The 57,671-nt window shown below is 38.1% G+C and carries 53 protein-coding genes, 2 tRNA genes and 1 pseudogene (1 of these 56 cut by a window edge); 22 read left to right on the top strand and 34 right to left on the bottom strand.

The window, feature by feature from the left end; all coding sequences use genetic code 11:
• On the bottom strand, positions 1–251 hold the 5' end (the start) of the coding sequence (locus tag E6H07_19040) for a protein-L-isoaspartate(D-aspartate) O-methyltransferase (GenBank protein ID TMI61614.1). Its footprint begins 403 nt before the window's first position; the window shows 251 of its 654 coding nt (coding positions 1–251); its start codon is at positions 249–251; its stop codon lies beyond the left edge, outside the window.
• A 145-nt stretch (positions 252–396) separates the two neighbouring features.
• Here E6H07_19040 and E6H07_19035 point away from each other — a divergent pair, with 145 nt between their 5' ends.
• Complete coding sequence (locus tag E6H07_19035; GenBank protein ID TMI61613.1) at positions 397–1,590, top strand: Gfo/Idh/MocA family oxidoreductase; 1,194 nt, start codon at positions 397–399, stop codon at positions 1,588–1,590.
• Positions 1,591–1,741: 151 nt separating this feature from the next.
• Positions 1,742–3,106, top strand: coding sequence for an MATE family efflux transporter (locus E6H07_19030; protein ID TMI61612.1), 1,365 nt, complete (start codon positions 1,742–1,744; stop codon positions 3,104–3,106).
• 4 nt (positions 3,107–3,110) lie between these two features.
• Here E6H07_19030 and E6H07_19025 read toward each other — a convergent pair whose 3' ends face one another.
• The 7 genes from E6H07_19025 to E6H07_18995 all read right to left on the bottom strand — a co-directional run bounded on the left by E6H07_19025 (position 3,111) and on the right by E6H07_18995 (position 9,287).
• The gene (locus E6H07_19025; GenBank protein ID TMI61611.1) at positions 3,111–3,866 is read right to left on the bottom strand and encodes a hypothetical protein; all 756 of its coding nucleotides are present in this window, start codon (positions 3,864–3,866) and stop codon (positions 3,111–3,113) included.
• Between the two features lie 6 nt (positions 3,867–3,872).
• Positions 3,873–4,223, bottom strand: a complete 351-nt coding sequence (locus E6H07_19020; GenBank protein ID TMI61610.1) for a dihydroneopterin aldolase — start codon at positions 4,221–4,223, stop codon at positions 3,873–3,875.
• An 11-nt stretch (positions 4,224–4,234) separates the two neighbouring features.
• A complete protein-coding gene (trxB, locus tag E6H07_19015) occupies positions 4,235–5,182 on the bottom strand; it encodes a thioredoxin-disulfide reductase (GenBank protein TMI61609.1) in 948 nt (315 codons plus the stop codon).
• Positions 5,183–5,288: 106 nt separating this feature from the next.
• Positions 5,289–6,167 carry a DUF4249 domain-containing protein gene (locus E6H07_19010; GenBank protein ID TMI61659.1) on the bottom strand — a complete coding sequence of 293 codons (879 nt, stop codon included), beginning with the start codon at positions 6,165–6,167 and terminating at the stop codon, positions 5,289–5,291.
• A 147-nt stretch (positions 6,168–6,314) separates the two neighbouring features.
• Complete coding sequence (locus E6H07_19005) at positions 6,315–7,172, bottom strand: RNA polymerase sigma factor RpoD/SigA (GenBank protein TMI61608.1); 858 nt, start codon at positions 7,170–7,172, stop codon at positions 6,315–6,317.
• 283 nt (positions 7,173–7,455) lie between these two features.
• Entirely contained in the window at positions 7,456–8,748 is a 1,293-nt protein-coding gene (locus tag E6H07_19000; protein TMI61607.1) for a diacylglyceryl transferase, read from the bottom strand.
• Positions 8,749–8,870: 122 nt separating this feature from the next.
• Positions 8,871–9,287 carry a BrxA/BrxB family bacilliredoxin gene (locus tag E6H07_18995; protein TMI61606.1) on the bottom strand — a complete coding sequence of 139 codons (417 nt, stop codon included), beginning with the start codon at positions 9,285–9,287 and terminating at the stop codon, positions 8,871–8,873.
• Positions 9,288–9,500: 213 nt separating this feature from the next.
• On the opposite strand from E6H07_18995, the gene E6H07_18990 reads away from it, so the two are divergent.
• Positions 9,501–9,947, top strand: a complete 447-nt coding sequence (locus E6H07_18990; GenBank protein TMI61605.1) for an Hsp20/alpha crystallin family protein — start codon at positions 9,501–9,503, stop codon at positions 9,945–9,947.
• A gap of 81 nt (positions 9,948–10,028) precedes the next feature.
• Here the strand turns inward: E6H07_18990 and E6H07_18985 are convergent, their stop codons facing one another.
• Positions 10,029–10,487 (bottom strand): nuclear transport factor 2 family protein, encoded by a 459-nt coding sequence (locus tag E6H07_18985; protein ID TMI61604.1) that lies wholly within the window; start codon positions 10,485–10,487, stop codon positions 10,029–10,031.
• 60 nt (positions 10,488–10,547) lie between these two features.
• Here E6H07_18985 and E6H07_18980 point away from each other — a divergent pair.
• Positions 10,548–10,799 (top strand): annotated as a pseudogene (locus E6H07_18980) (hypothetical protein).
• A gap of 393 nt (positions 10,800–11,192) precedes the next feature.
• On the opposite strand, the gene E6H07_18975 reads toward E6H07_18980, so the two are convergent.
• The 7 genes from E6H07_18975 to thrS form a co-directional block, all read right to left on the bottom strand.
• A complete protein-coding gene (locus tag E6H07_18975; GenBank protein TMI61603.1) occupies positions 11,193–12,593 on the bottom strand; it encodes an arginine decarboxylase in 1,401 nt (466 codons plus the stop codon).
• A gap of 133 nt (positions 12,594–12,726) precedes the next feature.
• The gene (rplT, locus tag E6H07_18970; GenBank protein ID TMI61602.1) at positions 12,727–13,071 is read right to left on the bottom strand and encodes a 50S ribosomal protein L20; all 345 of its coding nucleotides are present in this window, start codon (positions 13,069–13,071) and stop codon (positions 12,727–12,729) included.
• Between the two features lie 49 nt (positions 13,072–13,120).
• Complete coding sequence (gene rpmI, locus E6H07_18965) at positions 13,121–13,318, bottom strand: 50S ribosomal protein L35 (GenBank protein ID TMI61601.1); 198 nt, start codon at positions 13,316–13,318, stop codon at positions 13,121–13,123.
• 217 nt (positions 13,319–13,535) lie between these two features.
• The gene (locus E6H07_18960) at positions 13,536–16,157 is read right to left on the bottom strand and encodes a zinc-dependent metalloprotease (GenBank protein ID TMI61600.1); all 2,622 of its coding nucleotides are present in this window, start codon (positions 16,155–16,157) and stop codon (positions 13,536–13,538) included.
• A 62-nt stretch (positions 16,158–16,219) separates the two neighbouring features.
• Positions 16,220–16,564 (bottom strand): hypothetical protein, encoded by a 345-nt coding sequence (locus E6H07_18955; GenBank protein ID TMI61599.1) that lies wholly within the window; start codon positions 16,562–16,564, stop codon positions 16,220–16,222.
• Positions 16,565–16,645: 81 nt separating this feature from the next.
• Complete coding sequence (locus tag E6H07_18950) at positions 16,646–17,305, bottom strand: translation initiation factor IF-3 (GenBank protein ID TMI61598.1); 660 nt, start codon at positions 17,303–17,305, stop codon at positions 16,646–16,648.
• An 86-nt stretch (positions 17,306–17,391) separates the two neighbouring features.
• Positions 17,392–19,326: a threonine--tRNA ligase gene (thrS, locus tag E6H07_18945; GenBank protein TMI61597.1), complete on the bottom strand. Its 1,935-nt coding sequence runs from the start codon at positions 19,324–19,326 to the stop codon at positions 17,392–17,394.
• Positions 19,327–19,489: 163 nt separating this feature from the next.
• On the opposite strand from thrS, the gene E6H07_18940 reads away from it, so the two are divergent.
• Both E6H07_18940 and E6H07_18935 read left to right on the top strand, forming a co-directional pair.
• Positions 19,490–20,629 carry a hypothetical protein gene (locus E6H07_18940; protein TMI61596.1) on the top strand — a complete coding sequence of 380 codons (1,140 nt, stop codon included), beginning with the start codon at positions 19,490–19,492 and terminating at the stop codon, positions 20,627–20,629.
• A 107-nt stretch (positions 20,630–20,736) separates the two neighbouring features.
• Entirely contained in the window at positions 20,737–21,600 is an 864-nt protein-coding gene (locus tag E6H07_18935; protein ID TMI61595.1) for a hypothetical protein, read from the top strand.
• 60 nt (positions 21,601–21,660) lie between these two features.
• On the opposite strand, the gene E6H07_18930 is transcribed toward E6H07_18935, so the two are convergent.
• Entirely contained in the window at positions 21,661–23,094 is a 1,434-nt protein-coding gene (locus E6H07_18930; GenBank protein TMI61594.1) for a Gfo/Idh/MocA family oxidoreductase, read from the bottom strand.
• A gap of 63 nt (positions 23,095–23,157) precedes the next feature.
• The gene (locus tag E6H07_18925; GenBank protein TMI61593.1) at positions 23,158–23,640 is read right to left on the bottom strand and encodes a histidine phosphatase family protein; all 483 of its coding nucleotides are present in this window, start codon (positions 23,638–23,640) and stop codon (positions 23,158–23,160) included.
• Between the two features lie 90 nt (positions 23,641–23,730).
• On the opposite strand from E6H07_18925, the gene E6H07_18920 reads away from it, so the two are divergent.
• Entirely contained in the window at positions 23,731–24,447 is a 717-nt protein-coding gene (locus E6H07_18920; protein ID TMI61592.1) for a hypothetical protein, read from the top strand.
• 92 nt (positions 24,448–24,539) lie between these two features.
• Here E6H07_18920 and E6H07_18915 read toward each other — a convergent pair whose 3' ends face one another.
• The 5 genes from E6H07_18915 to E6H07_18895 form a co-directional block, all read right to left on the bottom strand.
• A complete protein-coding gene (locus E6H07_18915; GenBank protein TMI61591.1) occupies positions 24,540–27,494 on the bottom strand; it encodes a S9 family peptidase in 2,955 nt (984 codons plus the stop codon).
• Between the two features lie 49 nt (positions 27,495–27,543).
• Positions 27,544–28,422: a methyltransferase domain-containing protein gene (locus E6H07_18910; protein TMI61590.1), complete on the bottom strand. Its 879-nt coding sequence runs from the start codon at positions 28,420–28,422 to the stop codon at positions 27,544–27,546.
• Entirely contained in the window at positions 28,376–29,281 is a 906-nt protein-coding gene (locus E6H07_18905; protein TMI61589.1) for a DMT family transporter, read from the bottom strand. Before E6H07_18905 ends, E6H07_18910 begins: the two co-directional genes overlap by 47 nt.
• A 55-nt stretch (positions 29,282–29,336) precedes the next feature.
• Complete coding sequence (locus tag E6H07_18900; protein TMI61588.1) at positions 29,337–30,137, bottom strand: polyprenol monophosphomannose synthase; 801 nt, start codon at positions 30,135–30,137, stop codon at positions 29,337–29,339.
• Positions 30,138–30,211: 74 nt separating this feature from the next.
• A complete protein-coding gene (locus E6H07_18895) occupies positions 30,212–30,979 on the bottom strand; it encodes a 3'-5' exonuclease (protein TMI61587.1) in 768 nt (255 codons plus the stop codon).
• Positions 30,980–31,386: 407 nt separating this feature from the next.
• On the opposite strand from E6H07_18895, the gene E6H07_18890 reads away from it, so the two are divergent.
• Genes E6H07_18890 through E6H07_18850 form a run of 9 tightly spaced genes read left to right on the top strand, consistent with a single transcriptional unit; the run spans position 31,387 to position 38,652 of the window.
• On the top strand, positions 31,387–32,247 hold the full coding sequence (locus E6H07_18890) for an ATP phosphoribosyltransferase (GenBank protein TMI61586.1): 861 nt from the start codon (positions 31,387–31,389) through the stop codon (positions 32,245–32,247).
• Between the two features lie 19 nt (positions 32,248–32,266).
• Positions 32,267–33,544: a histidinol dehydrogenase gene (hisD, locus tag E6H07_18885; protein ID TMI61658.1), complete on the top strand. Its 1,278-nt coding sequence runs from the start codon at positions 32,267–32,269 to the stop codon at positions 33,542–33,544.
• On the top strand, positions 33,541–34,599 hold the full coding sequence (gene hisC, locus E6H07_18880) for a histidinol-phosphate transaminase (protein ID TMI61585.1): 1,059 nt from the start codon (positions 33,541–33,543) through the stop codon (positions 34,597–34,599). The genes hisD and hisC overlap by 4 nt, the downstream gene beginning before the upstream one ends.
• Positions 34,596–35,750: a bifunctional histidinol-phosphatase/imidazoleglycerol-phosphate dehydratase HisB gene (hisB, locus tag E6H07_18875; GenBank protein TMI61584.1), complete on the top strand. Its 1,155-nt coding sequence runs from the start codon at positions 34,596–34,598 to the stop codon at positions 35,748–35,750. Before hisC ends, hisB begins: the two co-directional genes overlap by 4 nt.
• Positions 35,750–36,340: an imidazole glycerol phosphate synthase subunit HisH gene (gene hisH, locus E6H07_18870; protein ID TMI61583.1), complete on the top strand. Its 591-nt coding sequence runs from the start codon at positions 35,750–35,752 to the stop codon at positions 36,338–36,340. The genes hisB and hisH overlap by 1 nt, the downstream gene beginning before the upstream one ends.
• Position 36,341: 1 nt before the next feature.
• On the top strand, positions 36,342–37,058 hold the full coding sequence (gene hisA / locus E6H07_18865) for a 1-(5-phosphoribosyl)-5-[(5-phosphoribosylamino)methylideneamino]imidazole-4-carboxamide isomerase (GenBank protein TMI61582.1): 717 nt from the start codon (positions 36,342–36,344) through the stop codon (positions 37,056–37,058).
• An 11-nt stretch (positions 37,059–37,069) separates the two neighbouring features.
• Positions 37,070–37,828 (top strand): imidazole glycerol phosphate synthase subunit HisF, encoded by a 759-nt coding sequence (hisF, locus tag E6H07_18860; GenBank protein TMI61581.1) that lies wholly within the window; start codon positions 37,070–37,072, stop codon positions 37,826–37,828.
• Positions 37,825–38,040: a hypothetical protein gene (locus tag E6H07_18855; GenBank protein TMI61580.1), complete on the top strand. Its 216-nt coding sequence runs from the start codon at positions 37,825–37,827 to the stop codon at positions 38,038–38,040. Before hisF ends, E6H07_18855 begins: the two co-directional genes overlap by 4 nt.
• An 18-nt stretch (positions 38,041–38,058) precedes the next feature.
• The gene (locus E6H07_18850; GenBank protein TMI61579.1) at positions 38,059–38,652 is read left to right on the top strand and encodes a bifunctional phosphoribosyl-AMP cyclohydrolase/phosphoribosyl-ATP diphosphatase HisIE; all 594 of its coding nucleotides are present in this window, start codon (positions 38,059–38,061) and stop codon (positions 38,650–38,652) included.
• Here E6H07_18850 and E6H07_18845 read toward each other — a convergent pair whose 3' ends face one another.
• The 7 genes from E6H07_18845 to E6H07_18815 all read right to left on the bottom strand — a co-directional run bounded on the left by E6H07_18845 (position 38,653) and on the right by E6H07_18815 (position 48,048).
• Positions 38,653–39,852, bottom strand: a complete 1,200-nt coding sequence (locus E6H07_18845; GenBank protein ID TMI61578.1) for an alanine dehydrogenase — start codon at positions 39,850–39,852, stop codon at positions 38,653–38,655.
• A gap of 283 nt (positions 39,853–40,135) precedes the next feature.
• A complete protein-coding gene (locus E6H07_18840) occupies positions 40,136–41,029 on the bottom strand; it encodes a hypothetical protein (GenBank protein ID TMI61577.1) in 894 nt (297 codons plus the stop codon).
• A gap of 61 nt (positions 41,030–41,090) precedes the next feature.
• Entirely contained in the window at positions 41,091–42,101 is a 1,011-nt protein-coding gene (murB, locus tag E6H07_18835) for a UDP-N-acetylmuramate dehydrogenase (protein ID TMI61576.1), read from the bottom strand.
• A 69-nt stretch (positions 42,102–42,170) separates the two neighbouring features.
• Positions 42,171–44,234 carry a tetratricopeptide repeat protein gene (locus tag E6H07_18830; protein ID TMI61575.1) on the bottom strand — a complete coding sequence of 688 codons (2,064 nt, stop codon included), beginning with the start codon at positions 44,232–44,234 and terminating at the stop codon, positions 42,171–42,173.
• A gap of 90 nt (positions 44,235–44,324) precedes the next feature.
• Positions 44,325–46,775, bottom strand: coding sequence for a primosomal protein N' (gene priA, locus E6H07_18825; GenBank protein TMI61574.1), 2,451 nt, complete (start codon positions 46,773–46,775; stop codon positions 44,325–44,327).
• Between the two features lie 47 nt (positions 46,776–46,822).
• The gene (locus tag E6H07_18820) at positions 46,823–47,569 is read right to left on the bottom strand and encodes a 1-acyl-sn-glycerol-3-phosphate acyltransferase (protein TMI61657.1); all 747 of its coding nucleotides are present in this window, start codon (positions 47,567–47,569) and stop codon (positions 46,823–46,825) included.
• An 11-nt stretch (positions 47,570–47,580) separates the two neighbouring features.
• Positions 47,581–48,048 (bottom strand): DUF4258 domain-containing protein, encoded by a 468-nt coding sequence (locus E6H07_18815; GenBank protein ID TMI61573.1) that lies wholly within the window; start codon positions 48,046–48,048, stop codon positions 47,581–47,583.
• 58 nt (positions 48,049–48,106) lie between these two features.
• Between E6H07_18815 and mtaB the strand changes: the two genes are divergently transcribed.
• The gene (mtaB, locus tag E6H07_18810; protein ID TMI61572.1) at positions 48,107–49,381 is read left to right on the top strand and encodes a tRNA (N(6)-L-threonylcarbamoyladenosine(37)-C(2))-methylthiotransferase MtaB; all 1,275 of its coding nucleotides are present in this window, start codon (positions 48,107–48,109) and stop codon (positions 49,379–49,381) included.
• A 63-nt stretch (positions 49,382–49,444) separates the two neighbouring features.
• Here mtaB and E6H07_18805 read toward each other — a convergent pair whose 3' ends face one another.
• Positions 49,445–50,266: a ferritin-like domain-containing protein gene (locus E6H07_18805; protein TMI61571.1), complete on the bottom strand. Its 822-nt coding sequence runs from the start codon at positions 50,264–50,266 to the stop codon at positions 49,445–49,447.
• Positions 50,267–50,540: 274 nt separating this feature from the next.
• Here E6H07_18805 and ligD point away from each other — a divergent pair, with 274 nt between their 5' ends.
• The gene (gene ligD, locus E6H07_18800) at positions 50,541–53,168 is read left to right on the top strand and encodes a DNA ligase D (GenBank protein TMI61570.1); all 2,628 of its coding nucleotides are present in this window, start codon (positions 50,541–50,543) and stop codon (positions 53,166–53,168) included.
• On the opposite strand, the gene E6H07_18795 is transcribed toward ligD, so the two are convergent.
• Positions 53,166–53,243, bottom strand: a tRNA-Val gene (locus E6H07_18795). The two genes, ligD and E6H07_18795, sit on opposite strands and share 3 nt — an antisense overlap.
• A gap of 59 nt (positions 53,244–53,302) precedes the next feature.
• Here E6H07_18795 and E6H07_18790 point away from each other — a divergent pair.
• Positions 53,303–53,596: a hypothetical protein gene (locus tag E6H07_18790; GenBank protein ID TMI61569.1), complete on the top strand. Its 294-nt coding sequence runs from the start codon at positions 53,303–53,305 to the stop codon at positions 53,594–53,596.
• 55 nt (positions 53,597–53,651) lie between these two features.
• Positions 53,652–53,729: transfer RNA gene (locus E6H07_18785), tRNA-Val, on the top strand.
• Positions 53,730–53,762: 33 nt separating this feature from the next.
• Here E6H07_18785 and E6H07_18780 read toward each other — a convergent pair.
• Positions 53,763–55,790: a hypothetical protein gene (locus tag E6H07_18780; protein ID TMI61568.1), complete on the bottom strand. Its 2,028-nt coding sequence runs from the start codon at positions 55,788–55,790 to the stop codon at positions 53,763–53,765.
• 101 nt (positions 55,791–55,891) lie between these two features.
• Between E6H07_18780 and E6H07_18775 the strand changes: the two genes are divergently transcribed.
• Complete coding sequence (locus tag E6H07_18775; protein TMI61567.1) at positions 55,892–56,194, top strand: ATP-dependent Clp protease adaptor ClpS; 303 nt, start codon at positions 55,892–55,894, stop codon at positions 56,192–56,194.
• A gap of 23 nt (positions 56,195–56,217) precedes the next feature.
• Positions 56,218–56,865 carry a leucyl/phenylalanyl-tRNA--protein transferase gene (locus tag E6H07_18770; GenBank protein ID TMI61566.1) on the top strand — a complete coding sequence of 216 codons (648 nt, stop codon included), beginning with the start codon at positions 56,218–56,220 and terminating at the stop codon, positions 56,863–56,865.
• Here E6H07_18770 and E6H07_18765 read toward each other — a convergent pair.
• Positions 56,862–57,593 (bottom strand): esterase, encoded by a 732-nt coding sequence (locus E6H07_18765; protein TMI61565.1) that lies wholly within the window; start codon positions 57,591–57,593, stop codon positions 56,862–56,864. The two genes, E6H07_18770 and E6H07_18765, sit on opposite strands and share 4 nt — an antisense overlap.
• Positions 57,594–57,671: the final 78 nt, after the last annotated feature.

Genomic DNA, 57,671 nt, shown 5'->3' with positions numbered 1-57,671 from the left:
AATTTTTTTATTTCCAGCAATTGACTTTGATAAGCAACTGTGTAAGGTTGTGAAATAGTTTGCCCCTCGCCTATTGGAAATGCCCGGTCTTCATAAGCCACTTCATCAAAAGCAGAATCAAGAAAAAAGTGGCGGGGCACTTTGTTTATTGCATTGATCACTTCTTCATCTGTAATTCCTTTGCTCCTGATTACATCTGTAAGTTTATTGCGCAGGCCCTTGTGCCGGTAACTATCTTCGGTTGGTCTCATAAGTTCGCTGCAATATAGGTTAAGCGAACAAAAAAGAAAAGGAGAAAAAGAGCTGTTATGTTGATCAAAAAATTTATTCGGCTATTTGTTCACCTCATTGAATTGCTTTCTTTCGTACTTTTCAAAAAAATCTAACATTAAGCCAATGAAAAGAATATCTATGCTGGGCTCCGGTTTTATCGGTCGTTTCTATGCTGATTCAATACAAGGCTATCGTAACAAGGACAAAATTGTAAGCATCTATTCAAGAAGAGAAGAAAGCGCTAAAAAGTTTGCAGAAGATTACAAAGTGTCGCACTGGACAACTGATATGGAAGCTTCTATTGCCCATCCTGATGTTGATGTGGTTTGTATTTCTTTGCCCAATAATTTACATGAAGCAGCCGTGTTGCTTTGCTGTAAACATAAAAAAGCTGTTATCACTACCAAACCTTTGGGCCGAAATGGTGAAGAGGCAAAACGAATGCTGGAAGCGGTGGAGAAAGCCGGTATTTTCAATGGTTACCTGGAAGATTTGGTTTACACACCGAAATTTATAAAAGCAATAGAGAGTGTAAAGCAAGGGGCAATTGGCAGAGTTCTCTGGGCCAAGTCAAGAGAAACACATCCCGGGCCTCATAGTGATTGGTTCTGGGATATCGAGCAGGCCGGTGGCGGTTGTATCCTCGATCTTGGTTGCCATTGCGTAGAAATTGCACGGAGTTATATCGGGAAAGACATTAAGCCAATTGAAGTAATGTGTTGGGCCGATACACAGGTAAAGCCGATCGATGCAGAAGATCATGCTATTGGTTTAGTGAAATATGAAAACGGTGCTATCGGCCAATTTGAAGTTAGCTGGACATTTCGTGGTGGTCTCGATCTGAGGGATGAGGTGATGGGCAGTGAGGGAACGATTTGGATAAATAGTTTTTTACGTACAGGTTTCGAAATGTTTACATCAGGACAGGGCGCAGATTATGTTGCAGAAAAAGCAGAAAGCAATAAAGGCTGGTTATTTCCTGTGGGTGATGAATTAAATGAACTCGGATATAATCATATGTTCATGGATATGTTCAATGCAATGGAAGACAACAAAGCACCGAAAGAAAGTTTTTATGATGGCTATGTAGTGAATTGTATTTTAGATGCAGCTTACCGAAGTGCCAAAACTAAACAATGGGAACCGGTGAAACTTGATATCTGGCGGGGAAGAGTTGGTGTAAGCAAAGACAGTCACTTAACTGAATACGATGTGGACCATTACCTGGTGAAAGAAGAAGTAACACACTACGGAGCAAAGAAAGTGATCTTGAAAAATAAGAGGACCGGAAAGATCACAGAGAAAGTACTTGAATAATAAAAGTTTTTATAAATAAATATTCAAAGTCCCGCTTCATCGCAGGACTTTTATTTTTAGCAGCATGTTTATAAAAAATTAACCCTGAACATGAACCTAATCTGAATACAGACCAGCTCAATTTATCGTAGGTTTGCCGTCTTTTACTTTTATGAGTGCAGAAAACAGTTATAGCAACCTGCAGATGCAGGTAACTAACCGGCAGATATTAAAATTGACGCTGCCAATCAGTTTTGCTATACTGGTACCGCAACTCAATTTCATAATCAACAATATTTTTCTCGGTCATTATTCATCTACCTCACTGGCAGTAGCAAGTATCACCGGTGTGTACTACCTGATATTTGCTTCTGTTGGTTTTGGATTCAATAATGGCTTGCAGGCTCTCATCAGCCGCAGAGCTGGCGAAAACAAACCGAATGAGATCGGCAAACTGTTCAACCAGGGGATTCTGACTACTATGCTGATCGCAGCATTTGGAATAATTGTAAGTTATACTTTCACGCCGATTCTTTTTCGTAACATCCTGCATGAACCACAAAAAGCAGAGATGGCAATTTCTTTTTTACAAATACGGATCTGGGGACTCCCTTTTTTATACATCTATCAAATGCGGAATGCATTGCTTGTCGGCACTAATCAAAGCAAATATTTGGTACTGGGTACGATCGCTGAAGCCATTGCCAATATATTTTTTGATTATACATTCATCTTTGGAAAACTAGGTTTTCCCGAAATGGGATTTAACGGGGCTGCCTTTGCTTCTATTCTTGCAGAGTTTACCGGAATGTTTGTTATTTATCTTGTTATTCATCAAAAAGGAATTGCACAACGATTTTCATTGTTTAAAAATATTCGCTGGGATAAACAGAATGCAAAGCTCATTACGAATATGTCTGCGCCGCTGGTGTTTCAGCATGCGATCAGCATTACTACCTGGGAATTCTTTTATGTTCTTATTGAACGAAACCAGCCATCCGACATACCTCAGGCCATCTCCAACGTAATGCGAAACGTGTTTGGTATTTTTGGTTGTATGAGCTGGGCATTTGCTTCCGCAGCCAATAGCATGGTAAGTAATGTGATCGGGCAAGGTAAAAAAGATGAAGTGATACATGTAATTAAAAAAATTGTAAAGCTAAGTACCGGTATTGCTATATGTATTTGCATTGTACTCAATATTGCTCCGCAATTATTTCTTTCCATTTTCGGGCAAGGCCAGGAGTTTATTGAGCAAGGTATACCGGTTGTAAGAGTTATTTCATTAGCGATGATACTAATGTCATTCTCGGTTGTGTGGTTATCATCGGTAACCGGTACGGGCAATACAAGAGTTACTTTCCTCATTGAACTCTTCACCATTATCCTTTACAGCATTTATGTCTATGTAGTAATGGAAAAATTCAAACTGTCAATCACTATTGGCTGGATGAGTGAGTGGCTTTACTGGATACTGATGTTTGTGCCTTCGTTCTTATATATCAGGAGTGAAAGGTGGAGGAAGAAAGTGATATGATATTTCAATCCTCAATCTTTTGCAACAATTTCCTGCCTTCTTCTCTAATGCGGGTATCATCCTCTGTTCGGGCTGGTATATTTGGTAAACTTTTCAGCAATGCAATTGCTTTTGCATCTTCATCATTACGGTGATAGGCTTTCGCCAATTCAAGATTATTTAAAGCAAATACCGGCTCCAGTTGTTTTGCTTTTTCATAGCAGCGGATCGATTCAGCTAAAGATGCTTTGGGCAAACCACCATATAATATTCTTAATGCTGCTTTTTCAAGTCCATTCAGGTTGCTCACTTCATAATTCCATTTACCCAGCACATGCCAGGCACGACCATGATTAGGATCTATTGCAAGAGCTTTATCAGCATTTGTTTTAATTTCCTTTACTGCATTTATTCTTTCATTACCACTTTCAATCAATGCTTTTCTTCCCATAGCCACTGAAAGAGCATAGTATCCATCAGCCGCTTTGGGATTTACTTTAATAGCTGTCTCGGCATATATCCTTCCTGCTTTAAAATAATCGAGCTTTGTTTCTTTTACTTTTTGGCGATTACCGATGCGACTGCACAATTCGCTGCATTTCCAAAGTGAATGATAATTTCGGGGATCAGCTTTCAGTACCTGTTTGAATGTTTCATAAGCACCGGCCTCATTCAGCGCAGCTTCAAGACTGTCTGCTTTTTTAACCAGCTTATTTACATCCTGGCCAAATGATACAAAAGATGTAAAAAGGGAAAATAAAATAATTGAGGTTTTCCTCATGCTATACTAATACTGTTTTCTGTATGTAACGGATGTACTACCTATAAAGTTAACGATCGGAGGATTTAATTTTGCTACGCTCATATCTATTTCTTTCACCAGCGGAAATTCAGCATGTATCTTTTCCGCAATTTCCATAAGTAATGTTTCCAGTAAATGTCTTGGTGTATTCATTTCCTGCTTTACCAGTTCATGCAGCCGGACATAGTTAACTGTTTCATTGAGTTCTGTTATCAATTGAGTTTCTTCCAGACTTACTGCAAGATTGAACTCGTAATCCCCCCCGCTTTTTCTTTCTTCTGCATATAAGCCATGAAAAGCATGAAAGCGGATATTCTTTAACTCTACAATAATCATGCTTTATTTGTTTAGTGAATTCCTTTTTCAGCCAAATACCGTTCTGCATCCAATGCTGCCATACAACCGCTACCCGCAGCCGTTACAGCCTGGCGGTAAATTTTATCCTGTACATCGCCGCTGGCAAAAACTGCTTCTACATTTGTTTTTGATGAGCCGGGAATTGTTTTAATATATCCTGCTTCATCCATATCCACAAAGCCTTTAAAAATTTCTGAATTAGGCTGATGCCCAATAGCAACAAAAAAACCGTTTACAGGTATTTCAGTTTTTTCGCCGGTCTGAATATTTTTTATCCTCACTGCACTTACAGTTTTTCCTCCCAGCACTTCATCTGTTTCAGAATGCCAGTAGATTTTAATATTCGGTGTTTTCTGAACTCTATCAGCCATCACTTTCGATGCCCGCATTTCTCCACGACGAATTATCATATGTACTGTTGTACAGAGTTTGGATAAATACAATGCTTCTTCTGCAGCCGTATCACCGGCACCAACGATCGCTACTTCTTTTCCACGAAAGAAAAATCCATCACATACAGCACATGCACTTACGCCATAACCATTCAATCGCTGTTCACTTTCCAGACCCAACCATTTAGCCGATGCGCCAGTTGAAATTATTACTGCATCTGCTTCTATCATTTTTTCATCATCGATCCAAACCTTATGTGGCAAAGAAGAAAAATCAACTTTTGTAGCAAGACCATAGCGTATATCAGCCCCCATCCGGTGTGCTTGCTTTTCAAAATGAACCATCATTTCCGGGCCCTGTATGCCATCTGCATAGCCGGGATAGTTTTCTACTTCCGTTGTGATCGTTAATTGTCCACCCGGTTGAATGCCCTGGTATAATACAGGATTCAGGTTGGCCCTTGAAGCATAAATAGCTGCTGTGTATCCAGCCGGCCCTGAACCTATAATCAGGCATTTCACCCTTTCACTTGCTGTTGCGTCCATATTCTTCTTTTAATTTATTCCGATAGTTATCGGGATTGCAAATTTAATCCTAAATGGCTAAACACAGTGTTCGATACACGACACACAAGGATATGTGTACAAAAATCTAATCTCTGATAATGATAGTTTTAAACTGGGCTGCATAGCCTCCAAAATAGCCCAGGGCGCCACCGCTGATATTACTCAGCACTTTGGTAGGAGATGAAAACGGATTACCTACAGATGAATAAGCAAACTCCATTGTTCGCCAGAAATCGAAAGTGGCTTTATCTATATTGCAAAGTTTTAAAGTCACAGTATCTGTTTTGTTAAAAAAAGAATAGCCTTCCTCACGGGGCAAGTTTCTATCTACTCCTCTTTCTATTTCCACCGAGTAAGTGGTCCCATCAATGATCTGGTCATCAAAAACTGAATTAAGGCCAGGGAAAAACCGTTCACTATTACTGCGGGTAAAATAGCGGATATAATCACCATATCCCGCAGGGTCTGTTGCTTTAACCATTAAAGCCCTTTTATTGGGGTCATCAAACCCGGGAATAGTCCTGGCCCACATTGAATCAATCCTTTTTGTGATAGAGGGGATTGTTGTAGTGGCTGTATATTCTTTACTATTTGTTTCGATCAGCATTGTGTACTGCTTATTTAATTCTCCTTTAAAAGCAGTTGCAAGATTTGATGAGTCAACTGAATAATAGAACAACGAATAACCTCCCTGTAATGGCACTTCATATTCCTTCAGAATATGCGTTTTTGTACCATTAGAAACATAAATAACTGCATTATGAACAAAACTCTGCTGGATATAAGAAGGATCGAGTGTAGAAAAATAATTAAGACTGTTACTCAAAATAACAATTGGCCATGTTTCATTCTCAATCGTCGCTTCCACTACCAGTTTTGGTTCCTGATCTTCTAAATCAAAATCAATTGCCTTTTCGCAGGAAATAAAACCAGTCACAATCACGAAGTAAAAAAATGGTTTCAGGATTTTCACATTGCAAATTTAGGAAATGAATGGTATGCATGTAACCGCTTATAAAACAAAACAGCCACGCTGTTGCGTGACTGTCTTTTTTAAAAACCCACCAATTTGGTTTTTAGTTACTGTCCACCGAAGCAGACAATAATATTTTTAGCCTAAATAAGCTTTTAAAGCACTGCTATAACGGGCTTTTTGTAAACGTTTAATTGCTCTTTCCTTGATCTGGCGGATACGTTCTTTGGTAAGATCGTATTTGTGGCCAATTTGTTCGATTGTAACACCATTCTCTCCGTCTAATCCGAAATAAGCGTTTACGATCTCAGCTTCGCGGGGTGAAAGTGATTTCAAAACACGACGAATTTCATTACGCAAAGAATCTTTCATCACATCATCATCCGTGTCTTCACTTCCTTCCAGCAAATCACCCATAGCTACATCTTCTGCTTCATGTACAGGAGCATCTAATGAAGTGTGGCGGGTATTGCTTTGAAAAATGTTGTTGATCTCTGTTTCACTCATTTCCAGGATATCAGCCAGTTCTTCTGTTGATGGTTCCCTTTCATGTTCTTGTTCAAAAGCCATATAAGCCTTGTTGGCTTTGTTGTAGGTGCCAATTTTGTTTTGAGGCAAGCGGACTAAACGGCCCTGCTCTGCCAACGCCTGCAGGATGGACTGGCGAATCCACCAAACAGCGTATGAAATGAATTTGAAACCTTTGGTTTCATCAAAGCGTTGTGCCGCTTTTATCAATCCGAGGTTACCCTCGTTAATCAAATCGCTAAGAGAAAGTCCCTGGTGCTGGTACTGCTTAGCCACAGATACCACGAAACGAAGGTTCGCCTGCACCAATTTGTCTAATGCCCGCTGGTCGCCCATCTTGATTCTTTGAGCCAGTGTTGTTTCCTCTTCGGGAGTGATCATCGGAATTTTAGAAATTTCCTGTAGATACTTTTCAACGGCTTGGGAATCACGATTAGTGATCTGGGTAGCAATTTTAAGCTGCCTCATAATTTAAATCCTCTCTTTGTTTAAATAACGAAATAAAGACCGGGCTGGTTCAAAGGATGTTGCAAAATGTAGGTTAAGAATTTGTCCAGTTATGTCTGCAAAAGTACACCACAGTGCCCGTTTCTCATAGCTTTTGGGGATAAAAATTTGATTTACAATATACCGGAATCGATTGCGAAAAACTTAAATGCAGTAAAACTCTTGCTGGATAAGGGTTTTCGGAAATGCTTAATTAAGATAAATTTCTTATGCTAATGTTAAAAAATACATGCTACTGGGTAGGTCATACAGCCTTGGGCTTGTTTTTACGGGATAACGTGATGCATATAGCTAATCCAGAGATAAATAAAAGCGCTGCGATCAACTCAGCCTGTGTCATTTGAATGCCGAAGATTCGCATTTTATTATTCACTCTTATTGTTTCTATAAAGAATCTTTCAAGGCCATTTAGCATTAAATAAAACCCAAAAAGAGTACCTGCAACTTTAAATCTTTTTCTCAAACCCCAGATGATAAAAAAGAGTATTGTGCAAATAATAGTTTCATAAAAAGGTGTGGGAAAGACAGGCGCCGGTAAATGATTACAATACTTATCTTTGCAATCAGCCAATTCAATGCCTGCTTCATTTACATTATGCGGATAGTCGTATGCAAATAACCAATCAGGCATAAAACCAAGGGCACCCGGTTTTTTAAAATGTGCTGAAGGGACGTTTGACAAGCTGTCAAACTCGTTCATGAAATAAACAACATTTGATTTAATGGTAGAATCTAAAGAACCTGGATTAGCTAGTTCAATTTTAGCTTTATCATTTACAGCATACGCTGAATTAAATATTCCCCAATCACCATCACCAGCTACCTGGCAACCTAATCGGCCAATCGCATAGGCCAGCATCAATGCAGGCGCCGCTGAATCATTCAAATGCCAAAAAGATATCTTATGTTTTTTTGCATACCACCAGATAGCAAGTGAAGCACAAATAAGGCCCCCATACATAGTAAGGCCTGCAGGTGAAAAAATATAAGATGATGGATTTTTTAAAAATCCACTCCAGTTCTCAAATATGTCAAACAGTTTGGCGCCGAGTAATCCAAATATCAAAGCCAGAATAGTTATTTCTCCTACCCTGTCATGCGGCCAGATGCGTACTGTTCTCTTTTCAGGTTTGGGTAAAAAGTTCTTCTTTTTCTCCCACCATTTTAGTCCGGCAAATAACAATCCTAAACCAATACCAGCTGGCCAACTTCCGTTCAATGAGAATATAAAAGCTTGCGGATCGGTAGTGGCTGATTTACTTAACAGAAATAATGCAAGAATTTTATAGCCCAGCAAAAAACCTAACAGAAAGTTTGAAAGCAGGTCCATTAATTTAGCCGGTTCGCCTACCATTATCTGCATTTCGGAAGGCTGAAAAAAGCCTTGCCCGCTTTTGCGTTGAAGTTCTTTTGAAAGGATAACTGCAGCAATAATAAATGCAATAGCAACAAAAAAACCGAATGAATTTACAAACCTGAGACCGTCAATTTCAATTCCGAATAAGTCTTTGAAAACGTAAAAGAGGTTGGGATACATTAAGCCAGGCTTTAAGGCAGCGAATATAGCGAAACCCCGTTAATCGGTGCTATTGTGCCGGATTTAAAAATCAAAAGCCCCTTCATGATTTAAGAAGGAGCTTTTGTTGTATAAAAGAATTATTAATTACAATGCTGTTGAAATGCACCCATCAGGTTTTGCGCAATTACCTGCGCAGGTCTTCCTTCAATCTGATGACGTTCGATAAAATGAACCAACTGACCATCTTTAAATAATGCGATTGATGGAGATGATGGAGGATAAGGAAGTAAGTGTTCTCTGAGTCTTCTTAGAGCTGCTACATCAAAGCCGGCAAAAGTTGTAGTTAGAAAATCAGGCTTTTTTTCTGCTTGATGTACAGCCAGCAAAACGCCTGGTCGGGCAGTACCTGCTGAACAACCACAAACGGAATTGATCATTACCAATGTAGTTCCCTTTTTTGAAAGTTGAACATCCACTTCTTCGGGTGTCAGCATTTCTTCAAAACCATTCTCAGTTAACTCTTCTTTCATAGGAATTACTATTTCTTCTGGATACATAGTTATTTGTTTAGTTAGGAATATTCAGCAAAAGTAAAGAATCGTATCGGTATGAATGTACTTCAGAAACTTTGACACCCAGATATTCCACATTTCGGAAATTCTGTCGGAGGATAAATCTAAAAACTTTCAAAATGTCGTAAATAATTGGAGTGGTTCATCATTTGATTTGTTCTGTGTGTCTAAATATTCAAAAACAAAAATCAAATAACCATGGCACATGTAAAGTTTAACCTGCAACCGTTTGAAAGAAGTTTCAACAGCTTAGTTGATGAACTTTTTACTGAATTACCTGTTGTATTTAAGAATGATTTTAACAAAGCAGATTGGAAGGGATTTGTTCCAGTGAACGTCAAAGAATCAGGTAGTTCTTTTGAAATGGATCTGGTAGCTCCGGGATTTACAAAAGAAGATTTCAAAATAAACCTGGAGAATAATATCCTGACTGTTTCAGCAGAAAAAAAGGATGAAGTAAAAGAGGAGAATGAAAAACAAATTCGCAAAGAGTACAGTTTTAAATCCTTTAAGAGATCTTTCACAGTTGATGAAAAAATTGATGCAACTAAAATAGATGCTTCTTACATCAATGGAGTATTGAGATTAAACCTTCCGAAGAAAGTGGAAGTCAAAGCTCCAACAACAGAAATTAAAATATCTTAATTAGTTCTTTATAAATAAAAGTTTTCTCATAAGCAGTTGGTTTTGGTTTACACCCCCGGTTTCTACCGGGGGTTTCTTTTTTTATGGAGTACATCCCTGCTTCCGTCTCGTATCAATCAGGTATTGTATTTTCCATACACCATTAAAGCGTATCAGTTGAAATGAATTAGCACCGCAATGGCTAAATTGTTTTTTAAAGTAAAAATTATACGGTGTCCAGACACTTGCAAGGTCACCATCAATTTTTACTGCCCCGAAACTAATTCTCTCATCTGCATCCCCGGGTGTTGATTTACCTATGAAATCAACAAATCCTTGCACAGGATCAGTATTCACTTTTGTTTTACCATCTGTTCTATCCTTGGTAATTGTTTGAAAAATTGCTGCATCTGCAAATGTGCTTTTCAATAATACTGTATCTGCATTTTTCATTGCTGTGAATAGATTATTTACTACGGCTTTTACGGAGTCTTCAGCAGTTTGTGCATGACTGATAAGTGAAATAAATATTAACGTTAATGAAATCTGAATCTTACGCATATGTTTTCTTTTAAATGTTTCCGGCAAAATAATTGAGTTATAAAAGTAAATTCCCTAACTATGAAATCAAATACATTTTTACAGGCGGCAATTCTCATCGCGATAATAGCTTTGGCAGCAAGTTGTCGTACAAGTCGTTCCTATCCCGATTACCCAACAAGCAGGCGTTATCCTTATCCTGAAGATGACAGACGGGTAGTGATTGTAACGAATGATCCCAATCCCGGCAACCTTCCACCAGGACAAGCAAAGAAAGTTTATGGCGGAAGATCAGCAAGACCTTATGCACCAGGCCAGCGTAAGAAACAATATGAATATAGCAGAAGAGTGCCATTGATCATTGTCCGTACTCCTGATATAAGAATAGGAAGAAGCAATGATGGAAGGTACTATCACCGCAACTCAGATGGATATACATACTGGCAAGGATATGATAGCCGCTATTATTTAGATGACCAGTATCTTGGAAAAGTGAAATATGATGATAATGAGTATAACGACTGGTATAATAAAGGAAAAGATAAAACTCAAAGTAATAACGGGCAGGGAAAAGGAAAATCAAATGGAAATGGTAAGGGCAATAATGGAAATCATGGCCGCGGACATCATTAACTAAGGCCTTTAAAAATACCAAGCCCTTTCCATAACTGATTTACAAGTTGCCGGTTAACGAAAATATTTCAGTTGTAAGAAAGGGCTTCTTTATTATTTAGCATAGCCAAGGATCTTCAGCATGCTTTGAGCCGTTTGCTGTTTAGCATAAACCCAATCAGTTAATTTCCCGTTTCTATCGTGCCCAATAATAATATGTTTAGGAGAAGGTATCAAACAGTGTTTAATACCGCCATAGCCGCTTATCTGATCCTGGTAAGCACCAGTATGGAAAAATCCAACATAAAGCGGTTCACCATTTTCGATCTTAGGTAAGAAAACTTCATTGATATGTTCTTCGCTATCGTAATAATCATGACTATCGCATGTGATGCCTCCCAGCACCACTCTATGATATTCTTTATCCCACTTATTTACCGGAAGCATTAGAAATTTTTCACCAATGCCCCATGTATCAGGAAGTGTAGTGATAAATGATGAATCGATCATATACCATGTCTCACGGTCATTCTGATTTTTTTGCCCAATAACACTGAAGATATGCATCATGCTTTCACCTACGGTATAACTTCCAAATTCGGTGAATATATTTGGCATCGGTACTTTGTTTCGTTTACAAGCAGCTTTGATGTTACGTACGATCTCATTTATCATGAACTGATAATCGTATTCAAAGCCCAGTGAGTGCTTGATTGGAAAACCGCCGCCGATATTGATACTGTCAAGCTCGGGACAAATCTTTTTTAACTGACAATAGAGGTTGATGATCTTATTCAATTCACTCCAGTAGTAGATATCATCTTTAATTCCTTTGTTCAAAAAGATATGAAGCATCTTGAGTTGAAACTTGCTTTCATAACCCTCAATCCTATCTACATAAAACTCAAGAATATCTTTTGCACGAATACCTAATCGTGAGGTATAAAATGGAAATGTAGGTTCTTCCTCCGCAGCAACGCGAATACCTACTTTGAAAGTTGACTTGACTGCTTTGGCGTATTCCTTCAATTCTTCTTTATTGTCAAGGATTGGAATTACATTTTGGAAACCTGAGTTAAGTAATCCGGCTATCCTTCTTATGTACCCCTTTTGTTTATACCCATTACAGATGATATATGTGTCCTTACTTATCTTCCGTTTTTCGTATAGCTTTTTTACGATCTCAATATCATAAGCATAAGAGGTTTCAAGATGAATATCCTGTTTCAATGCTTCTTCCACCACGAAACTAAAGTGTGAGCTTTTGGTACAATAGCAGTAATGATACTTTCCTTCGTATTTATATTTTTTAAAAGCAGTTGCGAACATGTGCCTTGCTTTCTTGATCTGCATCCCGATCTTGGGAAGATAGCTAACCTTCATAGGTGTGCCATATTTTGCAATCAGGGCTTTCAGATCGACTCCATTAAAGTACAAGTTGCCTTCCTCCACCTCGATACCTTCCTGGGGAAAATTAAACGTCTGTTTAACCAGGTCGAGGTAGGTATTATTCATGTTATCCAAAGCGGTTCAGTTTTATTGCTTAAAAAATATGAATTCCTGCAAATGTATACGAATGCAGTATTACACAAATAAAAAACCGGCTGAGATTACTCACAACCGGTTTCTAATATCTTTTAGGAAGTTCTTATTTTACCTGCGCAACAAGGCTCTTAAAGCTTTCAGGATTGTTCATCGCAAGGTCAGCGAGTACTTTTCTATCCAGCTCGATTCCTTTTTTACCTAAACGGTTGATGAATTCAGAATACGTTAATCCTTCTTCACGAACAGCAGCGTTGATACGTGCAATCCATAATGTACGGTATTCTCTTTTCTTCAGTTTACGACCTACAAACATATAGGTCATACCTTTTTCAACTACGTTTTTGGCAACGGTATAAACGTTTTTACGTTTACCATAAAAGCCTTTGGCTTGCTTTAATACTTTTTTCCGGCGTGCTTTACTTGCTACCGAATTTTTTGAACGGGGCATATCAAAATAATTTTAGATTTAAGATTGTTGATTGAATTCGTGTACGGGTTTACTTCAAACGAAGCAGGAACTTTACAAAGTTCATGTTAGGTTTGGCAACCACGCCATCTTTACCTAAAGCCCTTTTACGTTTCTTTGATTTTTTCGTCAGGATGTGACGTTTAAAACTCTTTTGATGAGTGATCTTTCCTGTGCCCGTTACTTTGAAACGTTTTTTAGCACTGGAGTTCGTTTTTACCTTTGGCATTTTAAATGCTTTTTAAATTACACCTTTGAGGCGTTCCCGGACAGCCGGGACCCTTTGCGGGCCTCTTCAGTAATGTTATCCTGTAAGTAGGAAGAACTACCCTTGGGTAAGGGGTCGCAAAGATAGGTTTGAGAGCCTTATCAGCCAAACATTCACTGAAATAAAATGGGGCTTCCTGCGAAACCCCATTTTGAAAATATTTCAACATCAAAAGCTGTTACTTCTTAGGATCCAGAATGTTATCAATTCTGTTTGAAACGTCAGCCAAATGAAGCTTGCTCATGTTATCCGTGATTCGTGCTGATGCAGCTTTCACTTCCTGGTTTAGACTAATCAAATGAGCTCTAAGGATGCTTTTAATGTCTGATTTGTCAACTTGGCTGCCACCACCTCCTCCACCCAGGAAAATTATAGTACTGCCTGAAGACTGGGATGGTGGATTTAGAATCCCATCGATAATGCTAACATAGGATTTCTGAAGGTTTCTGCGATAAACATCAATTGACTTGCCCCCACTTAGTTCAGACCAGATACCTTTCTTTAAGTCAGACAATAGCTCTGTTACCTGGTACGCCTTATCTCCAATTGCAGCTTCGTTATTGATCAGTTTCATAAGATTGCTGGTACGCAACAACCTGCCCAATGCAGCATCCTGCAAGCCGCCAATCGTTGTCAGTGCATTTCTTCCGGTACGATTGAAAATATCATAATTAATAAGCCAGATAGGTGTTGTAAATAACTGCTTATTGATAAAATCAACAGCATCTTTTTGTCTGGCTTCGGGCAGATATTCGAAAACAGGCCCGCTTTGCTCAATTGTTTTTGGCGTCATAAACATACTGCCTACATAACTACCAACATGGCCAATATAGCGGTTAAACTGTCCAACCAATTCACCATAGAGTTCGGCGAGATTTTCATAACCTTCATTACTTTGCTTTGTCCATTCCATCAGGTTAGGCAATATTCTTTTAAGATTTGCTATCCCATAACCCGATGCTTTAACTGCATCATCACCTAAATCTTCTGTTTGATTTCTTGGATCATCTGTTTCACCACTACCCCACCAAAGTCTTCTGTCTTTTAATTTTTCAATTACCCATTTATTTAAATGTGCTTTTTCATCATCTTCTGTTTTAAAATCAGGGTACCAACGATAAGCCCATTCAATGGCCCATTTATCGTAATCACCTATTCTTGGAAATAAACCGATCTCTGAAATATTATCTTCCGGCTGCGCTACATAGTTGAAACGGGCATAATCCATAATGGAAGGTGTATGTCCGTTTGCTTCTACCCATGCTTTGTTCCTCAGATTTTCTACCGGCACTGTACTGCTTGATCCAAAATTATGTTGCAGTCCAAGAGTATGACCTACTTCATGCGAAGAAACAAAACGGATCAACTGACCCATCAGCTCATCCTCAAAAACCATTTTTCTTGCTTTCGGGTCTGTTGCAGCGCATTGAATAAAATACCAGTTCCGCAATATCTGCATCACGTTATGAAACCAACCAATATGACTCTCGAGTATTTCACCAGTTCTTGGATCTGTAACAGTAGGGCCGTAAGCATTTGCGACACTCGAAGGTTTGTAGATGATACCGGCGTACCTCGCATCTTCGAGAGTCCAGTTAGAATCATTAGTTGGAGCTTCTTTAGCAATGATGGCATTTTTGAAACCTGCTTTTTCAAAAGCAACCTGCCAGTCATTTACTCCCTGTATCAGGAAAGGGATCCATTTCTTTGGAGTAGCGGGATCGATATAATAAACAATTTGTTTTTTGGGCTCAACCAATTCGCCTCTTAAATATTTTTCAATATCTTCTTCTTTAGGTTCCAGTCTCCATTTTAAAGCTATACTTGGGTTTTCTACTCCTTGCGGATTTTTATCAAAATCAGTATAGCCTCTTGCAAAATAACCGATCCTGTTATCGAAGTATCTTTTATGCATTTGCTTTTCAGGAAGAATAATCAATGAACTATTTATCTGCAACGTTACATTGCTCTGGCTACCCGGAGCGGTAGGCAGACCAATCTGAATTCCGCTACCCATAGTCTTGCTATAAGTTTTAATTGCACTTATCTCAATATTATTTTCAAAAGATTTTACACTTACAACATAGGATTTGTCGGGTTGAAAACCTCCTGCGTTAAATATGGATTTTCCCATTATCAATGAAGTGGGGCCTCCTAATCCTGTAGATGAAAAAGCAATGATATCGTTATCACTGTTCAGGTAATCTGAAACATCGATCAAACATCCTGTAGTATCTTTTGACCATGCTTTTATTTCAAATACAGCAGAGATAGGCTGTATGTTTGAATTCATTACTGATTGAAACATTGGCTGTGTACTGTCTTTCGACATTACCGCATAAGAAACTGCTTTCAGAAAAATTTTATTGGATGGGCCTTTTTCAAAACGAATAACTGTTTCATTTATCTGATCGCCATTATAACCACCAAAGGCTTTACTGGTATTTACTGATGATTTGGAAACCCTGTTTACTACCAGTACATCACGGCCTAATAATTTATCAGGTATTTCAAAATAATATTTGTCTTCAACTTTATGTATGGTAAACAAACCTTCATCACTTACCGCTTTTGAAGTAACAATCTCCTTAAATGCTTTGGGGCCATTATTGGATGGCGTAGCACGACGGGTACTATCGGTAGGTCTTGAGTTTGGTGGCTGAGCATTTATGCTGGTGGCAAATAATGCAGCACCAAGTACAAAACTGAATCGTGTGGTCGTTTTAATCATATTTTTTATTTGGATAAAAGAGGCTGAAGATACAGAATACAGGATTTCCAGTGATAAGGTGTTTATCATTTTATACCAACGGTGAAAACAGAATGTTAAACAGGGAATGGCTTATAGAAAAGCTGAAAGATTCATATCCCCAAGTCGCTTCGCAGTTTTTTTGTCAATTTCATTTTTATCAGCTCGTAACTCTGTTTGATATATTTTTCCCAATCCTTTTTACCCAGCACCGAAGGTTTGGTAACGGTCACCCATTTAGCCCTTGCCATATATGGTGCAGGCATAAATCCATCGGCAGTGGATAGTTCATCAAATACATCGTCCGGAACTTTAAATGAATATTTGATTGGTGGTTCTAAGGAAGTCACACAAAACATTTTGGCTCCAATGGAAAAACATAAGTCGTTACCCCATTTTACATCTTCTGTAACGGCAGGTAATGAAAGACAGAATTTTTGAAGTGCTTCAATTTGCATAATGAAAATTATAAAAATATGAACAATAAAAAAACCGGCACAAGTCTGCGACGGTTTCGGTCAATTTATATTTGAAGTAAATTATGGTTTCTTCTTCCCTTTCGGTGTAAAAATAGCGATCATTCTTTTTCCTTCGAGTTTCGGCATGCTTTCCATAGCACCAAATTCTTTCAAACGATCAGCAAATTTTAAAAGTAATAATTCACCACGGTCTTTGAATTGAATTGCACGGCCTTTGAACTGAACGTATGCTTTTACTTTATCACCATCTTTCAAAAAGTTTTCAGCATGACGTGATTTGAAATCAAAATCATGATCATCTGTATTGGGCGTAAAGCGAATCTCTTTTACTTCAGAGGTTTTGCTTTTCGCTTTCATTTCTTTTTCCTTCTTCTTCTTATCGTAGAGGAATTTATTATAGTCAATAACCTTGCAAACCGGCGGATCGGCCTGCGGAGAAATTTCTACCAGATCAAGCCCTTGATCCTGCGCAATTTTCATTGCATCCTGTGTTGAGTAAACACCCACTTCTATATTCTCACCAACCAAACGAACCTGGGGAACCCTGATAAAATGATTGATACGATGCTCAGCTTCTCTGCGGGGAGGAAACCTGTTCCTGTTGAAGCCGCCTTTGTTAAATCCACCTGGTTTTTGGAAACCACCACCACCGGCCGGTCTTTGAAAACCACCTCCGCCACCGGGTTTATAACCGCCACCACCACCTTGTTGTACTGCCATCTAAAAAATTTAAATGAACCCTTTCCCTGTGAAGGGTATTGTTTTTTTGATTTATCCTCAACAGGGAATGAGGATCTATTTAATTACTATTCTGCTTTTCTTTCTTTGATCTCTGTCACTAGTTCATTAATAATTTCATCCACTGATTTTGCCCCGAGATCGCCTTTGCCTTGCCTTCTCACAGCTACTTTGTTTTCATTCACCTCTTTTTCACCTACCACGAACATGTAAGGTACTTTCATCAGCTCAGTATCACGAATCTTTTTTCCGATCTTTTCGCTGCGGTCATCAAGCTCTGCACGAATATCCGCTTTTTTTAGTTTATCCAAAACAGATTGTGCATATCCTACAAATTTGTCGCTGATAGGCAGCAATTTCACCTGTACCGGCGCCAGCCATAGCGGCAATTTACCGGCATAATGCTCTAACAGGAAGCCAATAAACCGTTCATGTGTGCCCAGCGGGGCCCTGTGAATAATAAGGGGCGTTTCTGTTTTATTATCCTGCGTTGTGTATTGTAATTTAAAACTGCGGCCCTGTGAAAAATCCACCTGGTTGGTTGCAAGGGTAAACTCACGGCCAATAACGCTATAGATCTGTACATCTATTTTCGGACCGTAAAAAGCGGCCTCATCCTGCACTTCCACATATGGTATGCTTGATTCTATCAACAGATTCCTAACCATCTCTTCTGTTTGCTTCCACAACTCAGGTTCATTCACATATTTAATCCCCAATTTTTCCGGTGAGTGCAAAGAAAGACGCATGATATATTTATCTACTCCGAAGATCTTAAAATACTTCAGGTACAAATCATTCACCGCCCTGAACTCATCATTGAACTGTTCTTTTGTACAGTAAATATGTGCATCATTCATATGCAGGCAACGTACCCTCATCAATCCAAATAATTCACCGCTTTGCTCATAACGATATACCGTTCCATATTCAGCAACACGATAAGGTAAGTCACGATAGCTTTTAGGTTCAGCAGCATAAATCTTATGATGATGTGGGCAGTTCATCGATCTCAGATAATATTTTTCGCCATCCATTTCCATTGGAGGGTACATACTATCTGCATAATATGGGAGGTGACCACTGGTGAGATACATACTTTCCTTAGCGATATGCGGGGTCACTACTCTTTTATATCCTGCCGCTTGTTCAGTTTCTTTTGCCAGCTTCTCCAGTTCTTCAATTATCACAGTTCCATTCGGCATCCACATGATCAGGCCTTGGCCTACATCATCATCCATTGTAAAAATGCCTAACTCTTTTCCCAACTTTCTATGATCTCTTTTCTTAGCTTCTTCAAGCAAGGCGAGATATTCATCCAATTGTTTTTGGGAAGGAAATGTGACACCATACAATCTTGTAAGCTGTTTATTCTTTTCATCACCTTTCCAGTAAGCTCCTGCGATATTGGTAAGTTTTATCGCTTTTATAAAACCTGTATTTGGAATATGCGGACCGCGGCAGAGATCTGTAAAATTTCCCTGTGTATAAAAAGTTATTTCACCATCAGTCAGGTTTTGCAATAAGTCGAGTTTGTATTCGTCACCTTTATCGGTAAAATATTTTAGTGCATCTGCTTTTGAAATTTCTTTACGGGCAAAAGCATTATTCTGCTTTGACAACTCATTCATCTTTTTTTCCAATGCTTCCAGGTCAGCTTCGGAAATTTTTCTATCACCGAGATCCATGTCATAATAAAAACCATTATCTACCGGCGGGCCTACCCAGAATTTTACACCAGGGAACATTGATTCAACAGCTTCAGCCATCAGGTGGGCAGATGAATGCCAGAATGTATTTTTTCCCTCCGTATCATCCCATGTCAATAGTTTAAAAGCAGCGTCTTCATTAATAGGCCGGCTTATATCCCAAACTTTTCCATTTACTGAAGCAGCTAGAACTTTTCTTGCCAATCCTTCAGAAATGGATTTAGCAATATCCAGTGAAGTTGTGCCTTTCTCATACTGTCTTACCGAACCATCCGGTAAAGTGATATTAATCATCTTTTAATTTTATGTCTTTGAGAAAAAATGTAACAGGGAGTTGTGTGAATCCGTCATCCAACATCGACAATTCACCATTCACAATTACGAGCGGCGAAATTAACAAACTCTTGCCAGCCAGCCATATATCTTTACGAACTTATTCGTTAGTTTTGACGCCGTGATGAGACGATTCCTGAAACCCATATTTGTTTCTTTACCCGTACTGTTTTTTCTTCCAGTAACTCTATTTTCCCAGAACATAACCGGCATTTGGAGAGGTAATTTTTTCTCAGACCGGGGCGACCAGTATAAGATTGAAGTACAACTGGAATCAAAGGGTAACACCATTTCAGGTGTCACTTATTCCTATCTCACCACCGTTTTTTATGGTAAAGCAACCATGACGGGCCACTTCAATAAAATCTCCCAGAAAGTATTGTTTGAAGAAATTAAAACAGTTGAGCTAAAAATGTCAGGCCTATCGGTTGCCTGCATTATGAAGTATAACCTTATTTATACCCAATCAGGAAAAGAAGAATTCCTGGAAGGTACTTATACCAGCAAATATGAAAAGGATAGTTATGGCGGTAAAAAAGGTGAAGATTGTGGTGATGGACGAGTTTATCTGCGAAAAGTTCCAACTTCAGATTTTCCGGTAGAACCTTTTTTGAAGAAAGCACAAAACGAAACCTCAACAGCTCCGCTAACACAGAAAAAAGATTCGGCTGTCGTTAAAAAGACTACTGCCGCTACTAAACCTCCTGCCAAATCTCCTACGACTGTACCAAAGAATAATACTACAGTCAAAACAAACTCACCGGCACAAAGAACAACAACATCTACAAAGCCGGTAACGCCACTTAAAAAAAATAATATTGATTCGCTAAATAATACTATTCCGAATTCAATTGAATCCGATAAAGTGACTGAAACAAATATTCCTCCAAAAATAAATACACGGCCAACTTCTCTTTCATCCAGAAAGAATGAACTGGTTAATACATTTACAGTGGATAATGAGAATGTAACAGTAAAGCTTTATGATAATGGCGAAATAGATGGAGACACTATTTCCGTTTATATGAATAATAAACTGGTGCTAAGTAAAAAAAGGCTGACAGCTGTTCCCTTGGAACTAAAGTTAAAGTTGGATGAGATAAATAATGAGCATGAGCTTGTAATGGTAGCAGAGAATCTCGGAAGAATTCCCCCAAATACTTCTTTGATGGTCGTTGAAGCCGGTGACCAGCGTTTTACGGCACGTATCACATCTACTTTTCAAAAAAATGCAATGGTGAGATTTAAATACATTAAAAAATAACCAACCCATATTTGCATCCTATTCCTAACTGACCGCTTCTGTAATTCGGTTGCCGCGGAACAAGTTTTTAAAATATATTAGTTCAATTCAGCTATTTTGCTTTACGAATGAGACACCTGCTACTAACATTGGTTTATATAACTACTGGAATTGTATGTTTTGCCCAAACTGCAAACAACACGATCAATACAAACATGACCGGAACCTGGAAAGGAAGACTCGTTCAGAATGTTGGAGGTTGTTTTCCTGTTTACAATATAGAATTACAACTGGAAGTAGCCGGATCGAGGATAACAGGTGTGTCCTACCATTTTTCTGATCAAACAAATTATGTAAAAGAAGAGTTTGAAGGAAGTTGGAATGAAAAAGAAAAATTGGCAACGATCGATGAACTGAAAGTCCTCGTTTTCCAGATACCCAGTGATTGTATTCCATGTATAAAAAAATATAAACTCACTTTACATAAGGAAGGGCAAGATGAACAATTGCGTGGAAGCTGGGAAGGAACCACGATGGATAAACGTTCTGCATGTCCACCGGGTACGATCGTATTAAACCGGGTATCTAAATCTGATTTTAAACCGGAGCCAAAATTACCACCTGCTTTAGCCAACCGTAAAGCAGAATTGGTAAAAGAAATTTTTGTTGACACCGGTACTATCAAAATAGATTTTTATGATAATGGGCAGATCGATGGAGACACCATTTCTGTTTATATAAACAATATGCCATCTGTATCCAGGAAAATGCTAACGGCAAAACCTGTTAGTACCTATGTCAGGATCGATTTGAAAAAAACGATGCAAGAAGTGATAATGGTTGGAGAAAACATGGGTAGCATCCCGCCTAATACCGCACTTATGATCATTAATGCCGGTGATAAACGATATCAACTCTACTTAAAATCTGATAGTACAAAAAATGCGATGGTCAGGTTTATTTACCAGAAGCCGATAGCGACAACTCAGTAAAAAATTAAAAGAGATTTCAGCAATAAAAAAGCCATACTTGAAGTATGGCTTTCAAATTTCTTATACTCCCAAACTCCACCCCTCTCTATAATCTCGCTTCACATATTGGTTGGCTTCATCAAAGTTTGTGATCTTCATATTTTTTGCATCCCACAATAATTTTTTACGGCCTAAATATTTATCCCCCCATCCTTTCAAATTCGGATTAAGCATCATCCAACTGCGTATAGCGAGGTTACCGATCAAAATACTTTCTGTAAATGGTCCTGCATATTCAAACGGTGAACTTGTTTCAGCTTTTCCATATCCAGCAATACATGCATTCACCCATTGTAGGTAATGTCCTTCAGGAACTCTTTTAATTTTCTCGGCTGGCATTTTTTTCTCCGTCATCAATTTGGTTGGCAATAACCGTGGATTTTCACCATAGCAATCCATCAGCAATTTTCCTTTGGTACCAATTAATAAAACACCGCCATCCCAATTGCCAAATTCTTCTCCGGGCAATAACTCATCCGGTCTTTCAGGCAACAGGCCACCATCATGCCAGCTTACTTTTATTTTACGTTTACCATCATTAGTAGGATAAACCAAATGAATGATAGAAGAAGGCGGGCAGCTATCTACGAAGTTACCTTCAGCCCACATGTCTTTCCATACATTACTGATGCTGCATTCAACAGACTCTGGATATAAAATTGGAAGTATGCGATAAATGGGGTCCATTATATGACAAGCCATGTCGCCCAACGCACCTGTACCAAATGCCCACCAGCCACGCCAGTTAAATGGCAAATAAGCGGGGTTATAATCCATCATCTTCGCAGTACTCAACCATAAATTCCAATCAAGTTCTTTAGGAATATCGAATTGACCTTTTGGAGTAGCAATACCTTGCGGCCATACAGGTCTGTTGGTCCATGCCTGTGCTTCAGTTACCTGCCCGATCATTCCCGCATCCACAATTTCTTTTGCTTTGCGTACGCCATCACCACTGCCGCCCTGGTTACCCATTTGTGTAACCACTTTGTATTTCTTAGCTGCTTCTGTCAGCATTCTCGCTTCATAAATATCATGTGTAAGGGGTTTCTGAGTGTAAACATGTTTGCCGAGTTGCATAGCAGCAATTGTTGCTACAGCATGTGTATGATCGGGTGTTGAAATACTGCAGGCATCTATATTATTCTTCTCCTTATCCAGCATTTCCCTGAAGTCTTTGTAATATTTTGCCTGTGTAAATTTCTCTCTTGATTTTACAGCCTGCCTGTCATCCACATCACAAAGCGCTACAATACTTACATTGGGACTTTTTGCAAATTCAGCCAGGTCGCTGGCTCCTTTTCCACCTACACCAATACCAGCGATGCGAAGTTTATCGCTGGGTGCAACAAAACCTTTTCCCAGCACATGACGGGGAACAATAAAAAAACTGCTTCCGAGTACAACGGAATTTCTTAAAAACTTTCTTCTTGATTTATCAAATGGGTTGCTCATCGTTAAAAAATTTTGCAAAAGATAAGACAAACTGAAATACATTATTCATTTTTCTGCGTCTGATCAAAACTTGTCGTTTCGGAAAATAAATTTCTTGCCTTTTCTTTTTATTACATACAAATTATCATAGATAGTTTCATCAAGATCGCCGGCAACTTTGGTTTCTCCGCAAAGCATATTTACAATATCATCCACTGTGTTACTATGCCCTACAACCAATGTATTTTTCTTTTGAGACTTAAGTAATTTGATAAAAGCAGAATCCGGTTTAGGCCCATAAGTATTTATTGATAATAAGAAATGATTTGCTGTCGGCTCTGCTGTGGCTCTTGTTCGGATAGTATTGGTGGAATAGATCAACCCGATCTTTTTAGTATGCAAAAGGCCTCCAAGTCTTTCAGCTCTTTGTTTACCCACCGTAGATAATGGTACATCACTGCTCATATTGGCTGCCTGTGCAGCTTTTTCAGCATGGCGAACCACATAAAATGTTTGAGAACATGAAAAGAGAAAGAATGAAGAAAATACTACAAGGATTAACCGCATATTTATTAGTTTTTAACATAGTGAAGATAAACTTCGTTTCAATTTCAGCCGTCTTTTTGTAAATTTATAAATACTAAACCCAGCGTCACCATGAAAACATTATCTGAAACCTGGTTTGCTGAAGGCTATATTGATTTTGAATTGAAGAAATATACCCTGCTCGCCTACCTGAAAGAGGTGAACAAATACTTCAACGAAAATAAACTCTACCCCCAACTGGCAGATGTGATCTTTCATTACAATAACATCGCCGCTTTCCGGGAGAATAAAAAATTTCTGCAAGAACATTTTCCTAAAAAGCTAACCGGCATGCAGTTGGAAAAATTGCAGTTGCTTTACGAGCAGATGATTGCCGATGACGAACTAATGCAGGAACTGGAAGAAATTATCAATTACTCAGCCGAAAGAATAAAAACAACGATCAGCAGTGGGACAGAGATCTATGAGTTTGTAGAAAACAAACTTATTATTACTCCTGTCGGTATCATGCCCCTGGAAAATACCGAAGGGTATTTCTTTCTCGGCAATAGCAGTAAGTCAACCAAGGTTTATCAATACCGTATTTCCATTTTTGATAAACATGATGAAAAATATCGCAGTATAAGAACAATTTACGTTGATGAATGGCAGCGCAGTTTTGTAAACACCTATGAATCGATAAAATCAGAATTAATAAAAAACCGGGTGGAGTTACCCAACCCGGCTGTTTATTCTATTGAAGCTAATTTAAATTTTCCTGTTGATGAAACACTACTGCCGATCGCAAAAAGAAGTTTGGTAAAATACATTACAATACAAGCGGCTTAATGTGCGGATTAATCAATGTGCAGATTTGCGAATTATAAAACTACACGCAATCAAAATTCTTTAATTAATTGCAAAGTTCATCCGCACATTTGCTAATCTACTAATTCAAGTCCCCACTCCTTTCCCTTTTTAACCGCAGGCACTCCTTCTGTTATCCATTTAGCTGGCTTCTCCCCTTTCAATAACCAATCGAAGAATTGTTGTTCTCTTATTTGTATGTCTTTGCGGTTTCTTCTTTCAACGAGGTTATGTGCTTCTCCATTATAAGTTAGCATCCAAACCTGTTTACCTAACCTACGCATAGCAGTAAACATTTCTATTCCCTGGTACCAGGGTACTGCGCCATCAGCATCGTTAGACATTATCACCATCGGTGTCGTTACTTTTGGTAAATGAAACAACGGTGAATTTTCTATATATAAATTTGGCTTCTCCCATAATGTTGCACCGATCCTGCTTTGTGATTTCTCATATTGAAACTGACGTGTTACACCACTTTCCCAACGAATACCACCATAAGCACTTGTCATGTTTGCAACCGGTGCCCCAGCCCATGCTGCTTTAAAGAGTTTGGTCATCGTAACCAACTGCGCCACTTGTATACCACCCCAGCTTTGTCCTTGTATGCCGATTCTTGTACTATCAACAAATCCTGCTTTTACCAAAGCTCTTGCTCCGCTTACCACATGATTATAACAATCTTTAGCAGGGTGACCAGTACCATAATGAATATCCGGAGAGAATACAATATAACCTCGACTTACAAAAAATGAGATATTTAACCTACTCGGTGTTGGTGATGGCGGAATATAGGAATGTAATTGATCCGTATGCGTTTCATAAAAATAACAAATCATCGGGTATTTTTTCTTTGGATCAAAATTTTCAGGTTTGTATAAAACACCTTGATTCATTTTACCTGTATAAGCTTTCCATGTAAAAAGTTCTGCTGTTCCCCAATTGTAATCTTTTTGTTGAGGATTTGTTGAAGAAAGCTTAATATCTGAGGCATCATTCATGCCTGAACTAACATACACATCCGGTGAAGCTGCATAGCTTTCTTTTGTATAAAATAACTTGTCAACAGATTTCGCTTTTGCAGGAAACCCAGTTGTAAATATGCCGGGTTTGGCAAATATTCTTATTGTACCCGGGTTTTTATAATCAACATATTGCAAACCGGAACCTTTGCCAATATTATCAGTTACCCTATATAGAATTCTTGAATCAGGTTTCAATGCTCTTTCATCGGGGTTGGTTTGCACATACCTGTATGAACGTTTATCCTTTCTACCATTTAAGGTAAACAGTTTCGCCCCACTTCCATCCACATTTACTTTCCATACATCATACCTGTCATATATAAAAACAACACTGTCTCCTTCTATCCAACGCATCACGCCATAAGGAGTCGGGTCATCAGGTGTATCAAACTCTTCATCCCACAAGGGAACTTTTATTTTAGCAGTAATATTTTTGGTTGTTATTCCATCCCATACAAAATAGCTTTTTGCAGGACGGTCATACCACATAATATATTTCCCGGTTGAAGATGGATAAACCTGTCCTTTCAATTTTTCTTTCACTAATTTCTTTTCGCCTGTTACTGGGTTTATGGCATAAATATCATCTACAGTATTTCCAGTCCACTGGCCTTCTATTCTTCTGCCGAAATCTGTAACACCCACAAATGTTTCTCCATCACCTTCATTTGTTTGTATCACATTCGGAAGTTCTTTTGAAGCCAGTTGCTTCAGTGTACCATTTTCAAAATGATAAACAGTAAGGAAGCTTTGTCGTGAATCGATCTGTAAGCGATTCAACTGAACAGTTTGCAGGTAATCATCTTTATAGTTCCAGATATCGAGCTTCGCAGTTTCAAAATCAACTAAGGTTGTATCTCTCGGTGGTTGTATAGGTGTCACCCCAAAGAATAAACGCTTACCAGACTTGCTGAATGAAAGATTTCCAAATTCACTTACCGTCATTCCGATCTTCATCCCAACAGTATTTTTATCTACCAGTAATTTGGCGCTATCCATTCCCTCTTTAAAATACCAAAGTTTATAATATTTCTGCAAGGCTTTAGCGCTACTGTCACGTTCAGCTACATAAGCTACCTGTGAACCATCTTCACTGAAAGCAAAATTTTTAAAATCATTTCCGCCGCGGCTAAGTGTGTCAGTAACACCGATGCGGAGATTATGCAGAAATACCAGCGGCTTACTCAACGAATCTCTTGGATTCTTTGCAGTTCTAACTAAAAGCTTATGACCTTTTTCATCAAAAAAATATTCAACTACATTTTTAAAAATCTTTTCACTGCCATTATCTGTTTTTCTTAGTACCAGGTCTGTTCCTGCATCGGCAGCAGCACCGGGAGTTTCGTCGCCATCGGCGTCGTTACCTGTAGCATACTGCATATCTTCAATTTCTTCATTGTCCTTATTTTTTTTCTTTTTTGAAGGGGCTGGCGGTGGCTGATTTACCAGTTGTACTAATGAGTCAATCTTCTTCTTTAAACTATCAATAACTTTTTTATCATTATTTGCAGGAGCTGTAGTTCTTGTTCTTACCGAATCAACTGTTTTATCCTGGTGATAAGCGATCCAGCCTTCACCTTCTTTTGGTGTTTTAAAAGTTTTTACTCTTGGTAGTTTGATTGTTTTGTAAGATCCCAATTCTACAATTGCAAAAGAATCCTTTGGCATATCGTCAGGTCTTTTCTTTTTTATTCTTGCATCTCTTGTGTCTTTGAAGAAAGGCTTTATTTTAAAAACAGCAAACCTGTTGTCTTCAGTTATCACCGCATTATAACCACGGGGAAAAATTCTTTTATTTTCAATTGTATCCGTTGACTGAATCACCAGTTCATTATCACCTTCCTGTACGTTGATAGTGTATACTACCCATTTGCCATCGTTACTGATCATTCTTTCACCGATGCTTTGCCAGCTATCATAAACTGTGTGGTCAAGTGGCTTCTTTTGAGCCTGTAAAAATTCGAAAGTAAAAAGTAAAAAAGCTAAGATGAATGCTTTCCTCATGTGTATTGTTTTTAAAGCGCCTAAGTTAAAGGAATAATGATAAAACCGGTCAGGGTTTACGGCCAACTATCAAACCATATTGCCACAAGCCATTTTTCATGCCCCTGTACTGGTATTTGCAGGCGGAAATATTCTTCTTTTGAATTTCTGTAGCACGGTTAGAAAATGTTATTGTTTTCCAGAGTAAGTAAAGGTTGGCAAGGAAATAGAATTTATATAACCGTTTTGCTGAATGAGCAGTGTATTTTGAAATATCCCTGTACTGGATAGCAGAGAACCCTGCTGATTGCATGAACTGATGAAACCGTTTCGGCGACTCGAGATAATTTACCTGCCAGCCATCTAACCAATTTCGGATAACAGGATGATCATTGTTTTCAAAATCGGTAACAAGCCCATCTGCAACCACTAATCTGCCACCCGGTTTCAGTAAACGATAAGCCTCTTTAATGAACAAATCTTTATCATCTGCATAGCAAATGCTTTCACAACCCCAAACCACATCAAAACTTGCATCCGGAAAATTAGTACGGCAATAATCCATTTTTAAAAAATGGGCTTTATTAGAAATATCTTTCTTTTCAGCATTGACAGTTGCCTGCGCAATTTGTTTTTCGCTTAGTGAAATGCCTGTGACACTACATCCAATCTTTTTTGCCATAAAAATGCTGCTGCCACCTACACCGCAGCCTGCATCCAATACTTTGTCTGTTGATTTTATTCCGGCAGCTTCCATCATCACTTCATTCATCCGAAGCAAAGACTCAGGAAAACTTTTCACTTTCTCATCCCAATAGCCATAATGAATAGCGAGACTGTTATTCAGATCCCATGCATCTTTATAGGAATGCTCAGTCGAATTATAATAATCAACAATATTGTTATGATAACTGCTTAATTCCATTTTCTCCTTTCTTTTTATGCTCATCCCGTAATACCATCAATACATGAATGACCAGTGACAAAGCAATTAAAGTTAAACCAAGATAAAAACCATCGCTAAGCTTTTTATTCTCATTGAAAAATACAAAAGCAAGTATGATCCCATATACTGGTTCAAGATTAAAATTGAGGTTAACTGTGAAGGCCGATAATCTTTTCAGTGCATAAACGGATAACTGAAAAGCCAATACTGAACATAGCCATGAAAGTATCAGCAACCAGCCAATGTCTTCCAGGTTAGGCAAAAACTTACCTGTTGGCACAATCATTAAATAAACAGGCAGCAAAATAGTTAAGCTGATAAAGCCCCCGCTGATCTGGTAAGTAAGTACTGTCTCAGGATTGATGTGTTGAACCATTTGCCGGATAAAGATCATAACAAATGCCATAAGCAATGCGCAAATAAGACCTAAAAGTATTCCCAACTTGTATTGCGGATCAAAATGAAATATAAGATAGATGCCCGCCATCACCATTAAACCGAGAAACACTTCGATCCAGTTAAACTTTGTTTTCAGAAGAATCGGTTCAACCAATGCAGTAAAAAAACCTACCGCAGAAAAACAAACTAATGCTACAGATATGTTTGCATATTTAATAGAACCATAAAATGTAACCCAATGCAAGGCCGCTAAGAAACCAATGCCTGTTAATTTTAAAATGTCAGCCTTAGGTATCCTCACCAGTTTTTTTGTAATCCCAAAAACAATCCACATAGTAACTGAAGTAAATAATAAGCGGTACCAGACAAGCATGCCTTCATTCAAATCGATAAGCCTGCCCAATGGACCTGTGAAGCCAGCGAGAAAAACGGAAAGATGAAGATAGAGAAAAGCTTTTTTCATGCAAGAAACTCTAGCCGCAAGCTACAGGCTGCAAATGATACCACAAAACAATAAACTATTTGCTTTCAGAAAGCATTTCTTCCTTCGAAGCAGGATTCATTTCAAAAGAGCCGTCACTCTTTACTCTCTTGCGATAGTTTTTGAACATACTGTTCCAGCGGAGTTTCAATACACCCAATACACCTTCTTTGATGATACCCTTGTTCATCTTTGAATTTCCATACTTGCGGTCCTGGAAAATGATGGGCACTTCTTTTATTTTAAATCCAAGTTTCCAAACGGCATATTTCATTTCAATCTGGAAAGCATAACCTACAAACTCAATCTTATCAAGATTAATAGCTTCAAGTGTTTCTTTTTTATAACATACAAAACCGGCTGTTGGATCTTTTACAGGCATCCAGGTGATCATTCGTGTATACATCGAACCACCTTTTGATAAAGCGATCCTGTCCCAGGGCCAATTAACAACACCACCACCTTTCACATAACGGGAGCCGATTGCGAGACTGGCGCCATCGTTTTTACATGCATTGTATAAATGCTGCAGGTCATTCGGGTTATGTGAAAAATCTGCATCCATTTCGAAAATATATTTGTATCCCTTTTCAATAGCCCATTTAAATCCATGGATATAAGCTGTGCCCAATCCCAGCTTTCCTTTTCTTTCTTCTAAAAATAATTGTCCGGAAAATTTAGGTTGCAATTCTTTTACAATTTCCGCAGTGCCATCTGGCGATCCATCATCAATAATCAATACATGAAATTGTTGGTTCAATCCAAACACTGCATGAAGGATAGAACTGATGTTCTCCTTCTCATTATAGGTGGGTATGATTACAATTTTCTCCACTATCGAAAGTGAATAACGAATTTACAAAAAATGCAAGAGTAAGCCTGTTAATTTTTTCTACAGGTTCAAAGGTGTGGTTATTTTTTCTTCAACATTGTCCGGGTATAAATTTCCCTGAGCTTTAGTTTTGTGTGCTGTGGAAAATCGCCTTTCAGCATCCAATCGTAATATTGCGGTTCCGACTTTAAAATATCTGCCACCGGGCGGCCTTTATGTTTGCCAAAATTGAAGACTTCAATTCCGTTATCCATTATAAAACGGCGTGCAAAATCCACGATCACTTCTTCGCCAACCACTTTCATAATAGAGTCAACTGTATTTCCCAGCGCAGGATAACGTTCTACCTGGGCCACCAGTATTTCATGAGTAGCCGAAGCATCTACTTCTGCGCCATGAGCACCTTCCAGGATTTTATTACAGTAAAACTTATACGCGGCACCAAGTGTACGCTGTTCCATTTTATGAAAGATGTTCTGCACGTCCACAAGCTTGCGGCCTTTCATATCAAACTCCACTTCTGCACGGATAAATTCCTCCATTAATAATGGAATATCAAAACGATTGCTGTTATAGCCGCCAATATCGCAACCATCAAGCATCTGTTTCAGTTCTTGTGCTACATCTTTAAATGCCGGAGCATCTTTTACCATATCATCGGTAATACCATGCACATCGCTTGATTGTTTGGGGATCGGCATTTGCGGATTGATCAGTTTCCGTTTAACACTACGGCTGCCATCAGCAAGAATTTTTACGATCGCAATTTCAACGATCCTGTCTGACCCGAGGTTGATACCGGTTGTTTCTAAGTCAATAAAAGCAAGCGGTTTAGTAAGTTTAAGCATGAAAATCAATAATGTAAGGACGGCAAATATAAAACATTGGCCTGAAAAGGATCAAATCTTTACCTTTATGCACTAAAATCAAGCTTTTTTCGTTTAATCAAAAAATATCCCAAATGAAAAATAGATTATTTGCCTTTCTTGGAATCGTACTAATGGTTGTTGCAATGAGTTCATGCGCCACTTCACGCAAATACGGTTGCCCCGCAGTTTCCAAAAAACAAACAGAGAATAAAAGTTTTCATTCATAAACTTTCTACCCTATTTTTGCGACACAATGATTAATCGTACACATAATCATCATCACCATATCTTACGCTTTCAGTGTAGGCCGTGATGGTATTATGTTTATCATAAACTTTTAAAGGGCTTACTCAGGTAAGCCCTTTTTCATTTTAAACTATTTATCAATGAGTGAATCATTAAAAATTGCCGTTCAGAAAAAAGGGAGATTGTATGAAGGCTCGATGGCCCTGCTGAAAGAATGCGGTATTGATGTAAGCAATGGCAATAACCAGTTGCGGGTACAGGCTGCTAATTTTCCATTAGAGGTTTTCTTTTTGCGTGATGATGATATTCCTGAATATGTACAGGATGCTGTAGCGGATATTGGTTTTGTTGGGGAAAATGTAGTAGCTGAAAAAAATAAACAGGTAAATACAATTGCGAAATTAGGTTTTGGTAAATGCCGTCTATCGATTGCTATCCCTAAAGCAGGTCAGATAAAATCCTTATCGGATCTGGTTGGTAAAAAGATTGCAACCAGTTACCCTTTGATCCTTTCTTCTTACCTGGATGAAAAAAAAATAAAAGCAACCATACAGGAGATCAGTGGATCAGTGGAAATAGCACCACGAATTGGCCTCGCTGATGCAATCTGCGATCTTGTAAGCTCAGGAAGTACTTTATTCAGTAATGAACTGGCGGAACTTGAAACCGTTTTAAAATCCGAAGCTGTTTTGATTAGTAATAAAAGTCTATCTGTTGAAAAACAAAACCTGCTTAGTAAACTTTTATTCAGAATAAGCGCTGTAAAAAAAGCCAAGAACAATAAATATGTTTTGCTGAATGCTCCGAATGATAAGTTAGATGCTATCTGCAAATTATTACCCGGCATGAAAAGCCCCACTATTCTTCCACTGGCAGAAACCGGATGGAGTTCAGTTCACTCAGTTATCAGTGAAAATGATTTCTGGGATGTGATTGAAAACCTGAAAGAAAATGGCGCCCAGGGAATATTGATCATTCCAATTGAAAAAATGATTATTTAGGAAATAAAAGGTTAAGATGATAAACGTGATAAAATATCCGGACAGAAGCAATTGGCAAGAGATAATTAAGCGGCCTGTACTTGAAACTGCTTCGTTAGAAAAAGTAGTGAAGAAGATTTTGGAAAAAGTAAATCTGAAAGGTGATAAAGCTGTAAAGAAATATACAAATGAGTTTGACGGGGTGAAGCTGAAGAAACTATTGGTAAGTGAAAAAGAAATTGAAGAAGCAAAAGAATTAATGCCTCCAGAATTGAAGGAAGCAATAAAACAAGCCAAATCGAATATTGAAAAATTTCACCAGTCGCAGGTTGATGAAATAAAGATTATTGAAACAATGCCGGGCATCAATTGCTGGAGAAAATCAGTCGGCATCGAAAAAGTGGGCATCTATATTCCCGGCGGCACTGCACCTCTTTTCTCTACAGTGCTGATGCTGGCAGTTCCTGCATCACTCGCCGGTTGTAAAGAAATAGTTCTATGTACCCCACCTTCAAAAGACGGATCGATCAATCCTGCCATTTTATATACTGCAAATCTTTGTGGTATAACAAAAATTTTCAAAGCTGGTGGTGTGCAGGCCATTGGTGCAATGGCATACGGAACAGAAAGCATTCCTAAAGTGTTCAAGATTTTCGGCCCCGGAAATCAATATGTAACTGCCGCCAAACTACTGGTACAAAAAGAAGGAGTGGCAATTGATATGCCCGCCGGTCCATCCGAGGTTTTGGTAATTGCAGATGAAACAGCAGTACCTGATTTTGTTGCTGCTGATCTATTATCTCAGGCAGAACACGGCGCCGACTCACAGGTTATGTTGCTAACTACCAGCGAAACAATAGCAGAAAGAGTTCAGCAATGCATAAAAGAACAATTAAACGATCTGCCAAGAAAAGCAATTGCTGAAAAAGCATTACGTAATAGTAAGATCATTTTGCTTAAGTCAATTGATGAAGCAATTGAGTTATCTAATCTTTATGCACCTGAACATATAATACTTTCATGCAAAAACGCTGAAAGTTTAACGGATATGATCGTTTCAGCAGGTTCTGTTTTCATTGGCAATTATTCTCCTGAATCAGTTGGTGATTATGCAAGCGGTACGAATCACACATTGCCAACAAATGGTTATGCGGCTATGTACAGCGGCGTATCCGTTGATAGTTTTGTAAAAAAGATAACCTTTCAGCAACTGACAAAGCAAGGATTGAAAAATATTGGTGACACCGTAATGCAAATGGCATCAGCAGAAGGATTGGATGCCCATAAAAATGCAGTAGCAATAAGATTAAAAAACTGAGTATGGAATTTAATTTAGAAAGCCTGGTACGGGATAATATCAAGAAGATGACTGCCTATTCATCAGCAAGACATGAGTTTAGCGGTGAGGCTTCTGTTTTCCTGGATGCCAATGAAAATTCATTTGGCTCTCCCTTGCCGGATAACTTTAATCGCTACCCCGATCCTTTGCAAATGGAAGTAAAAGAAAAACTCAGCAAAATAAAAGGAGTACCACCACAAAATATTTTTCTCGGGAATGGCAGTGATGAAGCGATCGATCTGCTCTTTCGAATTTTCTGTGAACCCGGTCGTGACAACGCAATCATCTTCCCTCCTACTTATGGCATGTACGAAGTTTGCGCAGAAATGAATGATATAAAAGTAAAGAAGATCAATCTTACAAAAGATTACCAACTGCAAATTGATGAAATTGAAAACGCCATTGATCCTTTTACCAAACTCATTTTCATTTGCTCACCTAACAACCCAACAGGTAATAGTATTAATCGTGCAGATATAGAGATCATTCTGAATAATTTCAATGGTGTCGTAGTAATTGATGAAGCGTATATCAATTATGCAAAACAAAAAACCTTCATTTCAGAATTGACAGAATACCCCAATCTTGTAGTAATGCAGACGCTAAGCAAAGCATGGGGATTGGCTGGATTGAGACTGGGAATGGCGTTTGCGTCACAACAAATCATTGATCTTTTCAACAAAGTAAAATACCCTTACAATATCAATACAGCTACGCAATTGCTGGCACTCGATGCACTGAATAATATCGAATGGGTAAACCAGCACATCAGCATTACAGTGAGTGAAAGAGAAAAATTAAAAACTGATTTGCTGAATCTTTCAGCTACTGAGTTTGTTTATCCATCAGATGCAAATTTTTTATTGGTAAAAATAAAAAACACAAAAGAGATCTATGAAAGCCTCTGTGCAGAAGGCATTATTGTACGGGACAGAAGCAAGATTGTTTTATGCGATGATTGCTTAAGAATCACAATAGGAACACCGGGTGAAAACTCAAAACTGATTAATTTATTAAAAAAGTACAACGGATGAAGAAAGTATTATTTATCGATAGGGACGGAACGCTGATCAAAGAAGCCCCGCCTACTTACCAGATCGATTCTTTTGAAAAACTCGAATTCTATCCGGGTATGTTTACATGGCTATCCCGTATTACAAAAGAATTCGATTATGAGCTTGTGATGCCAACTAACCAGGATGGTTTGGGAACAGCTGACTTTCCTGAAGAAACATTCTGGCCTGTACATAATTTTATTCTGAAAAATCTTTCAGCAGAAGCAATAAATTTTACCGAAGTACTTATTGATAAAAGTTTTGCCAACGAAAATAAATCGACACGCAAACCCGGAACAGGAATGTTCACAAAATATATTAACAACCCGGAATATGATTTAGCAAACTCATTTGTAATTGGAGATAGAATAACAGATGTACAATTAGCAAAAAATTTGGGATGCAAAGCTATCTGGCTGAATAATGACCCTGATCTTGGTGGTAATGAAATAAAAGACACACTCAATGCCCTACAATCAACTATTGCTTTAGAAACAACTGACCCGATAGCTATCGGGTGGAAAAAAATTTATGAATTTCTGAAATTGGGCAACCGTTATGTAAAACATGAAAGAAATACAAATGAAACAAAGATTTGTATCGAATTAAATCTTGATGGCAATGGTAAAACAGAGATCAATACCGGGTTGAACTTCTTCAATCATATGCTTGACCAGCTCGGCAGGCATAGTGGAGCTGATCTTAAAATTAAAGTTGACGGTGATCTGCAAATTGATGAACACCACACAATAGAAGACACTGCAATTGCACTCGGCGAAGCATTTGCAAAAGCCCTTGGTAATAAGGCAGGCATCAGCCGCTATGGTTTTATGTTACCAATGGATGATTGTCTTGCACAGGTAGCAATTGATTTCGGCGGAAGAAGTTGGCTAGTATGGGATGCGAAATTCTCTAGAGAAAAGATTGGTGATATGCCCACAGAAATGTTTTATCATTTCTTCAAATCCTTCAGCGATGCAGCCAAATGCAATCTGAATATAAAAGTAGAAGGAGAAAATGAACATCATAAAATCGAATCCATTTTTAAAGCATTGGCTAAATCAATTAAGATGGCTGTGAAAAGAGATATTGACAATATGCAGTTACCAACAACGAAAGGAATAATTTAATGAAATTGGCAATCATAAAATATAATGCAGGAAATATCCGCTCCGTATTGTATGCACTGGAGAGGATCGGCTATTCTGCTACGGTAACTGATAATGCTGAGGAAATTAAAAATGCGGACAAAGTGATCTTTCCCGGAGTAGGTGAAGCAAGCACTGCAATGAATTATTTAAAAGAAAGAAATCTTGACAGCTTGATCAGTTCGTTGACACAACCTGTACTTGGTATCTGTCTCGGGATGCAATTAATGTGCAGGCATTCTGAAGAAAACGATACAGATTGTCTCGGCATATTTGATGAACCAGTTAATAAATTCAATACAGCAGGAACAAGTCTTAAAGTTCCGCAAATTGGATGGAACACAATCAATGAGCTGAAAACTGATTTGTTTAAAAATGTACTTACTAATAGCTATTGTTATTTTGTGCATGGCTATTATGCAGCTAAAGGTGAACATACAATTGCCACAACAGATTATGTATACCCCTATAGTAGTGCATTACATAAGAATAATTTTTATGGTGTGCAGTTTCACCCTGAAAAAAGTGCAGCAGCTGGTGAACAGATTTTAAAAAACTTTATTGAACTATAGTATGCAGATAATACCCGCCATAGATATAATAGATGGTAAATGTGTAAGACTTACCAAAGGCGATTACGAACAAAAAAAAGTTTATAATGAAAAGCCGCTGGAAGTAGCAAAGCAATTTGAAGATGCAGGATTAAAGAGACTTCACCTTGTTGATCTTGATGGAGCGAAAGCAGGTGATGTAAAAAACTGGAAAGTGCTGGAGCAGATAGCAGCTAAAACAAATCTTAAAATTGATTTCAGTGGAGGTATCAGTACAGCTAAGAATGTTGGTATTTGTTTTGACTCCGGAGCAGCATATGCTGCTGTGGGAAGTATAGCGGTGAAAGATGAGAACACTTTAACTGGTTGGCTTTTTAAATTTGGTGTGGAAAGATTTATTATAGGCGCTGATGTGAAAGACGAGAAGCTTGCGATCAAGGGCTGGACTGAAACAACAGATGTATCAGTTTTTGATTTGATCGATAAATATAAACTGAAAGGTATAAAACAATTTTTCTGTACTGATATCAGCAAAGATGGCCTGCTACAGGGAACAGGGATTGATCTCTATAAAAAAATCCTCAACCAACATCCTTCAATTGATCTGATCGCAAGTGGTGGAGTTTCTTCGATTGATGACCTGGTTCATTTAAGAGAAGCTGGTTGCACAGGCGCCATCGTTGGCAAAGCAATTTATGAGAATAGAATAAAGCTGTCTGAATTAAAAATGTTTATTTAAAAAGAACCACAGTGCTTACAAAACGAATCATACCTTGTTTGGATATAAAAGACGGTCGCACTGTTAAGGGCACGAATTTTATAAATCTACGTGATGCAGGCGACCCGGTTGAGTTGGGAGCTTTATATGCAAAAGAAGGGGCCGACGAATTAGTTTTTCTTGATATTACTGCTACAGTTGAAAAAAGAAAAACATTGAGTGAGCTTGTAAACAAGATTGCTCATCACGTCAATATCCCTTTTACAGTAGGCGGAGGTATCAGCAGCGTAGAAGATGTGAATATACTTTTGCAAAATGGAGCTGATAAAATTTCTGTCAATACTTCAGCTTTTAAAAATCCACACTTGATTAATGAACTGGCAAAAGAATTCGGCAGTCAGTGTGTTGTGCTGGCAATAGATACTAAGAAAGAAGAAGACGGCGAATGGTATGTATATCTTAATGGCGGAAGGACAAAGACTGATAAAAAATGTTTTGCCTGGGCTAAAGAAGCAGTTGACCTTGGCGCTGGTGAAATATTACTTACATCCATGAACAATGACGGTACCAAAAAAGGTTTTGCAATTGAAATAACAAGACTGCTTTCGGAAAATCTATCTGTACCTGTCATTGCCAGTGGCGGTGCCGGTACTATGGAGCATTTTACAGAAGTATTTAAAGAAGCATCTGCCGATGCGGCGTTGGCTGCAAGTATTTTTCATTTTAAAGAAATACCGATTCGGGATTTAAAACAATATTTGCATATCAATCACATTCCTGTTCGCATATGATCCCCGTAATTATCATACTTCTTATTGCTGCCTCTTTTGCATATTATATGCAGCAGCGGCTCAAAATACGAAGGGAGCAGGAGCATGAACGAAGAATGGAACGGTTTGAAAACCTGATGGGACTTCTGAAAAAGCAAAATAGCGATAAGGAAGATGAAAGAAGCGTCGCAAGGGGCGATGATGATCCCGATAGCTATCGGAACAAAAATTGACAAATAAAAAACATTTAAATGAATCCTGATTTTTCAAAGTATGCAGACGGGCTTGTACCTGTAATAATTCAAGATGCTATAAGCAATAAAGTACTCATGCTTGGTTTTATGAATACTGATGCATTTGAGAAAACCAAAGCAGATGGCAAAGTAACTTTCTTTAGCCGCAGCAAGCAGCGGCTTTGGACCAAAGGCGAAACCAGCAATAATTTTTTATACGTAAACGAAATTATTTCTGATTGTGATAACGACACATTACTTATTAAGGTCTCTCCTGCCGGGCCGGTTTGTCATTCCGGCGCCGATACATGCTTCAATGAAAATAATTCTTCATTTTCCCTGGAGAAACTGGAAAGTATAATTATAGAAAGAAAAAATAATCCTTCAGAATCTTCCTATACTTCTTCGCTTTTCACAAAAGGCATCAATAAAATTTCACAGAAAGTAGGTGAAGAAGCAGTGGAACTTGTAATTGAAAGCAAGGACGATGATAAAGAAAAATTTTTAGGCGAAGCTGCCGACCTTATATTTCATTATCTTGTTTTGCTGCAGGCAAAAAATTATAGACTGGACGATGTAGTGAAAGTTTTAGCTGAAAGACATAAAAAATAATCAACCGTTTACATAATCGCTGAGATATTCATACGGCTTTGTTAGTTTCCCCTGCTTAACCATTGTGGCCCGATCAATAATCTCTGATCCGCCTTTTACAATATCTTCCAGCACATATTTGATCAACTGTTCACCAAAATACCGGCTGGCATCACGAGGTAACTCGTTTGGCAAATTGCCCACGGCCATTATATCAATCGAACTGTTTAAGTAAGGTGCTGTTTTCTCAAAACTATTTTTATCAACTCCATATATCGGATCATCAATAGCCTGATCACCAAGATTTATAGGAATTGAGCCATTTTTATCATCAGTAATATCAGCAATGGTCTGAATTATAAATGTTTCCTTGCTTACATCTGCTTTTTCAAAAAGTCTTGGCACATCCACATCCCAAAAAACACCATTCATCAAAATATCAGTTTGCTCAGCATAAGGTAAAAATTTACAGTTATAATCTTGCGGTCTGTTATGAAAATCTTCACGGCTATATTTTCCTGTTTCTTTATGCTCATACAAATCGACGCCTTTTAATTGAGTGTACACCGGGTAAGAAAAACGTCTTTTCAAATATTCATCCGGCTCCACTTCATGAATGCCCATCAGGTTCATAATTTCCAATACGCCATGCGCCACACGACCAGAACCTGTAATTGCAATTTTTACATTAGGTAAACGCAATCCAAAATAATTATGTATCAGTTCACGAAAACTTCTTTGCTTATAAACCCTGTCCAATTTATAAAGGCCTGTTCTATTTCCGTAAGCCATCATCCCGTTATGGGCTCCTACCACTCCCGCTAAAAAACCAAACCCAATGATACGTTGTCCATCATCATGTTCGAGACATTCATAATCAATCAATGTAATTTTGTTGCTGATAATTTTTTTCAGCATCTCCCGGTTATGCGGTTGTTTTTTTCTTGTATGCGAAAAGAAGGCATAGGTTTTTCCGGGTATCAGCATTTCCACGGGCACTTCCTTTATACCAAAAAGAAAATCACATTGCGTCATGTCTTCTGTGATCTCCACTCCTGCTGCCTGGTATTCCCTGTCGTTGAAACAACGGATTGATGATGGTTGCGCATATATCTTTACTTCATCGCTGTTCTTTAATATCCACTTACACTGAGCTGGGGTCAATGCTACCCTGTTATCTGCAGGTATCTTGCCCTCCCTTATTAGTCCAATTTTAACCATACTGTATATTTATTCCTGTAACGAAAACGTTTACAAATATGCGTTTAAAAAAATTAATTAAAAATTGGTAAATATCAACCTTTCAAAATAGGGTTGTGTATCTATGATAACTTAAACCGGAGTCATTGAGAGGCGACTAAAAAAATGAAAGGTCTAATCCCTGATTTATTCAGTCAAATTGATTGCTAATTATAAAGAAGTGTATTATAAAAATATATTCCGCTTAGAGAAATAAAAATTCATCCGAGCGGAATATACCAGTAATAAATAGTGTGAGGGGTTATTATTTTGCTTCTTTATTCTTAAGCAATAGTCCCATTTTTAACCCAAATGACAATGCTAACCCGGGACTTGATCCACCCCTGGCATATGCATAATTAAAAGCAGATGTGTTTTCATAATAAGGTTGGCTACTATAATACTGATAACTATCCTCTTTATTATCTATGCCATAGCCAAATCCCCAGTATAAATCCATCACCATCTTTTCGCCGAGAACCCATTGGCGCCCAAATTCGATTTGCAATGCACCAAAAGTGACATTCTGCTCGCCAACCTCATAAGTACTGTTGGCTTTTTCCATTATAATGTTCTCTTTATAGTTACCAAAATAGACTATAGGTTTAACGTAAGTACCCTGCATTAAATGACTGGCTTTTGACTTACCGAAAATAAGAAAGTCAGGGAGCCTGCCGAATTTATATCCTCCACTGATAAAAAAACCAAAGGGGCTTTTTTTAACTTCCTCTATTGTGCCGGAATAGTAGTCGATAGTAGAATTTTTTCCGGCGCCAATTATACCAAGAGAAAACTCATATGATTTTCCCAGGCTTACACTCTTTTCATAACCTAATTCGAAGTAACCATACAACGGAGAAAGAAAATTTATTTTTATCGCTCTGTTAGATTGTCCGGCATATCTCTCCGGGTCTTTAAGGTTATCGGTAAACTTTTCAACCTTACCGTTCTCATAAACGATTTTTAATATGCGGTCTGCTTCCAATACATAAATAGGGCCATCTGGGTTGTCAAATTCCTTGTATTTTATTTCAGTTGCACCTACTTCAATCACTTTAGCAAGTACTATCTTACCATTATTCCGGTAAATTTTGTCCTGTGAAAATAATGAGCCACTAACGACACATAATATCACGATAAGCAAGGTTGATTTTTTCATGTTTTTTTGGTTATATATCAGTTTTGACAATCCGTCGTCAGAAACCGCTGCACCGGTTAAGTTAAAATATATTAACCTCCCTTTCTAATAGTATTCCGAACTTTTCGTTTACGCTTAATAGTATTTCCTCGCTCAGATCATATACCTGTTTGCCGGATGCAGTACCATAGTTTACAAGTACCAATGCCTGCTGGGCATGGCACCCGGCATCTCCTCTTCTTACTCCCTTCCATCCGCATTGTTCGATCATCCACCCTGCCGCCAGCTTATAGCGGGCATTAGGCAATGCATAAGCGATAATACCGGGATATTTTGATCTCAACTCTTCATATTTGGCAGTATCTATTTCCGGGTTTTTAAAAAAACTGCCTGCGTTGGGGATTTGCTTTGGGTCAGGTAATTTAGAAGAGCGGATATTGATAACTGCATTTGAAATTGCTTGTATGCTTAGGTCTTTAATTCCCATCCGATCCAGCTCCTGTTGAATAGCTCCATAACTGGTATGAAATACCGGATGCTTTTTCAATTTAAAGCAAACTGAAATAATTGCAAACTGGCTTTTATATTTTCTTTTAAATACACTGTCACGATAGCCAAACTCACAATCATTTCTTGTAAAAGTGTAAATTCTTTTTTCCTGTAAATGACAAGCTTCCAATGAATGGAATACATTTTCCAATTCTACTCCATAAGCCCCGATATTCTGAATAGGCGCAGCGCCAACGTTGCCCGGTATCAATGAGAGGTTTTCAATGCCCGACCAGTTTCTTTGCATACAATATAAAACAAAGCTGTGCCAGTTTTCACCTGCTCCTGCTTTTACATACACATACTCTTTATCCTCATGCAATTCCTGGATGCCTTTGATCTCATTCTTTAAGATCAATCCATCAAAATTTTTGGTAAACAAAATATTACTGCCGCCACCGAGAATAAGAGTTGGAAGTGATGATTGTTGATAGATGAGTTCAATTAATTCATCAACATTTTCGAATGAAGCAAATTGCTTTGCTGCCACATCAATATTGAATGTGTTGTAGGCTTTAAGCGAAAAGTTTTCCTGGGTTTGCATATTGGAAATTCACTACAATGATAAGCTAAAAACAGGAAGATGAAAATGACTTTAAATTAGCAATCCTTTTTATTTGCGCAGCAGTATCTCATTTGCTTTAATAAACTGCTCATTTGCTCTTACAGAATCTCCCATGAGTTGGTAGGTAAAACCAAGATACTGGTAATTATAAGCGTTATTCGGTTCCAATTGGATTGTTTTCTTAAAATACTCTTCTGCTTTGTCATATCGCTGCATACCAGCATAACAACGGCCAATATTTTTTGCTATCGAAGAATCTTTTGAATTCAAAGAATCAGCTTTTAAGAAAACAGCCAATGCCTCATCATACCTTTTCATTTCATATAGCGACGAGCCTTTGTTGTTTAAAACGTCGGCTGTTGCCGGCTTCATTGCAAGGAAAGTATCAATAACAGCAATCGAATTCTGGTAGTTCCCGCTTTTCAAATAAATATAACCAAGGCTTTTGTAAAAAGTAGGGTTCTTAGCCGGGTAATATTGTATTGCTTTCAACATATTATCTGCTGATGCTGCATATTGTTTGCGGTCTTTTTGAACGATCGCAATAATATAGTAAGCATTTGCATACTGGGGGTAAATGGCAAGGGCACTCTGTATTTCACCTATACCCTCATCGACAATTGCGTCCACCTCGGGCAATGTAAGTTTTGCACTATCTATTGCTGCGATCATTGCTGCGCCATAACCATAATGCAGCCTTGCACTTTTAGGTGAATTTTTTACATCATTGCCAAAAAGTGAAACATCACTTTTCCAGTCACTGCTTCTGAAAAATGTCTTTAATGAAAAAAGAGCAGCCAAAACAATTGCGGCGGTAAGCAATGATTTTTTTGATGACAGATAATTTGCAACAGGCTGCAGACTCGCTGTAACAGGATTTGTTTTGAATAAACGAACCAACAACAGAGTGAGTAGGACACAAATACCCAGCGATGGGATATATAAAAACCGTTCAGCCATATTGGAAGCAACCAGGAAAAAAATATTTGCAACCGGCGCCAATGTAACCAGGTAAAACAGTATTGCAAAGGAGGCCAGTTTTCTTTTACGGATTCCAAGTAAAGCATAGATACCCGCGGCAGCATGTATCAATAATGAGAAGAGTGCAGTTACATCCGTCAACGCTTTTACTTCAAGTTGTGCATAAGAATAATCACTTACAAGCGGATGAGGAAATATCTGTATGGCCAGGTATTTAAGCAATATATAAAAAGCTGTTCCGTAGCGTTCTGAAAAGCCATTGGCGGTTACCATAATATTATCAAAGAAATCAATCCGCCCTGCTGTTGAAATGCCAATATTTAGCTGTGCCCTGATAAAAAAATACAAACCGGTCATTATTACCAATCCCAACAGGTTTACAGATAGTTTTTTTAATTGCAGTCCCTGACTGAAAAATAAGATCAATGGTATGGCAACTAAAAATGTAATACCTGTTTCTTTTGAAAGCAGTGAAAGAAAAAAAGCTGCTGTACCGGCAATTAGAAATTTCAACTGATTACTTAAGTTGTATCGCAAAAACATTAATGCAGATAACACACCGAAGAACATACACATTATTTCGTCACGGCTTTTAATATTACTTACCACTTCAGTATGCACCGGGTGTACTGTGTAGAGTAAAGCACATATAAAAGGTACGGCAAGATGATAGCCTTTAAATAAATGCACCAATACCAAAAACAGTAAAAAGCAGGTAGCCGCATAAAAAAGCACATTCATCAAATGGCCAATTGCAGGTGTATCAGAAAAAAGTTCCCACTCCAATGCAAACATGACTAACGATACAGGACGATAGATCACACCACTTTTGTCCTCTTTGATCATGTCTTCATTTTCCGAAAACCCATACCAGTAATCTGATTTGAAAATAACACCGATACTATCCACTCCTGCTGTTACCATCCTGTTTTGCACTGTTACTGTTCTGTCATCATATACATAGCCGAAAGAAACAGAATGAGCATAAATGATAAAAGCAATGATGGCTATGAAAAAAGCAAAGCGATATTTCAATTTTTTCTCTGCTGCCGGATCAAGCGAAAAGTCTTGGAGTTTTAGTTTTTTCTCCTGTCCTGTTGGTGTATTTGCCTTTTTATTCTTTTTACCCATTTGTGATCGGTTGGTTTAATGCACTTGTAATAATAAATAGCCGGTAAGATAAAAATTTAAGATAAGAAAAACGAATCCGCATTTATGTCATTATACAGGGTCTACATCTGGCACCACAGCTACGCTGCGGTAGCTTTTATTGTTGTGCAAAACAGCAACCTGTTCCATAATATCTTGTTTGCATTGAGCAATCAGTTTTGTATCACGGGGCAGTTTCAACATCAACTCTATAAGATATAAATTTCTAACCCTGTTCACACCGGGCTCTGCAGGTCCTATCATATAGTTCCCATATTTTAGTTTTAAAGCATCCGCAAAACTGACGGAAGCTCTTTCCACTACCTCTTTAAACTTATGCCTGAATGTAAAATGGATCATCCGGGAAAAAGGCGGGTAAAAGAATTGCTTTCTTTTTTCAATTTCATCAGTGAACATTTTTTTATAATCATGATCTTTTACATACTGTAAAACCGGGTGAGCTGTATTTGTAGTTTGAATAATTACTTTACCTGTTGCTTCTTTTCGTCCGGCCCTGCCACTCACCTGCTCCATCAGTTGAAAAGCTCTTTCATTTACACGGAAATCAGCAAAATGTAACAAGCCATCTGCATCGAGTACTCCCACCAAATCAACATTATCAAAATCTAATCCTTTTACTACCATTTGAGTACCTACCAGTATATCAACTCTTTTTTGTTCAAATTGCTGTATCAAAACATCATGAGCTTTTTTGCCTTTCACTGTATCCATATCCATTCTTGCCACTTTAGCATCAGGGAATTCTTCATGCAATAGTTCTTCAATTCTTTCTGTACCAAAGTTTCGTTGTGAAAAATTATGACTGCCGCAAGCTGCACAGATTTGCACCGGCTGATAAGTAGTACCACAGTAATGACAAACTAATTTATGATTCAATTTATGATAGGTCAATGAAACATCACAGTACTTGCATTGTGGTATCCATCCGCAGACATTACAAACCTGGTAAGGCGTATAACCGCGGCGGTTTTGAAACAATATTATCTGTTTTTCTTTTGCGATCGTTTCTTTGATCGCCTCACTCAAACCCGGCGATACCATCACTTTTGTTTTATCTTTTGTTGGTATTCCTTTCGTATCGATCACAGTGATCGGTGGTAATTGAATATCGCCATAGCGATTAAGCAATTCAGTCAATCCATATTTACCCGTTTGTGCATTGTAAAATGTCTCCAGTGAAGGAGTAGCACTTCCCAGCAAAACATTTGCTTTAAACAATGAAGCAAAATAAACAGCCGCATCTCTGCCATTGTATCGTGGAGCCGGATCGTTTTGTTTGTAGGAAGTATCATGTTCTTCATCACAAATAATAAGTGACAGATCATAGTAAGGCAAAAACAAAGCAGACCTTGCACCTAAAATAATTTTCAGTTCGCCGCTTTTCACTTTATTCCATAATTCTACTCTTTCATTTTGTGAAAACTTGGAATGATAAACACCGATATGCCCACCAAAATGCTTTTGAAGACGACGAATGATCTGGGATGTTAAAGCAATTTCCGGAAGCATATAAAGTACCTGCTTTCCTTTCCGGATTATTTCTTCCATCAGTTTTATATACACCAATGTTTTGCCGCTTCCGGTTACACCATGAAGCAGGCACACCGGTTTTTCAGTAAATGAGTGCTTAATATTATGCAAACATTGTTGCTGCTCAGGTGTAAGCTCAAAATCAATTTTAATGTCCTTAGGAAGAAAACTTATCCTGTCTACATTTCTTTTTTCCGCGACGAGAATATTTTTATCGATCAATCCCTTCAGTTGCGCTTCTGTTGCATTTGATTTTTTTAGCAGTTGTGATTTTAAAACTTCACCTTCTGTTTTTGCAAGATGTAGATAAGACAAAAGCAGCTCCATTTGTTTTTCTGCCCGCTGTAGTTTTTTATCTTCATTCAACAGCTTTTCAAGGTTGGCTTCATCATGATATTGCTGATTGAGTAAAATGAATATTTCTTTTTTCGGCGCATATTTATCTTTTAATGCTTCCCATACATAACAAACTTTTTTATTGATGAGCTGATTGATGACCGGATAAACATGCGATGAATCCAATATTTGCTGTACCTCCGAAAGCTTCAATTCACGTTTTATCAGCAATGCTTCAGCTACCAGGAATTCATCATGTCCCAATGCAGAAAAATCTTCCCCATACTCTTCGTTAAAGACAACGATCGTTTCACTGCTAAGCTTAAAATGAGATGGTAAAGCTGCAGCCATTACTTCTCCTTCGCTGCACATATAATAATCCGCTATCCATTCCCACAATTTTAATTGCTGTTCATGCACAACAGGCTCCACATCCAGCACATTCAGTATATCTTTTGTTTCATAAATAACCGGCATTTTATCCAGCAATGCTTTTATAATGCCAGCGTACTTTTTATTTTTTCCGAGATTTACTTCTACACGACAACCAACACTCACCTGCTCTTTTAAATGTTCAGGCACAGACCATGTGTAGTTTTTAGGAAGAGCCAGGGGTATGATGATTTCAGCGTACACTTTTCAAATATTCATTGCTCAATTTAAGAGAAAATCAGGGGTGGCAGTTATTTTATCCACGTGGCTTTATATTCAATTAGTTTCTTTTCCATCAGATCATAAACCTTTTGTTTCAGAGACTGAACATCATCTAATGTCAATCCATCAACCGGTACTTCTTCCAGGAAAATAGCACGGCTTTTTCCTGGTGTAAGTGTAAACAAATTTTTATAATGCATCCGGTCAAAAGGGTCAAGCAATAAAAATGGCTTTAGTGTGGTTTGCGTTTCTATTGCTACACGAAATGCGCCATCATAAAAAGGTTTCAAGGGTTGATCGGTCATATTAAACGTTCCTTCGGGCATTACAATTATTGAAACCCCTTTGCTGATCACCGATTTTAGATTGCGTACACTTTTGGCCCTATGCAGGGCATCCCCTCGGTCAACAATAACAACTACACTGCGATAAATAAATCCAAATACAGGTGTCTTGCTTAATTCAATTCGTCCCAAAGCACGGATTGGGCGACGAATCACTTTTGCCAATAACGGCGCATCGATAAAAGAGATATGATTACCTACAAAAATGTATTGTTTGTTTTTATCAGGAGCCTGTTCGTAATAATTCCGATGATGAATAAAGATCAGGAAGAACCAGATATCTGCCCAAAGTGTACAAAGGCGGTATATGATATTGCCTCCTTTCATCCTTCCGAATAATGAAGCGATCAGCATAAAAGGAAAAAGAATCAGCATGATGCCAATAAACGTAGCCAATGCGTAAATGCAGTAGATCCATTGAAGAGGTTTCAGCAATAATTTCATTAGTTCCTGTTTTCAAATTTTTTATCATCTCCGGGACAGGAACAACTCCAATCCGTTTCCAGATCAATTACTGTTACTACTTCGGTTTTATCATTGCATTGGGCATAAACAATCCGTACCCGCTGATTATCCTTTGTAATTCCTTCTAAAGCATATCGTGGGCATCTTGCATTTTTAATATCGCTTTTGTTGTAGTTTATATTACCATCAAGCATGATTTCCTCTACCTCTGCCTGTGAAATTTTCCGGCATTGCATCCGGCATTTAGCATGATTGCTGTATTCAAGGAAACTTGTTCGCCTGTCAAAACCAAGATCACGGTTTACATCCGGTTTGTTATCGTTACGGGTGTCATTTGTAGTTATTTTCTTTCCAGGATCGGGCTGATTACACCCTTTATAGTTCCTGATTACCAATAGCGCAGCAGCGAGGATAAGAATTAAAATCAAAGGAGCCGCTTTCTTCATATAATGGCAAATCTAAAGTCCGCTTACTACAATCAAAAATCTTAGTTTTGCAGGTTCTATGGCGGAAGCAAGATCAATAGCATTTCACACATTAGGCTGCAAGCTCAATTTCTCTGAAACCTCTACACTTTCAAGGATGCTTGAAAACGAGGGGTTTGAGAAAAAAGAATTTGACGATCATGCCGACGTATATGTCATCAATACCTGCTCGGTTACTGATAATGCAGACAAAGAATGCCGCCAACTTGTACGCCGGATACAACGGAAAGCACCAGCAAGCCTGGTAGTAATTACTGGTTGTTATGCACAGTTAAAACCAAAAGAAATTGCAGCTATACCGGGTGTTGACCTGGTACTTGGCGCTGCAGAAAAATTTAATTTAGGTCAGCACATAAAAGAACTAAGCAAAGGCGATTCAGCAAAGATCAGCAGTTGTGAAATTGAAGATGTAACTGGTTTCAATTCTTCTTTTTCAATGAATGACCGTACAAGAACATTTTTAAAAGTGCAGGATGGTTGTGATTATAACTGTTCCTTTTGTACCATACCACAGGCTCGTGGAAAAAGCAGGAGTGATAGTATTGAAAATGTGATCAGGAATGCTGAACATCTTGCAGCCCATGGAGTAAAAGAAATTGTATTGACCGGGGTAAATCTTGGTGATTTTGGAAAAGGCCCTGATGGTGATCTTAAATATGAAGAAAACTTTTTTCAACTGGTAAAAGCATTGGAAAAATTGGATGGCATCAAACGTTACCGCATTTCATCTATTGAACCCAACCTGCTGACCAATGAAATAATTGAACATGTTGCCAATAGTGATAAGTTCATGCCGCATTTTCATATCCCATTACAAAGTGGAAGTAATAAGATCCTTGGGCTAATGCGCAGAAGATATAAAAGAGAGCTATATGCAGAACGTGTTGCGCTAATAAAAACACTGATGCCGCATTGCTGCATCGGCGTAGATGTGATCGTTGGATTTCCAGGTGAAACTGATGAAGATTTTAAAGAAACATTTGATTTCCTGCATTCACTTGATATTTCATACCTGCATGTATTTACTTATAGCGAAAGAGATAATACACATGCATTAAGTATTAAACCAATTGTACCAATGAACGTCAGGCATGAAAGAAATAAATCACTTCGCAATCTTTCTTACATGAAGATGCAATACTTCACTGAACAGCATAATGGACAAATCCGTAAAGTTTTGTTTGAGGGACATGTAAAAAGCGGAATGATGGAAGGATATACTGATAACTACATTAAAATTACCACATCACATCGCGAAGAATGGGTAAATGAGATTGTGGATTGGAAAATCTAATCAACATTTGTAAATAAGAAAACCCCGTTTGATCGGGGTTTTCTTATTTACAGAATTTAAATCTTACTTCTTTTCATCTTCTTCTGATTCATCATCCTCTTCTTCACTTTCTTCACTAACGTCATCACTTTCTTCCTCTTCCTCACTTTCAGTTTCTTCACTTTCCCCTTCTTTGCTTTCTTCTTCTTCGTTTTCCTGTTCTGCTTCTTCGTTGATATTACTTTCTGCTATCTGTGTTAATATCTCATCTGTTTGCTTTTCTTCATCCAATGTTTGCATTAATATTTTTGCTGCTTCCTTCATCCCCAAAGTTTTTGCAAACTGTACCAGTGTACCATAAGTAGCGATCTCATAATGCTCTACTTTTTGAGCAGCCATAATGATACCAGCATCCCTTGTCATTGTTCCTTTTTCAGTCTCTTCTATTACGGACTCTCCTTCTTTTATCAATCCTTCCATTGCATCACATTTTTTAGCTTGTGCTTTTTTTCCAACTATTTCAAACACCTGCTCCAGTCTTGATACATGTTCTTCAGTTTGAGAAAGATGTTCCTCAATTGCTGACTTTAATTCATCTGTAGTTGCAGCTTTTTGCATTTTAGGTAATGCTTTTGTCAAATGCTTTTCCGCCCAATAAATATCTTTTAAAGAATCCATCATTAATTTCTCTAATCCCGAATTATTGCTCATTGATGTTCCGTTGGCGGATCCGTTAGCAGCATGTTGTGGATTCATTGAAGCAGTCCTTGGTGCCCGGTTGGAAGAGCTTGTTCTTACGGTTGAAGATTTTGAACTTTTGCCGGATGTTCTCTGCTGTGAGCTTGTGCCTTTTGAAGAAGATGATGGACGCTTGCTTCTTGCAGATCTTGATTTTGTAGTAGGCATAATAAAAAATTTATTAGTTAAAAGTAAATATGAAAGTAAATGAAGGACACAAACTCTATGCCGCTGAAACATTGCTTAATGATTTAAGAAGTTTACTAAGCTTAACAGGCCATTCTAAGTTTTTCAAAAGTTGATACTCTTTTTTACCTATTAAACTTCTTAACGGTGGGGAGAATTAACCTCATGCAAACTTAATTGTGTAAACATGTAATTAGTCTTACTCCACATACCAGCATCCTTATGAACTTGGTACAAAATTTATTGATTTAAACTTGTGGGCTTAACACTTTATAAAAAGAAAAGATCATTTAAGGATACTCCTGAACCAACAGGTGGTAAATCATCAGCTTCATTCTTGCATTTTGTAGTGCAAAAACATGATGCTACCCGTTTGCATTATGATTTCAGATTAGAAATGGAAGGTGTGCTAAAAAGCTGGGCAGTGCCCAAGGGGCCGTCTCTTAATCCACAGGATAAAAGATTCGCAATGATGGTGGAAGACCATCCCTATGATTACAGAACATTTGAAGGAATAATTCCAAAAGGAAATTATGGAGCAGGAACAGTGATCGTTTGGGATGAAGGGACCTATGAGGCTTTAGAGCCGGGCAGTAAAAAAAATCAGGAAAAATCACTGCTGCAACAATTAAAAAAAGGTTCATTGAAATTTAAATTGAACGGATCAAAACTAAAAGGAGAATTTGCTTTGGTAAAACTGAAAAATAGCGAGGACAATGCCTGGCTGTTAATTAAACATAAAGACAAGTTTGCAAAAGAAACTGATGTAACTAAAAAAGATAAATCTGTAATCTCTGGAAAAACAATAGCGAAGATTGCAAAAACTTCCAAAAACACATGGGATAGTTCGCCAAAGAAAAAAACTGCTGCTCGAAAGGTTGCCAAAAAGGCAATTCAAAAAAAAAATCCCGGAAATGATGGTGAAAAAGCACCATTCCCAAAAGTTATAAGTCCAATGTTAGCGACTCTGGTGGATCAACCATTTGATGAACCCGGCTGGACTTATGAAATAAAATGGGACGGTTACAGAGCTATTGCCATGATAAACAAAGAAAAAACAAATCTCATTTCCCGTAATAATAAATCATTTAATGAAAAATTTTACCCGGTATATGATGCCATAAAGAAATGGGGTATAAATGCAATAATTGATGGCGAGGTCGTCGTACTTGATAAAAAAGGAATTTCAAATTTTGGAGCATTACAAAATTGGCGCAGTGAAGCGGATGGCGAATTGTTTTATTATGTGTTTGACATTATCTGGCTTAATGGTTATAGCTTGAAAAATCTACCATTAATAAGACGCAGAGAAATATTAAAAGAGATTTTGCCTGGCATTGACATTATCCGGCTGAGTGAAAATTTTGAAACAACAGCTACAGAATTTTTGGCAACAGTTTCTGCTATGGGTATGGAAGGCATCATGGCAAAAAAGGAAGACAGTATTTATATAGAAGACAGGACAAGAGAATGGCTAAAAATAAAAGCAAATAAAAGACATGAGGTGGTAATTGGAGGCTTTACGCAAAATGAAGGATCGTCAAAAACGTTTAGCTCATTGCTTGTTGGTGTATTTGATAATGGACGACTTGACTATATCGGTAAAATTGGAACAGGGTTTAACGAGAAAACTCAAAAAGAAATAATGACAAAGATGCAAAAGCTTATTACTAATAAACCTCCTTTTACTGAAATGCCTGATGTAGATAAGCCATCTCGTTTCCGGCCCAATCCACCAAAGGCAAAAGCAACCTGGTTAAAGCCACAGTTAGTTTGCGAAGTAAGTTATACTGAGATCACAAGCGATGGCGTTATGCGGCATCCTTCATTTGAAGGCCTGCGAATTGATAAAAAAGCAAAAGATGTAAAAAAAGAAAAAGCTATACCTGTAAAAGAAGTAAAAGAAAAAATAAAAACTAGTAAGTATACAAAACCCGTTAACGACAAAAGCCGAAAAACCTTACTTAACCCCTCTGAAGAAACACAAGTAAAGAAGATAAATGGTCATGAACTAAAATTTACTAATCTTAGTAAGATCTACTGGCCGGAAGAAAAATATACTAAACGGGATATGCTAAACTATTATTACCAGGTAGCGCCATATCTTCTTCCTTATTTAAAAGACAGGCCACAGTCATTGAATCGTTATCCAAATGGTATTTATGGAAAAAGTTTTTATCAAAAAGATATAACAAATAAAGCGCCTGGTTGGATCAAGATGGAACCATATACTACCAGCGAAGGAGAAGATAAAAACTTTTTAGTGCCCGAAGATGAAGAGAGTATTTTATATATGGCAAATGCAGGAGCGATTGAAATGAATCCATGGAATAGTACAATTCATAAAGAAGATTATCCTGACTGGTGTCTTATCGATCTTGATCCCACAGAAAAAAATAGTTTTGAAGAAGTGATCCAGGTAGCGCAAACCACAAAAAAAGTTTTAGATGAAATTGGAGTAGTTGGTTATCCTAAAACATCTGGCTCTACTGGCATTCATGTTTATATTCCACTTGGTGCAAAATATACTTATGATCAATGCCAGCTATTTGGAAGAATAATCGCCACACAGGTAAATAATATGTTGCCAGGCATAACAAGCATTGAACGATTAACAAAACAAAGAAAAAACAAAATATATGTAGACTTCTTACAGAACCGTCCAAAAGCAACTTTAGCAGCGCCTTATTCATTAAGACCAAAGCCGGGAGCTCCTGTATCAATGCCTTTATATTGGGAAGAAGTAAAAAAAGGATTAACAATAAAAAAATTCAATATCAAAAACGCAATGGCAAGAATAAAAACTGAAGGCGATATTTTTAAGCCTGTGCTTGGTAAAGGAGTAGATTTAAAAAAGATAATGGATAAGCTTGTAAAAAAATAGTGGAACGTACTGGGCTCGAACCAGTGACCCCTACTCTGTCAAAGTAGTGCTCTAAACCAACTGAGCTAACGTTCCAATTGTGGCCAGAAGGCGAATTTACAACTCCCATAATAATTTCCTCTACCTTTACATAAGTGAAAAAATATCAGGTCACGATACAGTTTGAATGGAATGAGGAGTTTGCTTCGCTGGTACCTTCTCATCGTACATACATTAATCATCTTATTAACAAAGAAGTGATAGACCAGTATGTAGTAAGCATGGAAAGCCAGCGGGTATGGATCACATTGAATGCCAAAACAAAAACCGAAGTGAAACAACTGATGAAAAAATCTCCTCTTTCTAAATATTGGTTATCGCTGGAAGTAGATGAACTGTTTGTGATGGACGGACAGTTATACCGACTGCCTGCCGTTCAGCCGAATTAATTGAAAAAGTTTTTTGTCACACCACATCATGCCCTTATATTTGCACTCCCAAAAAGGGAGTTTAGCTCAGTTGGTTTAGAGCATCTGCCTTACAAGCAGAGGGTCGGCGGTTCGACCCCGTCAACTCCCACAAAAAATGTAAAAAGCCTCAAATTTTGAGGCTTTTTTATTTCAATTCCTCCACCGTTCGCATGTACCTGGGAGGCAGGAAAAAATCCTTCGGATGCTTTTTCATATATCGCCAAAGAATGCCGAAAAACTCAGGATATTCACGCAATATTATACCCCTGCTTCGAATAGCAACAATAAATGCAAACACAAAACTGATCAGGAAATTTAAGAACCCGATCATCAGTACCCCTGCAAGCACAACCAGGAAATAACTAAAGGCAACATTATTATCCAGCCCATATAATCCAATTGAAGTATTGGCCGCTGAAATAGTGATATGGCGAATATCAAAAGGAATACCCAGGAATTTGCCCAATGGCCCGGCAACTCCAAGAAAGAAACCCAATGCAATACTACCAGCAATTGCGCCTGAATGTTTCTCCACAACATTCACTATCCTCTTCAGTCTTTTTGGCGACATTGTATTTACAAAAGCATGATTGTTTTGAATACGTTCAGCAATTTTTCCATTTACAATATGATTTTCTACATACCCGGCAATAATACCACTCAAGAATAAAAAGAAACCGGTAAAACATGCAAACAATAATGCCAGCGAATCGAAAGGATGCTGATCATGCAGCATTTTCAACGCAGCATCATCTGTGGCCAATTTATATCCTACAGCTAAATGAAACAGCCACGCAAGAATATATGTAAGCGGAAAAACAACGAGCAGGTTTCCGGCAAAGGATGCTATCTGACTACGGCTTACTCGTGCAATAGTAATAACAAGATTTCTCAAGTCAGGTTTACCTCCTATCTTTTCTTTATCCAATGAACCGGCAACTGCCGATGCAGTGTAAGCAGGTTGTTTGGTCGCAAGTGTTGATCTGGTTTGATCCATTGTGATAAAACCAACCGCATAATTGGTTCCATATAAAAAGCCCTGCCAGAAAAGCGGAAGTTTCAAAAGCCCAATCATGGTTTTAATAATAGCAACAAACGAAACGATCAGCCCACCCCCCAATGCGCTGAAGAAAAGATTACGAAAATCTTTTTGACTTGATGTAATATATTGCTCACCTCTTTTGCCTTTATGCTCAGCTATCTGGTAGGCAAGTAAACCGAGATTCTGATTTAAAAATTCACCCAAACTGTTTTTTCGATTTTCATTTCTTATTACAGCATGGAAATAAGCAATGAACCTTTCAGTGTTAAATTCCTGATTTCTGTCGAGCACATCCAATATAATAAACATTCTTTCTAACTGCTGATGCAGCCTTACCAATAAAAAAGTCTGTGCAAGACTGGTGCCTGCTTTTGAACGCTGCTCTTGAATTGATTGAATGCTTTGCTTGCAATTGTGTAATGCTTCTTCAATATTTGCCAGCAACATTTTATTTTCTTCGTCACTGTGAGAAGCAAAACGTTCAAGATATAAATTGATCAAACGATTTTGCTCAAGGAATGGGTCAACAATATCATCTACGTTTTCCAGGTTCTGAATAACTTCTTTTTCCAATCCGATAGTTGCTGCCCGATAGGATAAAACCTGGAATGACCTGTTGAGCTGACTCTGTAGCTTATTATCAGTCAGGTTTACCTGTATGCCTAGCATTTCAAAAAACTGCTTCCATAACTCTGTATCAATCGTATTTACCCATTTATAATCCGTTTTCAGGTAGAAAACACGGTTTATTACGAATAGAAAATCGTTGGGTTTTTGTAGCGCAGGCAGGATCTTATGCTTGATCTTACCCGTAAGTTCCTGTACAAAGCCTCTTGAATGAATAATGCCGCTTTCGATCAACGCAGGTATGATATTACTATTAGCAAACTGGGTGAGTAATGAGCGACGGATAGCAAATAACATACTCCTGTCCTGCTGCAGTTGAAATAGCAACGCTTTGAATTTTAGTTCGGCTTCTTCCTTTTTCTTGGGAGAAGATGGCCGGATCTTCTTTACAAGTTCCACCAATAACTCGAGACTGCGACTGCTGGAATCAATAGGCAAAACAATGGCCGCCTGCTTCTTATCAGGTTGTTGTTTGTCTTTATTCTTATGCCAGAATTTTGCCATGGATAATAACCCGGAAAATAGACAAAAAACCTGCCTTTAATGTTGCCTCAAGATTAAAAAACAAAGAATAAATTTTATACTTTTGACTCCGGAACTAACAAATGGACATTACTCAAAATAAAACAGACATTTTCAGCCAGGATGAATTAGATGTTCTCACCACCACAGATGAGAGTTGTAATCTTATTGTCTGGAATGATGAGGTAAACACTTTCGAATGGGTGATAGAAACATTGATGGAAGTCTGCGAGCATAGTTACGAGCAGGCCGAGCAATGCGCCTACATCATTCACTTCCACGGTAAGTATGCTGTAAAAAAAGGCAGCTTTGATGATCTCAAACCCCAATGCGAAGCAATAATTGACCGCGGTATTAATGCCACTATTGAAGTGATGGCAGAATAAACTGCTATCAGTAACTTTCACTCGTGTCAATCTTCATTTTAGAAAAAGAACTTTCCTTTCCTCCTGTTCATTTATCCGAGCCGGATGGATTATTGGCTATTGGCGGTGATCTATCTCCAGAACGATTATTAGTAGCTTATCAAAACGGCATTTTTCCCTGGTATGAAGGTGAGCATATTCTATGGTGGTGTCCTGATCCAAGGTTTGTATTATTCCCGGATGATTTGAAAGTTAGTAAAAGCATGCAGGCATTAATCAAGAAAAACACATTTGAGTTCACGATCAATAAAGCTTTCAAAGAAGTGATTCATAATTGCAAACAAACAAAACGAGAGGGACAAGAAGGCACCTGGATAACTGATGAAGTGGAGAAAGCTTATTTTAAAATGCACAAACTTGGGCATGCACATAGTGCTGAAACATGGAAAGAAGGAAAATTAGTTGGCGGTCTTTATGGGATTAAACTCGGTAAAGTGTTTTTTGGAGAAAGCATGTTTAGCAATGAAACTAATTCAAGCAAGTTTGCTTTTATTAAATATGTACAGTTACTAAAAGAAGAAAGTATTGAGTTAATAGACTGCCAGGTTTACACAGAGCATTTGGAAAGTCTTGGAGCAAGAATGATCCCAAGAACTGATTTTTGTCAGAAGTTAGAATTGCTAATATCTTAAAACCTGCTGCCGATATAATGCGGCAACATAGCCCGCCATGTATTCCAGTCATGCGGCCATTCTTCTCCCCAGATATCCAGTTCATAGTTGATGCCCTTGTCATATAGAACTTTTGCAAAACGGCCGCTGCTACCCGGATCTTCATAATTGCCACTGCCTGTAACAATATGAATATTGCGGCTGCGTCTTATTTGTTCAAGAATATTATGATCCGTCATATTCGGCATATAGTGCATCGGGCTGTTGAAGTATACATCATCATCATAATGACCTTTCGTATATTCAGTAAGGTCGTACACACCACTCATTGCAATTACACCGTTTATCAAATCAGGTCTTTTCAAAAAAAGATTCATACTATGCAAAGCACCAAAGGATGCACCACAGGTAATGATTGGCGTATCGCTGCTTGTTTTATGCCGGATAAAAGGCACTACTTCATTAAACACATAATCATTCCATTGCTTATGGCGGATCACTTTATGTCGCGGATCCATATGATTATTCATCCAGCTTTCATTATTGATGCTGTCAATAGAAAATATTTTCACCTTGCCGCTATCAACATGATGCTGTAAATGATCCATTAATTGAAAACGTTCGTACTCCAGGTAATCAGCCGCAGCAGTTGGTGTAAGCAATAAAGCAAAACCATAGTCCCCATAAGCGGCAATCGGCATTTCCTTATTCAGCGATGGACTATGCCAGGATGTAAGTTCTCTTTTCATGTAATTATTTTCTTTTTGTCACCGGTAAATATAATGGAAATGTGTGACGAGAAACTAATTCAACTCCGGGAAATAATT

It is taken from the genome of Bacteroidota bacterium (assembly GCA_005882315.1).
GTDB lineage: Bacteria > Bacteroidota > Bacteroidia > Chitinophagales > Chitinophagaceae > VBAR01.
The sequence above is the reverse complement of the archived record's forward strand: the minus strand, read 5'-3'. Positions and strand labels throughout refer to the sequence as shown.

Bases quoted from the DNA above. Each gene is read 5' to 3' on its own strand.
- E6H07_18930 (TMI61594.1), bottom strand. From the start codon at position 23,094: ATGAGCAACCCATTTGATAAATCAAGAAGAAAGTTTTTAAGAAATTCC.
- E6H07_18995 (TMI61606.1), bottom strand. From the start codon at position 9,287: ATGTATCCAGAAGAAATAGTAATTCCTATGAAAGAAGAGTTAACTGAG.
- E6H07_18890 (TMI61586.1), top strand. From the start codon at position 31,387: ATGAGTGAATCATTAAAAATTGCCGTTCAGAAAAAAGGGAGATTGTAT.
- E6H07_18895 (TMI61587.1), bottom strand. From the start codon at position 30,979: ATGCTTAAACTTACTAAACCGCTTGCTTTTATTGACTTAGAAACAACC.
- mtaB (TMI61572.1), top strand. From the start codon at position 48,107: ATGGCGGAAGCAAGATCAATAGCATTTCACACATTAGGCTGCAAGCTC.
- E6H07_18850 (TMI61579.1), top strand. From the start codon at position 38,059: ATGAATCCTGATTTTTCAAAGTATGCAGACGGGCTTGTACCTGTAATA.
- E6H07_18990 (TMI61605.1), top strand. From the start codon at position 9,501: ATGGCACATGTAAAGTTTAACCTGCAACCGTTTGAAAGAAGTTTCAAC.
- murB (TMI61576.1), bottom strand. From the start codon at position 42,101: ATGCAAACCCAGGAAAACTTTTCGCTTAAAGCCTACAACACATTCAAT.
- E6H07_18925 (TMI61593.1), bottom strand. From the start codon at position 23,640: ATGCGGTTAATCCTTGTAGTATTTTCTTCATTCTTTCTCTTTTCATGT.
- thrS (TMI61597.1), bottom strand. From the start codon at position 19,326: ATGATTAATATCACTTTACCGGATGGTTCGGTAAGACAGTATGAGAAA.
- E6H07_18935 (TMI61595.1), top strand. From the start codon at position 20,737: ATGAGACACCTGCTACTAACATTGGTTTATATAACTACTGGAATTGTA.
- E6H07_18845 (TMI61578.1), bottom strand. From the start codon at position 39,852: ATGGTTAAAATTGGACTAATAAGGGAGGGCAAGATACCTGCAGATAAC.
- E6H07_19025 (TMI61611.1), bottom strand. From the start codon at position 3,866: ATGAGGAAAACCTCAATTATTTTATTTTCCCTTTTTACATCTTTTGTA.
- E6H07_18975 (TMI61603.1), bottom strand. From the start codon at position 12,593: ATGAATAATACCTACCTCGACCTGGTTAAACAGACGTTTAATTTTCCC.
- E6H07_18920 (TMI61592.1), top strand. From the start codon at position 23,731: ATGAAAACATTATCTGAAACCTGGTTTGCTGAAGGCTATATTGATTTT.
- E6H07_18855 (TMI61580.1), top strand. From the start codon at position 37,825: ATGATCCCCGTAATTATCATACTTCTTATTGCTGCCTCTTTTGCATAT.
- E6H07_18805 (TMI61571.1), bottom strand. From the start codon at position 50,266: ATGCCTACTACAAAATCAAGATCTGCAAGAAGCAAGCGTCCATCATCT.
- E6H07_18840 (TMI61577.1), bottom strand. From the start codon at position 41,029: ATGAAAAAATCAACCTTGCTTATCGTGATATTATGTGTCGTTAGTGGC.
- E6H07_19030 (TMI61612.1), top strand. From the start codon at position 1,742: ATGAGTGCAGAAAACAGTTATAGCAACCTGCAGATGCAGGTAACTAAC.
- E6H07_19035 (TMI61613.1), top strand. From the start codon at position 397: ATGAAAAGAATATCTATGCTGGGCTCCGGTTTTATCGGTCGTTTCTAT.
- rpmI (TMI61601.1), bottom strand. From the start codon at position 13,318: ATGCCAAAGGTAAAAACGAACTCCAGTGCTAAAAAACGTTTCAAAGTA.
- E6H07_18960 (TMI61600.1), bottom strand. From the start codon at position 16,157: ATGATAAACACCTTATCACTGGAAATCCTGTATTCTGTATCTTCAGCC.
- E6H07_18950 (TMI61598.1), bottom strand. From the start codon at position 17,305: ATGGCAGTACAACAAGGTGGTGGTGGCGGTTATAAACCCGGTGGCGGA.
- hisA (TMI61582.1), top strand. From the start codon at position 36,342: ATGCAGATAATACCCGCCATAGATATAATAGATGGTAAATGTGTAAGA.
- E6H07_18765 (TMI61565.1), bottom strand. From the start codon at position 57,593: ATGAAAAGAGAACTTACATCCTGGCATAGTCCATCGCTGAATAAGGAA.
- hisH (TMI61583.1), top strand. From the start codon at position 35,750: ATGAAATTGGCAATCATAAAATATAATGCAGGAAATATCCGCTCCGTA.
- E6H07_19005 (TMI61608.1), bottom strand. From the start codon at position 7,172: ATGAGGCAGCTTAAAATTGCTACCCAGATCACTAATCGTGATTCCCAA.
- E6H07_19020 (TMI61610.1), bottom strand. From the start codon at position 4,223: ATGATTATTGTAGAGTTAAAGAATATCCGCTTTCATGCTTTTCATGGC.
- E6H07_18815 (TMI61573.1), bottom strand. From the start codon at position 48,048: ATGAAGAAAGCGGCTCCTTTGATTTTAATTCTTATCCTCGCTGCTGCG.
- E6H07_18830 (TMI61575.1), bottom strand. From the start codon at position 44,234: ATGGGTAAAAAGAATAAAAAGGCAAATACACCAACAGGACAGGAGAAA.
- E6H07_19000 (TMI61607.1), bottom strand. From the start codon at position 8,748: ATGTATCCCAACCTCTTTTACGTTTTCAAAGACTTATTCGGAATTGAA.
- E6H07_18940 (TMI61596.1), top strand. From the start codon at position 19,490: ATGAGACGATTCCTGAAACCCATATTTGTTTCTTTACCCGTACTGTTT.
- hisB (TMI61584.1), top strand. From the start codon at position 34,596: ATGAAGAAAGTATTATTTATCGATAGGGACGGAACGCTGATCAAAGAA.
- trxB (TMI61609.1), bottom strand. From the start codon at position 5,182: ATGGACGCAACAGCAAGTGAAAGGGTGAAATGCCTGATTATAGGTTCA.
- E6H07_18955 (TMI61599.1), bottom strand. From the start codon at position 16,564: ATGCAAATTGAAGCACTTCAAAAATTCTGTCTTTCATTACCTGCCGTT.
- E6H07_18985 (TMI61604.1), bottom strand. From the start codon at position 10,487: ATGCGTAAGATTCAGATTTCATTAACGTTAATATTTATTTCACTTATC.
- E6H07_18775 (TMI61567.1), top strand. From the start codon at position 55,892: ATGGACATTACTCAAAATAAAACAGACATTTTCAGCCAGGATGAATTA.
- rplT (TMI61602.1), bottom strand. From the start codon at position 13,071: ATGCCCCGTTCAAAAAATTCGGTAGCAAGTAAAGCACGCCGGAAAAAA.
- E6H07_18780 (TMI61568.1), bottom strand. From the start codon at position 55,790: ATGGCAAAATTCTGGCATAAGAATAAAGACAAACAACAACCTGATAAG.
- E6H07_18915 (TMI61591.1), bottom strand. From the start codon at position 27,494: ATGAGGAAAGCATTCATCTTAGCTTTTTTACTTTTTACTTTCGAATTT.
- E6H07_18910 (TMI61590.1), bottom strand. From the start codon at position 28,422: ATGAGCATAAAAAGAAAGGAGAAAATGGAATTAAGCAGTTATCATAAC.
- E6H07_18905 (TMI61589.1), bottom strand. From the start codon at position 29,281: ATGAAAAAAGCTTTTCTCTATCTTCATCTTTCCGTTTTTCTCGCTGGC.